Source organism: Nitrincola tibetensis (genome assembly GCF_003284585.1).
GTDB classification, from domain to species: domain Bacteria; phylum Pseudomonadota; class Gammaproteobacteria; order Pseudomonadales; family Balneatricaceae; genus Nitrincola; species Nitrincola tibetensis.
The window spans coordinates 1-56417 of the sequence record NZ_QKRX01000012.1 but is presented as its reverse complement, the minus strand read 5'-3'; the positions used below and the strand labels follow the sequence as shown (position 1 = coordinate 56417).

The 56417-nt window shown below is 46.2% G+C and carries 59 protein-coding genes, 4 tRNA genes and 1 pseudogene (1 of these 64 running past the window's edge); 34 read left to right on the top strand and 30 right to left on the bottom strand.

The window, feature by feature from the left end:
• The 5 genes from DN062_RS14520 to DN062_RS14500 all read left to right on the top strand — a co-directional run.
• Window positions 1-425: the 3' end of a sensor domain-containing diguanylate cyclase gene (locus DN062_RS14520; RefSeq protein ID WP_112160028.1), read on the top strand. Its footprint begins 511 nt before the window's first position; the window shows 425 of its 936 coding nt (coding positions 512-936); the start codon falls outside the window, past its left edge; its stop codon occupies window positions 423-425.
• A 108-nt stretch (window positions 426-533) separates the two neighbouring features.
• Window positions 534-621, top strand: a tRNA-Ser gene (locus tag DN062_RS14515).
• Window positions 622-657: 36 nt separating this feature from the next.
• Window positions 658-733: transfer RNA gene (locus DN062_RS14510), tRNA-Asn, on the top strand.
• A gap of 26 nt (window positions 734-759) precedes the next feature.
• Window positions 760-835, top strand: a tRNA-Lys gene (locus DN062_RS14505).
• A gap of 22 nt (window positions 836-857) precedes the next feature.
• Window positions 858-933: transfer RNA gene (locus tag DN062_RS14500), tRNA-Lys, on the top strand.
• A gap of 158 nt (window positions 934-1091) precedes the next feature.
• On the opposite strand, the gene greB is transcribed toward DN062_RS14500, so the two are convergent.
• Window positions 1092-1568 (bottom strand): transcription elongation factor GreB, encoded by a 477-nt coding sequence (gene greB, locus DN062_RS14495; RefSeq protein ID WP_112160027.1) that lies wholly within the window; start codon window positions 1566-1568, stop codon window positions 1092-1094.
• A gap of 171 nt (window positions 1569-1739) precedes the next feature.
• Between greB and DN062_RS14490 the strand changes: the two genes are divergently transcribed.
• Window positions 1740-2183 carry a hypothetical protein gene (locus DN062_RS14490; RefSeq protein ID WP_112160026.1) on the top strand — a complete coding sequence of 148 codons (444 nt, stop codon included), beginning with the start codon at window positions 1740-1742 and terminating at the stop codon, window positions 2181-2183.
• Window positions 2184-2194: 11 nt separating this feature from the next.
• Here DN062_RS14490 and DN062_RS14485 read toward each other — a convergent pair whose 3' ends face one another.
• The 7 genes from DN062_RS14485 to dapC form a co-directional block, all read right to left on the bottom strand.
• A complete protein-coding gene (locus DN062_RS14485) occupies window positions 2195-2584 on the bottom strand; it encodes a hypothetical protein (RefSeq protein WP_112160025.1) in 390 nt (129 codons plus the stop codon).
• A complete protein-coding gene (locus tag DN062_RS14480) occupies window positions 2559-2786 on the bottom strand; it encodes a hypothetical protein (protein ID WP_239995801.1) in 228 nt (75 codons plus the stop codon). Before DN062_RS14480 ends, DN062_RS14485 begins: the two co-directional genes overlap by 26 nt.
• 74 nt (window positions 2787-2860) lie before the next feature.
• Window positions 2861-3718 carry a putative RNA methyltransferase gene (locus DN062_RS14475; RefSeq protein ID WP_112160023.1) on the bottom strand — a complete coding sequence of 286 codons (858 nt, stop codon included), beginning with the start codon at window positions 3716-3718 and terminating at the stop codon, window positions 2861-2863.
• Window positions 3719-4855 (bottom strand): succinyl-diaminopimelate desuccinylase, encoded by a 1137-nt coding sequence (gene dapE / locus DN062_RS14470; RefSeq protein ID WP_112160022.1) that lies wholly within the window; start codon window positions 4853-4855, stop codon window positions 3719-3721.
• Window positions 4856-4871: 16 nt separating this feature from the next.
• Window positions 4872-5903: a 2,3,4,5-tetrahydropyridine-2,6-dicarboxylate N-succinyltransferase gene (gene dapD, locus DN062_RS14465; protein ID WP_112160021.1), complete on the bottom strand. Its 1032-nt coding sequence runs from the start codon at window positions 5901-5903 to the stop codon at window positions 4872-4874.
• Entirely contained in the window at window positions 5896-6255 is a 360-nt protein-coding gene (locus DN062_RS14460) for an ArsC family reductase (protein WP_112160020.1), read from the bottom strand. The genes dapD and DN062_RS14460 overlap by 8 nt, the downstream gene beginning before the upstream one ends.
• Before the next feature lie 17 nt (window positions 6256-6272).
• On the bottom strand, window positions 6273-7469 hold the full coding sequence (gene dapC, locus DN062_RS14455) for a succinyldiaminopimelate transaminase (RefSeq protein ID WP_112160019.1): 1197 nt from the start codon (window positions 7467-7469) through the stop codon (window positions 6273-6275).
• A gap of 245 nt (window positions 7470-7714) precedes the next feature.
• On the opposite strand from dapC, the gene DN062_RS14450 reads away from it, so the two are divergent.
• Window positions 7715-8713, top strand: a complete 999-nt coding sequence (locus DN062_RS14450) for a hypothetical protein (RefSeq protein ID WP_112160018.1) — start codon at window positions 7715-7717, stop codon at window positions 8711-8713.
• Between the two features lie 40 nt (window positions 8714-8753).
• Here DN062_RS14450 and DN062_RS14445 read toward each other — a convergent pair whose 3' ends face one another.
• The 5 genes from DN062_RS14445 to DN062_RS14425 all read right to left on the bottom strand — a co-directional run bounded on the left by DN062_RS14445 (window position 8754) and on the right by DN062_RS14425 (window position 12992).
• Window positions 8754-9461, bottom strand: coding sequence for a hypothetical protein (locus DN062_RS14445; protein WP_112160017.1), 708 nt, complete (start codon window positions 9459-9461; stop codon window positions 8754-8756).
• On the bottom strand, window positions 9458-11392 hold the full coding sequence (locus tag DN062_RS14440; RefSeq protein ID WP_112160016.1) for a PqiB family protein: 1935 nt from the start codon (window positions 11390-11392) through the stop codon (window positions 9458-9460). The genes DN062_RS14445 and DN062_RS14440 overlap by 4 nt, the downstream gene beginning before the upstream one ends.
• On the bottom strand, window positions 11389-12018 hold the full coding sequence (locus tag DN062_RS14435) for a paraquat-inducible protein A (RefSeq protein ID WP_112160015.1): 630 nt from the start codon (window positions 12016-12018) through the stop codon (window positions 11389-11391). Before DN062_RS14435 ends, DN062_RS14440 begins: the two co-directional genes overlap by 4 nt.
• On the bottom strand, window positions 12011-12637 hold the full coding sequence (locus tag DN062_RS14430) for a paraquat-inducible protein A (protein ID WP_112160014.1): 627 nt from the start codon (window positions 12635-12637) through the stop codon (window positions 12011-12013). Before DN062_RS14430 ends, DN062_RS14435 begins: the two co-directional genes overlap by 8 nt.
• 94 nt (window positions 12638-12731) lie before the next feature.
• Window positions 12732-12992 (bottom strand): hypothetical protein, encoded by a 261-nt coding sequence (locus DN062_RS14425; protein ID WP_036508402.1) that lies wholly within the window; start codon window positions 12990-12992, stop codon window positions 12732-12734.
• A 329-nt stretch (window positions 12993-13321) separates the two neighbouring features.
• Between DN062_RS14425 and DN062_RS14420 the strand changes: the two genes are divergently transcribed.
• The gene (locus tag DN062_RS14420; RefSeq protein ID WP_112160013.1) at window positions 13322-14437 is read left to right on the top strand and encodes a DUF3541 domain-containing protein; all 1116 of its coding nucleotides are present in this window, start codon (window positions 13322-13324) and stop codon (window positions 14435-14437) included.
• Window positions 14438-14465: 28 nt separating this feature from the next.
• Here the strand turns inward: DN062_RS14420 and DN062_RS14415 are convergent, their stop codons facing one another.
• Window positions 14466-14660, bottom strand: a complete 195-nt coding sequence (locus tag DN062_RS14415) for a hypothetical protein (RefSeq protein ID WP_112160012.1) — start codon at window positions 14658-14660, stop codon at window positions 14466-14468.
• 184 nt (window positions 14661-14844) lie between these two features.
• Between DN062_RS14415 and DN062_RS19100 the strand changes: the two genes are divergently transcribed.
• A complete protein-coding gene (locus DN062_RS19100) occupies window positions 14845-14976 on the top strand; it encodes a hypothetical protein (protein ID WP_272944811.1) in 132 nt (43 codons plus the stop codon).
• A 197-nt stretch (window positions 14977-15173) separates the two neighbouring features.
• Here the strand turns inward: DN062_RS19100 and DN062_RS14410 are convergent, their stop codons facing one another.
• Entirely contained in the window at window positions 15174-18011 is a 2838-nt protein-coding gene (locus DN062_RS14410) for a valine--tRNA ligase (protein ID WP_112160011.1), read from the bottom strand.
• Window positions 18012-18126: 115 nt separating this feature from the next.
• Complete coding sequence (locus DN062_RS14405; protein ID WP_112160010.1) at window positions 18127-18495, bottom strand: hypothetical protein; 369 nt, start codon at window positions 18493-18495, stop codon at window positions 18127-18129.
• A 96-nt stretch (window positions 18496-18591) separates the two neighbouring features.
• Here DN062_RS14405 and DN062_RS14400 point away from each other — a divergent pair, with 96 nt between their 5' ends.
• On the top strand, window positions 18592-19053 hold the full coding sequence (locus DN062_RS14400) for a YccF domain-containing protein (protein WP_112160009.1): 462 nt from the start codon (window positions 18592-18594) through the stop codon (window positions 19051-19053).
• A gap of 99 nt (window positions 19054-19152) precedes the next feature.
• On the opposite strand, the gene DN062_RS14395 is transcribed toward DN062_RS14400, so the two are convergent.
• Together DN062_RS14395 and DN062_RS14390 are read right to left on the bottom strand one after the other, a co-directional pair.
• Window positions 19153-19587 carry a DNA polymerase III subunit chi gene (locus DN062_RS14395; protein WP_112160008.1) on the bottom strand — a complete coding sequence of 145 codons (435 nt, stop codon included), beginning with the start codon at window positions 19585-19587 and terminating at the stop codon, window positions 19153-19155.
• Window positions 19587-21104: a leucyl aminopeptidase gene (locus DN062_RS14390; protein WP_112160007.1), complete on the bottom strand. Its 1518-nt coding sequence runs from the start codon at window positions 21102-21104 to the stop codon at window positions 19587-19589. The genes DN062_RS14395 and DN062_RS14390 overlap by 1 nt, the downstream gene beginning before the upstream one ends.
• Window positions 21105-21201: 97 nt before the next feature.
• Here DN062_RS14390 and lptF point away from each other — a divergent pair, with 97 nt between their 5' ends.
• Both lptF and lptG read left to right on the top strand, forming a co-directional pair.
• Window positions 21202-22311, top strand: a complete 1110-nt coding sequence (gene lptF, locus DN062_RS14385; RefSeq protein ID WP_112160006.1) for an LPS export ABC transporter permease LptF — start codon at window positions 21202-21204, stop codon at window positions 22309-22311.
• Window positions 22308-23372: an LPS export ABC transporter permease LptG gene (gene lptG, locus DN062_RS14380; RefSeq protein ID WP_112160005.1), complete on the top strand. Its 1065-nt coding sequence runs from the start codon at window positions 22308-22310 to the stop codon at window positions 23370-23372. Before lptF ends, lptG begins: the two co-directional genes overlap by 4 nt.
• A 20-nt stretch (window positions 23373-23392) precedes the next feature.
• Here lptG and DN062_RS14375 read toward each other — a convergent pair whose 3' ends face one another.
• The 3 genes from DN062_RS14375 to gloA all read right to left on the bottom strand — a co-directional run bounded on the left by DN062_RS14375 (window position 23393) and on the right by gloA (window position 25315).
• Window positions 23393-23866: an RDD family protein gene (locus DN062_RS14375; RefSeq protein ID WP_112160004.1), complete on the bottom strand. Its 474-nt coding sequence runs from the start codon at window positions 23864-23866 to the stop codon at window positions 23393-23395.
• A gap of 67 nt (window positions 23867-23933) precedes the next feature.
• Complete coding sequence (locus DN062_RS14370) at window positions 23934-24731, bottom strand: tetratricopeptide repeat protein (RefSeq protein ID WP_112160003.1); 798 nt, start codon at window positions 24729-24731, stop codon at window positions 23934-23936.
• Between the two features lie 191 nt (window positions 24732-24922).
• Entirely contained in the window at window positions 24923-25315 is a 393-nt protein-coding gene (gene gloA, locus DN062_RS14365) for a lactoylglutathione lyase (protein ID WP_112160002.1), read from the bottom strand.
• Between the two features lie 123 nt (window positions 25316-25438).
• Here gloA and DN062_RS14360 point away from each other — a divergent pair, with 123 nt between their 5' ends.
• The 6 genes from DN062_RS14360 (at window position 25439) to ung (ending at window position 30258) form a co-directional block, all read left to right on the top strand.
• Entirely contained in the window at window positions 25439-25768 is a 330-nt protein-coding gene (locus tag DN062_RS14360) for a phasin family protein (protein ID WP_112160001.1), read from the top strand.
• Window positions 25769-25785: 17 nt separating this feature from the next.
• The gene (locus tag DN062_RS14355) at window positions 25786-26298 is read left to right on the top strand and encodes a flavodoxin (protein WP_112160093.1); all 513 of its coding nucleotides are present in this window, start codon (window positions 25786-25788) and stop codon (window positions 26296-26298) included.
• A 62-nt stretch (window positions 26299-26360) separates the two neighbouring features.
• Window positions 26361-26801, top strand: coding sequence for a c-type cytochrome (locus tag DN062_RS14350; protein ID WP_162301307.1), 441 nt, complete (start codon window positions 26361-26363; stop codon window positions 26799-26801).
• A gap of 140 nt (window positions 26802-26941) precedes the next feature.
• Entirely contained in the window at window positions 26942-28036 is a 1095-nt protein-coding gene (prfB, locus tag DN062_RS14345; RefSeq protein ID WP_112160092.1) for a peptide chain release factor 2, read from the top strand.
• A 34-nt stretch (window positions 28037-28070) separates the two neighbouring features.
• Window positions 28071-29570, top strand: a complete 1500-nt coding sequence (gene lysS, locus DN062_RS14340) for a lysine--tRNA ligase (RefSeq protein ID WP_112159999.1) — start codon at window positions 28071-28073, stop codon at window positions 29568-29570.
• Window positions 29571-29574: 4 nt separating this feature from the next.
• On the top strand, window positions 29575-30258 hold the full coding sequence (ung, locus tag DN062_RS14335) for a uracil-DNA glycosylase (RefSeq protein WP_112159998.1): 684 nt from the start codon (window positions 29575-29577) through the stop codon (window positions 30256-30258).
• Here ung and DN062_RS14330 read toward each other — a convergent pair.
• The 7 genes from DN062_RS14330 to rsgA form a co-directional block, all read right to left on the bottom strand.
• A complete protein-coding gene (locus tag DN062_RS14330) occupies window positions 30194-30511 on the bottom strand; it encodes a hypothetical protein (protein WP_112159997.1) in 318 nt (105 codons plus the stop codon). The genes ung and DN062_RS14330 overlap by 65 nt on opposite strands.
• A 177-nt stretch (window positions 30512-30688) precedes the next feature.
• The gene (locus DN062_RS14325) at window positions 30689-31246 is read right to left on the bottom strand and encodes a FlgO family outer membrane protein (protein WP_112159996.1); all 558 of its coding nucleotides are present in this window, start codon (window positions 31244-31246) and stop codon (window positions 30689-30691) included.
• Between the two features lie 10 nt (window positions 31247-31256).
• Window positions 31257-31928: a hypothetical protein gene (locus DN062_RS14320; protein WP_112159995.1), complete on the bottom strand. Its 672-nt coding sequence runs from the start codon at window positions 31926-31928 to the stop codon at window positions 31257-31259.
• Between the two features lie 137 nt (window positions 31929-32065).
• Window positions 32066-33103, bottom strand: a complete 1038-nt coding sequence (gene ygfZ, locus DN062_RS14315) for a CAF17-like 4Fe-4S cluster assembly/insertion protein YgfZ (protein ID WP_162301306.1) — start codon at window positions 33101-33103, stop codon at window positions 32066-32068.
• Window positions 33104-33194: 91 nt separating this feature from the next.
• Window positions 33195-34061, bottom strand: a complete 867-nt coding sequence (asd, locus tag DN062_RS14310) for an archaetidylserine decarboxylase (RefSeq protein ID WP_112159993.1) — start codon at window positions 34059-34061, stop codon at window positions 33195-33197.
• Window positions 34058-35689, bottom strand: a complete 1632-nt coding sequence (locus tag DN062_RS14305) for an HDOD domain-containing protein (RefSeq protein WP_112159992.1) — start codon at window positions 35687-35689, stop codon at window positions 34058-34060. The genes asd and DN062_RS14305 overlap by 4 nt, the downstream gene beginning before the upstream one ends.
• A gap of 36 nt (window positions 35690-35725) precedes the next feature.
• A complete protein-coding gene (gene rsgA / locus DN062_RS14300) occupies window positions 35726-36751 on the bottom strand; it encodes a small ribosomal subunit biogenesis GTPase RsgA (protein WP_112159991.1) in 1026 nt (341 codons plus the stop codon).
• Window positions 36752-36847: 96 nt separating this feature from the next.
• Here rsgA and orn point away from each other — a divergent pair, with 96 nt between their 5' ends.
• Window positions 36848-37390 (top strand): oligoribonuclease, encoded by a 543-nt coding sequence (orn, locus tag DN062_RS14295; protein ID WP_112159990.1) that lies wholly within the window; start codon window positions 36848-36850, stop codon window positions 37388-37390.
• Here orn and queG read toward each other — a convergent pair.
• Entirely contained in the window at window positions 37380-38495 is a 1116-nt protein-coding gene (gene queG / locus DN062_RS14290) for a tRNA epoxyqueuosine(34) reductase QueG (RefSeq protein WP_239995800.1), read from the bottom strand. The genes orn and queG overlap by 11 nt on opposite strands.
• Before the next feature lie 59 nt (window positions 38496-38554).
• Between queG and DN062_RS14285 the strand changes: the two genes are divergently transcribed.
• The 11 genes from DN062_RS14285 to DN062_RS14235 all read left to right on the top strand — a co-directional run bounded on the left by DN062_RS14285 (window position 38555) and on the right by DN062_RS14235 (window position 51207).
• Window positions 38555-40084 (top strand): NAD(P)H-hydrate dehydratase, encoded by a 1530-nt coding sequence (locus DN062_RS14285; protein WP_112159989.1) that lies wholly within the window; start codon window positions 38555-38557, stop codon window positions 40082-40084.
• Window positions 40077-40550: a tRNA (adenosine(37)-N6)-threonylcarbamoyltransferase complex ATPase subunit type 1 TsaE gene (gene tsaE / locus DN062_RS14280; protein ID WP_239995799.1), complete on the top strand. Its 474-nt coding sequence runs from the start codon at window positions 40077-40079 to the stop codon at window positions 40548-40550. Before DN062_RS14285 ends, tsaE begins: the two co-directional genes overlap by 8 nt.
• Before the next feature lie 9 nt (window positions 40551-40559).
• Window positions 40560-41930, top strand: coding sequence for an N-acetylmuramoyl-L-alanine amidase (locus DN062_RS14275; protein WP_275668123.1), 1371 nt, complete (start codon window positions 40560-40562; stop codon window positions 41928-41930).
• A complete protein-coding gene (gene mutL / locus DN062_RS14270) occupies window positions 41930-43828 on the top strand; it encodes a DNA mismatch repair endonuclease MutL (RefSeq protein WP_112159986.1) in 1899 nt (632 codons plus the stop codon). Before DN062_RS14275 ends, mutL begins: the two co-directional genes overlap by 1 nt.
• The gene (miaA, locus tag DN062_RS14265) at window positions 43828-44772 is read left to right on the top strand and encodes a tRNA (adenosine(37)-N6)-dimethylallyltransferase MiaA (RefSeq protein WP_112159985.1); all 945 of its coding nucleotides are present in this window, start codon (window positions 43828-43830) and stop codon (window positions 44770-44772) included. Before mutL ends, miaA begins: the two co-directional genes overlap by 1 nt.
• A 124-nt stretch (window positions 44773-44896) precedes the next feature.
• Complete coding sequence (hfq, locus tag DN062_RS14260) at window positions 44897-45136, top strand: RNA chaperone Hfq (RefSeq protein ID WP_036508467.1); 240 nt, start codon at window positions 44897-44899, stop codon at window positions 45134-45136.
• A 9-nt stretch (window positions 45137-45145) separates the two neighbouring features.
• Entirely contained in the window at window positions 45146-46450 is a 1305-nt protein-coding gene (gene hflX / locus DN062_RS14255) for a ribosome rescue GTPase HflX (protein WP_112159984.1), read from the top strand.
• Between the two features lie 67 nt (window positions 46451-46517).
• Window positions 46518-47726 (top strand): FtsH protease activity modulator HflK, encoded by a 1209-nt coding sequence (hflK, locus tag DN062_RS14250; protein ID WP_112159983.1) that lies wholly within the window; start codon window positions 46518-46520, stop codon window positions 47724-47726.
• Window positions 47726-48598, top strand: coding sequence for a protease modulator HflC (hflC, locus tag DN062_RS14245; protein WP_112159982.1), 873 nt, complete (start codon window positions 47726-47728; stop codon window positions 48596-48598). Before hflK ends, hflC begins: the two co-directional genes overlap by 1 nt.
• Window positions 48599-48695: 97 nt before the next feature.
• A complete protein-coding gene (locus DN062_RS14240; protein WP_112159981.1) occupies window positions 48696-49868 on the top strand; it encodes an ATP phosphoribosyltransferase regulatory subunit in 1173 nt (390 codons plus the stop codon).
• A gap of 37 nt (window positions 49869-49905) precedes the next feature.
• On the top strand, window positions 49906-51207 hold the full coding sequence (locus tag DN062_RS14235) for an adenylosuccinate synthase (protein ID WP_112159980.1): 1302 nt from the start codon (window positions 49906-49908) through the stop codon (window positions 51205-51207).
• 67 nt (window positions 51208-51274) lie between these two features.
• Here the strand turns inward: DN062_RS14235 and DN062_RS14230 are convergent, their stop codons facing one another.
• Window positions 51275-52087, bottom strand: coding sequence for an inositol monophosphatase family protein (locus DN062_RS14230; RefSeq protein WP_239995798.1), 813 nt, complete (start codon window positions 52085-52087; stop codon window positions 51275-51277).
• Window positions 52088-52501: 414 nt separating this feature from the next.
• Between DN062_RS14230 and DN062_RS14225 the strand changes: the two genes are divergently transcribed.
• From DN062_RS14225 to DN062_RS14210, 4 genes and pseudogenes are all read left to right on the top strand, one after another.
• On the top strand, window positions 52502-52873 hold the full coding sequence (locus DN062_RS14225; RefSeq protein ID WP_112159979.1) for a VOC family protein: 372 nt from the start codon (window positions 52502-52504) through the stop codon (window positions 52871-52873).
• Between the two features lie 139 nt (window positions 52874-53012).
• Window positions 53013-54875, top strand: coding sequence for a hypothetical protein (locus DN062_RS14220; RefSeq protein WP_112159978.1), 1863 nt, complete (start codon window positions 53013-53015; stop codon window positions 54873-54875).
• 107 nt (window positions 54876-54982) lie between these two features.
• Entirely contained in the window at window positions 54983-55846 is an 864-nt protein-coding gene (locus DN062_RS14215) for a hypothetical protein (RefSeq protein ID WP_112159977.1), read from the top strand.
• Between the two features lie 87 nt (window positions 55847-55933).
• Window positions 55934-56295: pseudogene (locus DN062_RS14210) on the top strand (transposase); the annotation flags it as partial.
• Window positions 56296-56417 lie beyond the last annotated feature (122 nt).

Genomic DNA, 56417 nt, shown 5'->3' with positions numbered 1-56417 from the left:
AGTTGTCCCGCTCATCACGTTCGGGTCAGGTCTTCAGTATTTGCATGTTAGATTTAGATAATTTTAAGAATGTGAATGACCATTACGGCCATCTGGCTGGCGATGATGTACTGCAATTTTTTGCCAATATCATTAAAGAAAATTTGCGTAAGCAAGATCGAGCCTTTCGTTTTGGCGGTGAGGAGTTCTTAATTTTACTGCCGGATACCACCACTCAGAGTGCCTATGTAGTGGCCGAGCGTATCCGTGAATCACTGGTCTTGCGCCAACATTTTCTTGATACAGGGGTGAAGCCTGTTACGGTGAGCATTGGGGTTACCGAGTATAAAGAGGGTGATCAAGAGACAACATTAATTGGTCGAGCAGATAATGCACTTTATCGTGCAAAAGCTGCAGGAAAAAACTGTACTATTATCAGTGCTTAAGATATTATACGCAGGTCTTGAGCGATTTCGCCCTCAACTGTTTTTTAAAAATGTTAAAAAACATGTTGACAACTTCGTGAAAGACTGTAAAATCTGCGCCCATCCTTAGGAGGGATGGCTGAGTGGTCGAAAGCACCGGTCTTGAAAACCGACGAGTCGAGAGGCTCCCAGGGTTCGAATCCCTGTCCCTCCGCCAAAGGATGAAACGCAGAAAGTTGTTGTTAAACGTTGTTCCCTGATAGCTCAGTTGGTAGAGCAGTAGACTGTTAATCTATTGGTCGCAGGTTCGAGTCCTGCTCGGGGAGCCAACAACACATCAGTTTGTATATGATATGGGTCGTTAGCTCAGTCGGTAGAGCAGTTGGCTTTTAACCAATTGGTCGCAGGTTCGAATCCTGCACGACCCACCATTCATCTAAACTCTCCCGTAAGGGGTCGTTAGCTCAGTCGGTAGAGCAGTTGGCTTTTAACCAATTGGTCGCAGGTTCGAATCCTGCACGACCCACCATTATTATCACTCAGTTTTAATTAAATACAGTAAACAACTAATATATTTAATTAATGTTAAATTTCGTTCTGTATCCAAACTATTTCGTATCTACTTCACGTTAAAAATCTCTAGCTTAAAGCACTCAGTTTGCTTAGAGCCGATGTGTTTATATCGACTCAGTTTTGTTCATATTCGATTGAATTGATGTACCAGTACCCTTCACCCTTAGGAGTAACCACGATAGCTTCATCTCCGATGCTTTTTTTGAGAAGTGCGCGGGCCATCGGGGCGTCGATCGATATATAGCGTGGGTCCATAAAAATCTCATCATAGCCGACGATTCTGAAACGCCGAATTTCCTCCTCATCATTTTCCACTTCGACCCAAGCACCAAAAAACACTTGGCCTTCTTGTTCAGGGCTGTAGTCCACGACTTTTAGATTTTCGATGCAGCGTGTCAAATAACGAATGCGTCTATCGATTTCTCTCAATCGTTTTTTGTTGTATTGATAATCAGCGTTTTCACTTCTGTCCCCTAAGCTTGCCGCCCAGGTAACCTTTCGTGTGACTTCAGGGCGCTCTTCGTACCACAGATGGTTGAGTTCATCTTTTAGTTTTTGAAAGCCTGTGCGCGTAATTAAAGGGGTTTTCATCATGCGTATCGATTAGGAAGTAATGAAATATCAGAGTCTGACATTCTACTGGATTTTTTGTTTAGAAGAATGACTTTTTTATCGAGAGGAAAATGGCGGCCTAGGGTGATATTTTGCTTAAGCTTTGACTCGGTTGGCCGATACATTCGTTAGTCTTTGGAGATGTGATGAATGTCGATTGAAAAAATTCAGGCCAATATTGAAACCTACACGTCGATACTGCCGCAAGCGGTTAGAAGTCCGAATAGTGCATCATTTGGCTTTCTGTTAAGTTTGATCGCATCCAACCAAGAGAGAGTCTTTCAGCCCATTTCAGCCGCCTCACAAGGCGGGTTCGCTTTAGCGACCGACTCAAACAACTATCCTCATCCTGATACGCTTTTTACGCACGAAATTGTTGGGCGATTAAATCATTCAATCAATCATCATGAACGAGGCGAATATGCGTATTTGGTGAGTCATTTGGATGTGCGCTCGCGCATGCCTGAATCAGGCAGTGCCGTGAATAATGATCGCTTTGCTCAGTTGGGATTGGCCTCACTCGGTGGCCAAATGTTGGCGCAAATAGAAGTTAGCCGAGAAAGTTCTCTACCATCATTTAGCGCCGTTGCATGAGCGGATGTGGGTTAGTCGGTCTTCCATTCTATTTTTTCTTCCGTTCCATTTTCCAGCTTCCACCACTCATCCGGGTTGTCTCCTTCTTGCCAGCCAGAAGCGATGCATCGTACTTGAAGGTTCAATGCGTTGGCGGCTTCGCGAGCACAGTCTAAGTCGACTGACCAAGGGGTGGAATCAGATTGGAACCACACACTGCACCAAGATTTTCCTAATGCCCGTTCGTGAATAGCAACCTTAAAGGTGTGATCTTGATAGGAGGCATTCCAAGTGTGTAAAACGCCTTTGTTGCCTAAACTCGTGAAGGACTCAAAGCGTTGGCTGAGCCATTTAACAATGTCGGCATGCTCAGCATTTTTGATGTAAATTTCAATGTCAGGATGGTGTGTTTGTGTTGTCATCGTCGGAGTCCAGAAAGCGCAAAATTCTCAGTACACTAAGGCTAATGTAACCTACAGCCGCCAGTATCATACCGCCAATGAGCAGTATTAAGCCAGCTAAGGCAACAAGTTCCGCCACCATAGCATGCCATATAAAGTATTGTGCGTAGCCAATCATTAAAAGCCCTAGCATGAAAACGCCAAAGCCAATTAAGAGCAGCATGAAATTTTCTTTAGGGTTATCGGCTCGCCGTTTCAGTAGGGTCCTTATCTTTTGCCACGTAGGTTTAAGGTGCTTCATCGTTTTTGATACAGGCTAATTCGAATATCCGCCGTCACCTTTAGCGATGAATGTTGCATGAGTGCATGTCGTCGCTCTGGCGTGAGTCTTTGGCCGTGGGGAGTCATCATCAGCAAATTCTGCAGACTTGTACTGTCCTGAATATGGATGGGGTAAGTGAGGTTGAGCGTTTCTATGGGGATAAATTGATCCATGAGTTGCGCATCCGGGTTGAGATCAGAATCACGAACATCCTTATAGATTAAGGCACGCAGTTCTCTTAAATGATCTATTCCTGCCCAGACAACAATGAATAGAGCGCCCGGTTTTAATACCTTGGCTGTTGGCTCTGGTAAGAGGCGCGCAAAAATAAGCGTAGCAACATCAATTGACTCCGGCATCAAAGGGATGTCTGCTCCAGTAGCGACAAGCCACTGAATGGATGTGCTTCTGCGACAAGCACTACGAATCGCTTCTTTGGAAATATCGAGTCCAATGACATTGCTGGGCAGATCGGCTGCCATTAATTTAGACTCAATTAATTGCGTGTAATAGCCTTCGCCGCAGCCTAAATCGAGTAGGTTGGTGTGCGTTGCCTGGCAATTGGCAAGCTTTTCGCTAATCGTATCTGCAATCTTGAAGGCAAGGGGTTCATAGAACCCTTGATCCAAAAATGCGCGTCTTGCCAATACCATCTCGGCGTTGTCACCCGGTGCTTTTGAGCGCTTGCGTTGCGGCAGTAGCAGGTTCCAGTAGCCCTGTCTTGCTTGATCAAAACTATGACCTTTTATGCAGCCTAAGCGCGCTGAGTGCTCTTCAGAAAAGAGCACTAGGGGTTCTTGGCAAACGGGACAACGAAAAGGGATAGATTCCATTTACTTCAGCAGCTTATTTAATATGCGCTCATAAATTGATGAAAGGGTGTCTAAGTCTTCTGCTTTGACGCGTTCATCAATCTTATGAATGGTGGCATTCACAGGACCTAGTTCGACGACCTGCGCACCTGTCGGAGCGATAAAGCGTCCATCTGAGGTTCCGCCAGCTGTCGATAATTCTGTTTCAAGTCCAGTCACTTCTTGAATGGCTGCGTGGGCTGCATCGACTAAATCACCTGCGGCTGTCAGAAATGGGTGGCCCGACAGGCTCCAGTCAATATGCCAGTCGAGTTCGTGCCGAGATAAAATTTCACTGACTCGTTCCTGAAGCGATTCTGCAGTCGACTCGGTTGAGAATCGAAAATTAAACGCAACACTCAGAGTGCCGGGCACAACGTTCGTGGCTCCTGTGCCTGCATGTATATTCGAAATCTGAAAACTGGTAGGAGGAAAAAAGTCATTTCCTTCATCCCACAGTGTTTGTGATAACTCAGTCAATGCTGGTGCGGCAAGATGAATAGGGTTCTTGACTAGGTGTGGGTAAGCCACGTGTCCTTGGACACCCTTGATGGTCAAGTTGCCACTGATCGAACCGCGTCGGCCGTTCTTAATAACATCACCAACGCTGTTGCTGCTAGAAGGCTCACCCACTATGCACCAGGTTATTTTCTCGTTTCTGGCTTCTAGCGTGTCTATGACGCGTGTAGTGCCATTAATGAACGGACCTTCTTCATCGCTTGTGATTAATAAAGCAATGGAGCCTTTTGGGTCGGGGTTTTCCGCTATAAAGCGCTCTAAAGCTGTTATAAATGCGGCAATGCTGCCTTTCATGTCGGCGGCACCGCGTCCCCATAAATATCCGTCTTTGAGGGTGGGTTCAAAAGGAGGGTGAGTCCATTGATTCTCTGGCCCGCTGGGGACAACGTCCGTATGTCCTGCAAAACAAAATACAGGGCCTTTACTGCCACGCCGTGCCCAAAGGTTGGTAACGTCTTCAAAGGGCATAGACTCAATTGTAAAACCTAAAGCGGTTAGACGCTCAATCAGCAGCGCTTGGCAGCCTGCATCTTCAGGTGTGACTGAGGGTCGACGGATTAAGTCTTGAGCCAATTCAAGCGTGGCAGATATAGCGGGCATTTAAACTTCCTATGAATTAGTTATGCTTGTGTAATTCAGCGTTGAGTTCGATTGCAGAGCGATTGGTTTTAACTTCAATCTGGCCGTTTTGAGAGTTGCGACGGAATAAGAGATCCGGCTTTCCGGCCAGTTCTGCAGCTTTGACAATGGTAACCGGTTGATTTTGATCATCAAGAACGGTGACTTTAGAGCCGCCCGTTACATAAAGGCCAGCTTCAACCGTGCAACGATCTCCAAGGGGAAGGCCTAAGCCTGCGTTGGCACCAATCAAGCAGTTTTCGCCGACCGATATCACAACATTATTGCCACCTGATAAGGTACCCATGGTTGAGCAGCCGCCACCAAGATCCGAGCCATTGCCGACGACAACACCCGCTGAAATGCGACCTTCAACCATGCTGACGCCCAGGGTTCCCGCATTGAAGTTGATGAAGCCTTCGTGCATAACTGTCGTGCCTTCTCCAACATAAGCGCCTAAGCGGATGCGGGAAGCATCGCCAATACGGACACCTGCAGGGACTGCATAGTTAGCCATTTTAGGAAACTTATCGACGGATATGACATCAAGAACTCGCCCTTGGGCACGAGCAGAAAGCTGGCGCTTCGCTAACTCATCCAGAGCGACGGCTCCTTCAGACGTCCAAGCGACGTTTGGTAATAATCCAAACATGCCTGTCAAGTTGACGCCATGTGGCTTGACTAGGCGGTGAGAGAGCAAGCTAAGCTTCAGATACACTTCGGGTGTGCTTTGCGGCTCAGCATCTGTTTCAAGAATGCAAAGTACAAGCGACTGTTGGGTGCCTTCAAGAATCTCAGTGAGTTCTGCTTGTTGCTCGTTCTCAACCGACAAAAAAGCAGCTTCTAAACTCTTGAGCTGAGACTCAGCCAGCTCAAGCGTTTGATTGCCGCCTGTATAGTTGACTGCATTGGCAACCGCACGAATCAGCGTATCGTCTGCGTTTAGCAGGGGGGCGTAGTAATAGACCTCAAGCCATTGACCAGTCGCAGACTTGGTTCCAATTCCTAATCCAAAAGCAAAATTACTCATCGCAGACTCCATTAGTTAATTCGGTATAGGTGGTTTCTGAAAACCCTACATGGCAAAGGCCATGGCCCTCTAATAGAGGGCGTTTAATCAGTGTCGGACACTCCAGCAGCAAGGTTTCTATGTCTTGGAGGCTTGCTGCTTCTCGTTTGTCGCTTGGCAGTTGTCGCCAAGTTGTTCCACGTTTATTGACTAATGCTTCAACGCCAATCTGCTCAATCCAGCGTTTTATATGCTCGCCTGATAAGCCGTCTTTTCTAAAGTCATGGAACTGATACACAATATTCTGGGCATCAAGCCATTTGCGCGCTTTGCGTACAGTATCGCAATTGCTAATCCCGTAGAGTGTTAACATGTAAAACGTCCTTTTGATCACAGAGACTCGATATAGCGACGAATACGTGACGCCGCCTCTATGCATTCATCTACTTCTGCAACCAATGCCATACGCACATAGCCGCTCCCAGGGTTGATACCATCAACTTCACGAGATAAGTAGCTTCCTGGTAATAAGGTTAAGTTCTGATCCGCTAAAATGCCCTTGCTGAACAGCGTATCATCCGTGGGTGTTTCGGCCCAAAGATAAAAGCTGGCCTCTGGTCGAGTCAGTTTCATCACTGGAGCTAGAATTTCGATTACCGCATCAAATTTTTGCCGATATTGGTTACGATTTTCCAAAACATGCTGTTCATCTTTCCAAGCAGCAATCGAAGCCATTTGGTGTTGAACGGGCATTGAACAGCCGTGGTAGGTTCTGTATTGCAAGAAAGGCAGAATTAATTTTGAGTCGCCAGCAATAAACCCTGAGCGCATTCCGGGTAGGTTAGAGCGCTTGGATAAACTATGAAAAACAACACACTTGTTATAGTCGTGGCGCCCAAGTTGAGCGCAGGCTTCAAGTAAACCTGCTGGTGGTTGATTTTCATCCAAATAGATTTCTGAGTAGCATTCATCCGATGCCAAAATGAAATCATACTGATCGGCAAGTGCAACCAGTTTTTTGAGCGCTTCAATAGAATGAACCGCACCCGTTGGATTGCCTGGTGAACAAATGAAAAGAATTTGGCAGCGGTCCCATACGTCAGCAGGAACGGCATCGTAATCTGGGATAAATCCCGTTTCAGACGTGCAGTTTAAGTACCAAGGCTCTGCACCGGCAAGATAGGCCGCTCCTTCGTATATTTGGTAAAAAGGATTAGGTGAAACAACCAGCGCATTTGGTTTGCGATTAATTGCCGCTTGGGCAAATGCAAAAATGGCTTCACGCGTTCCATTCACTGGAAGTACGTGCTGTTCTGGATCTAGACTTCCGGCCATTAGGCTAAAGCGACGTTCGGCCCATGACGCGATCGCTTGACGTAGGGCAAGCACACCCTTGGTTGTCGGATAGGTGGATAATCCAGACAGATTTTGAATGATGGCCTCGGCAACGAAGCCAGGTGCTGGATGTTTAGGTTCACCAATCCCGAGCGAAATATGGGCAAGCTTGGGGTTGGGGGTGACATCCGCCGTCAGGCTGGCCAGCTTCTCAAAAGGATAGGGGTGAAGTTTGTTCAGATCGTGATTCATAGTAAATCCTGTATTTTCTGTACAAAAGCAAGGGGATTATCTGCCTGACAAGGGGCGTTAGTATACCCCAAGGCTACGCATGAACCAATTCTGACGTGTTTTTCTATAGATGAATTTCGAGTAAGGTTAAGTATGTTTAAGTCTAGTCTTAGCTTTGTTTGTTTTTCACGCCGTTGTTTGCGTTTCGCGCAGCGTTCGCTAGGACTATTGTTTAATGATGGCTAAGGGTATAGAGGGAAAAAAGTATGAGTGTTCTGGTTAAATGGCCCGAAAAGCAAATGTGTATATCAGAAACCGAGTTACAAGGGGCTGTTAAAGCTGTTGAGGCGGCCTTTGCTAAGACACTTGAGAGCTTGAGAGTGGATATTGGCTTGAGTGAAATGGTTGAAAAGCTCTATGTGCCAATGTGCGCGTGGATTGTGCACTGGAAAAAACAGCAGCAGGGACCTCTCGTATTAGGTATCAACGGCGCTCAGGGTGCAGGTAAGTCAACATTATTTAATTTATTGGAAGTGACCTTGACCGAGGCATTTGGTCAGCGGGTGGTGGGTTTTTCGTTGGACGATCTTTATAAGGTTCGGTCTGAGCGTGAGTATTTATCGCAAAGTGTTCACCCTTTACTCAAAACACGCGGGGTTCCGGGGACTCACGATGTGGGACTGGGGATTGAAATTATCGAGTCGCTTGTTCAAGCTGAGCCGACGACCATCACTAAAATTCCAGTATTTGATAAGTCGATAGATGATCGTTGTTCCTCGGCCGTTTGGCAGGAGTGGGCGGGGTCTGCGGACATCATTGTTTTTGAGGGGTGGTGTGTGGGCGCTGTGGCGCAGGAAGATGCGGCGCTTAAGGCCCCAGTAAATCGTTTAGAAGAAGATGAGGATGCCGATGGGGTTTGGCGTGCATATGTGAATCATCATCTTAAAACAGATTATGCAGAGCTCTTTTCTAAGATCGACTTGATGTTAATGCTACAAGTGCCAAGTATGCAGTCGGTATTTGAGTGGCGTTCGCTGCAGGAAAAGAAACTCGCAGAACGTATGCGATATATTCATGATACTCAGCAACCGACGGACCATCTTAGGATTATGAATGAGGAGGAAATTGTTCGTTTTATTCAGCACTATGAGCGTTTAACTCGGTTCATGCTTTCGGAGATGCCAGCAAGGGCTGATTTAACATTAAGATTAAATTCGAACCATAAAATTGATGATATTCGCATCAACAAACGCGTAAGTCTGTGACGGTTGGCCTTGTTCAATCCTAACTTTAAACGAGTAGCTGTTATATCGGGAAAAGCGCTGTAGTGGCCAAACTGAAAAAGGCTTTATTGACGGTTCGGTTTGTTTTGTCTGAAATGATGCGTGCCATCATGTCTTGATGGGCAATCATTTTTCCGAACAAACGCTCGAAGCTAAGGTTAAAGATGCCGTCGTCACTGACGCCATTGGTCAATAAGAAGGGTTCACCAGAAGGTAGTTTTAAATGGCTTAAGCGCCAGATGATAATCTCAAGATTGCGTGCACTGTTATAGAGTTTTTGTTGATCTAGTGAGTCGAATAAAAAGAATTGGTCCTGATAGTTGTATGCGGCGTGAAACATACCGCTGATACCAATCATCAGTGCAAACACTCGGTCACCTGTGAAATTCGGATCAAAGACCAACGGAAAGCTATCGATGCCGTATCGATAAAAAAGTTCTGGATGGTTGATAATTCTAGGTGTGTTGAATATTAAGGCAAGGCGGTCATCAATGGATGTTCCCGCTGGCGCCTTGGCTAATTCGCGTGGATTGCGTTGATAAAGCTTAATCGTAAGCTCACGTGACAAGCGATTAATTTCATCAATGTGCGCGTCAGCAACTAAGTCTATGTCTGATTTTGCAAGATTTTTAATGTAAAAGGGACGATCACCAGCAGGGGTGCTACAGCCTGTTAGGCTTAAAATACAAAGGAAGGCTAAGCTGTAATAAAGAGTTCTTTTCTGGATCATTGGCGGCTCGCGGGTTGTAACGGAAAGTGAAGCCCTTCAGTTGCTGGGGCATCTTCGTAGGGTATTTCGATCTCAATTCCACCGGATAGCAGTGTTTCAATGCTGGGCGCATCAATATCAACACCCTTGAACAAGCTGGCACTGGCTCGAATGCCACCAATATTCCTGAATTGTGTCGATTGAGTAATCAAATGTTGATAGCGAGGTGAAATATTGACATAAATCTCGACTCTATGTCCTTCTCGGCTTAGTTGAAAGCCGATCACCTCGCCGATGCTGATGCCGCGGTAGAAGAGTTTGCTGTTTAGGTTTAACGATCCAAGAGAGGGGGCTGTTAGAACTAGGTTTAGGCCTGGTTTCGGTTGAAATACGGGCGCTTCTGTCAGGGCAATGAAATGTGTTTGTGTGTTTTCTCCTATACCAGGCGCAACGGCAACGTGATTGCCAAACACTAATGCACTTGGGTTTTGAATGCCCGAAAGACCAATTTGGGGCGCTTCAATCCAGAAGCGTGTACCCTGTCGTGCTAAAAAGAAACCCTGTTCGAATAGAAGTGCGCGCGCCAAGAGGCTTCCATCGGACCCTGACAGCTCGACAGACACAATTTCGCCAACAGGCTGATTACGGAATCGAATCTGACTTCCCGCCAATAAGCTGGGACCCGGGGGGAACTCTAAGGTAATGGCCAGTGTATTGCTTAGGCTCTCTGTCTCTGAGTTAAACAGTTTGAACGTTTGGCCTGCTTGAGCGGATGGGCCATCTGTCGTATCAAATGCGATTCCGCCGGAGATGAGTGGTTTGAGCCCCTCAGTTTCAAGTGAAAATCCAGATTGTAGGTTAAAGCTGGAGCGAATACCGCTGATATTCCAAAAACGTGAGTCGCGTTTGACGAGTTGGCTGTATCGCTGGCGTAAGCTGGCATAAATAGTCACGGAGTGATCAGAAGTGTTCAGTTGATAACCGGTTACTTGTCCAACTTTAATGCCTTTAAATAAAATAGGTGATCCGCGCTGGATGGAACCTAGGCTGTCTGCGCGCAACCTGAATGAGATACCCTCAAAGCCTGCAGGCTGATAAGCAAGATCGTCTCGTGAGCTTTCCATATCTGGATAGAGAGGGAATCTATCGCCATTCACCGCAGCCTTAGGTGTGCCAAAGGAGGGGGAATCGAAATGAATCCCTCCCGTGAGGATCGACATTAAGGATCCCACTCGTACCGAAAAGTCAGGAAGATTGCTATCTATCTCGATGCCGCTGGCATTCCAAAAACGAGACCGCTCTGTTACCCAAGCGGTGAATTCGGGTTGGATATAGACATCAATTAGCACTTCTTCACCTGAGGGCGATAGGGTGTATTCGATCACACGTCCCGCTTCTATGTTTCTGAAATACACAGGTGATCCTGTTTGGATAGAGCGAGCGCTATCGGTGTAGAGTGTAATGTAAAGCCCTTGCTCATCGCGTTCCGGTGGCGGCGGAGAGGTTAGAGCCGTAAAATTGCGCTTTGCTTCACCTTCAGAGGGTTGTATACCAATGTAGTAGCCCGATATGAGTGTTTCTAGGCCGCTGACGCCAGATAAGGACACTTGAGGCTTAACAAGCCAGAATAGGGTGTTCTCGGTGAGCATGTTCTCGGTATTGATATTCATTTCAATGAGGGCTGTGATGCTTTGCAAGTCTTCGTTGAGCGTTAGGTTTCGAATTTCACCTGCTGGAAGTCCCTTGTACATCACTCTGGTTTTTCCGGCTTCAAGACCTTCAGCAGAGTCAAATACAACTGAAATCATAATGCCCGACTCAGTATAGCTTTTATAGACCAGCCAGCCTGCAATAATAGCCGCCAATAAGGGGAGGAGCCATACAACGGAAGGACCTCGGTGTTGTCTAATAACAGCTCGGTTTTGGGACGTCGTTTTATCTGAATCAGTCATTCTGAGTCGGTTCCCGGATGTTTATCCCATATTAAACGGGTGTCAAAGGCATTGGCGGCTAACATTGTGAAGATGACAACGCCCGCGAATGCGGTTGCGCCGAGTTGGCCGCTGATTTGTGCTAAATTGCCCATTTGAACCAACGCCACTAAAACAGCAACTACAAAAATGTCGAGCATGGACCAGCGGCCAATCCAGTGTACCATTCTAAACATCATCATTTTCTGTTGCATGTTTGTCGTCAATCCAAATTGAAGTGTGACTAGCATAATCAAAAGTCCAATAATTTTACCGACAGGGATTAAAATGCTAGCGGCAAGCACGACAAAGGCAATGCCATACATTCCTAAATCAATGAGGTCGATTACACCTCCCAGTATCGTAGCAGGCTCGCCACGGCCAAGACTGGTAATCATCATTATGGGCAACATGTTGGCAGGGATAAGTAAAAAAGTGCTGGTTAATAAGAGCGCCCAAGTTAAAGGCATGGCGTTCGGTTTTCGTAGGTGTAATGCCGAGCCGCAGCGTCGGCAATGTGTGTTTTGGTCAGATAGTCTCCAGAGTGCGTGGCAGTCGTGGCAACTCTGCAAGCCCTGCGATGCGGCCGATTGTCCGGTGTTAATCATTGTCGGCCTCTCCAATTTTATGCCAGAACAGATCGGTGTCGAGCATTGAAGAACTCATTGTGGTGACTAAAATTAACGCACCTAAGCAAAAAATACCTAAGCCAGGGACCAGTGTTGCCATGGAGGCTAGCTTTATGATTGATACCAATACACCAACTAAATAGACTTCAAGCATTCCCCATTCATCAAGATGCTGATAGCTACGAAGCGCAAAGCGTCTTGCCGGTAGTCGAATAGAAAATTGCAATGAAAAACTGACCCAAAAAAGTAGCAGTAGTTTGCAGGCAGGCACGAGGATCGTAAACATCAGTACAAGAACGGCTAGAGGCCATAAGCCGTCGTAGTAAAATCCCATGGCACTTGAAAAAATTGTTTGGGATTGCGCGCGCCCCATTAGCTCAAACGTGAGTAAAGGGAAAAGATTGGCTGGAAAGATCAAGATCATACCCGCAATCGATAAGGCCAGTGTACGTTCAATGCTGTTGTGACGGGCAGAAATAAGCGTTGAACCACAGCGAGGGCACTTGGCTTTTTGGCTATCCAGTATTACAGGACGCTCCAATAGTAAGTCGCACTCGTTGCAGGCAATCAAATGCTCAGTTTCTGTGATTTTGTCCATTTGCGTTCAATATGTAAGCCTTAACTCATCCAAATCAAGCCCGTTAGTTTTAGTGTTAGAGTTGTCTAGTTGGCGTTCGGTTTCATTCTTGCATTTAAGAAACTTTTTCTCGCCATTGTAACTCGCCAATTTGCACATTTAGCCAATCAAATCCAATGCGCTTGGCGACAGCTGATGCTCCGTCTAGGCTTTTGAACTCTCGTTCCGAGTTGGCTCTTTGAAGGTTTAGTGTGATCACTTCTTTGTCTTTTGTAATAAATTTGAGTGTCCATCCTCGTGACATAGAGACAGGAATGGCCTGACACGACTCAAAGACTCCTGCCTTAAAAAGCAATCGTATTTCCTTTTCTTGCATAGTTAAAAGCCTATCTCGAATGCTCTAAATTAATTTATGACTATTTTAAAGAAGTTATTGATAGCTTGCAAATTAAAATAGATTTTTCATTAAGATTAAATTGTTGATTTTAAATGAATTTTCCTGTAATTAAAAAGCGATTTAAGTGTTTTTATGGTGGTAAGTTTTTGAATGACAAGCTGTTTTAAAGATAAATAATTAATTGAAAATTAATTTTGAACTATCTTAAATTATTTTTGATTATTCAAAATTTAATTTAAAATATTGTTTTAAATATTTGATGGTGTGATTTAATATGAAGAATATAGTGTGTTGTATTAGGAGAGTGTATGAGCCGTTTTAGCCCCTTGTCGTGCTTGTCGTTTCGATTATTCGGTATGGTTGTGCTCGTTGCGCTGCTTGCGACTGGCTGCACAGGAGCATCGACCTCACAGCAGCTTACTAGGTTGGAGGTTGCCGAACTCATTCGAGATCGATATGAGTCTGAAATGCACAGTCTACCACTCTCCAAGCAACGTCATTATGCTCAACGTTTGTATCGAATCACGGGTGATCCGGATTATTTGTTCTACAATCGTTTGTACGCTGGAAACCTTGTTAAAAGTGTTCGCCAGGATATCGATGGGTTAATAGCCGATGAATACTATGCTCAGTTCCGAAATGAACAGATGCTTGAGACAATGCCCCGAAGAACTGAGAGGCAAGTTCAGCGTGCGCAGTTGTTGTCTGAATTCGAGGGAATGGCCTTTGCACGCAGTTTGTTGTTTAAGCTCATTCAGCTTGAGTATTATGGGGTTCTGGATTGGGCTCTGGGTGAAGAGTCTGAGCGTGTGTATCAAGTGCTTTCAGAGGCTGACTTTCTAGGGCTCGTGACGCACCCTGATGCCATTCAACATTACGCGGCTCAGGCGGCCAATATAGCTTGGTTTTTGCACCAATTAGGTATCGCCGACTATCGGGATGATTTTCTTTCAGCTTTCCAAAATATATACCCTGCTGAGCGGGATCCTGTTCTGAGCCTTAGCCAATATCGAAATAAGATTTATGGGTTAACACATGTTGTCATTGCTGACAGCCATTACTATCAACAGCTTGCTGATGAAGGCGCGTTAGGTTGGATAGCCGAGTATTTTATTAAGAATATTGAGCAACTATTGCGAGATTCTACCGAAGATATACTGGCAGAAGTTGGAATCAGTTTAATGTTGCTGAGTAATCCTGAACCTGAGGTTGTTACAAAGATTCAAGAGGCGTTGATGCAAAGTTTTGATGCTGGCCATCGTATGATCCCCTCGCCAGAGGGTGTTTTTCACCTAGAGCGAGGAGAGCATCGTAATGTTTTGGCCATCATGCTGCTAGCTTGGCCAGATGTACTCGTACCAGGGCCTAGGTTCTTGCCTGAACAGATATCCTTACCTGAAGAGTGGATCTTAATTGAAGAATAACGAGCCTCCTCGTGGGGTGGTAGTAGCGTTATTTTTTAGTGGCTAACCTTGTTTGAATCATCTCCTCAATCAAGGTTAGCTTTTGTTTCATTGTGTTCACCTGAGCATCTGTGTCATCTATTTCAGGTGAGAATTTAATCATGTCGAGTACTTCCACCATGAAGCTTTCTTCATTCATTTTTAAAAGCTGGTCAGGTGTCCAGCGCTGATTAAGTTTGCTCATAAGTCCTCCAAAAAACGATTCATTCATGTTCAGTATAGACTAGCTTGAGCCATATTGAGGAAAAGACAAAAGTCTTTGCTCTCATTGAGCAGAATAGGCCCGTTCGTTGAGTTAGATCAATATATGACCAGTTCAATCCAAGTAACCTACTCCTATACGCTAAAGAGTCTTAGAGAGGTGGGTTATGTTTGGTATCGATGTTCACAGTTTAGAGGTTTTAGTTCCAAGTTTGATCGGCGTGGTGGGTATTACCGCTGCTATGATTTGGGCGGGTGTGAAGATGCGTCAATTAATGAACGAAGATCAAAAGAAGTAAATGTGTTAACTGTGCCAGGATTATTTTTTTGTAGGGTCGCTGATCGTCAATTAAAAAGACTGTTGAGAGTTGGGGCGAGAGACGCTATGTATCCCTGCTGGTGTTAGGCGAGCAGGGAATTTTTTGTTTCGGTTTTCTTGAGTTAGATAAGACACTGAGCTTTTTAGAAAAACTCAGCGCCTTAAGATGTTTAAAGCTTACATAGCTTCAATCGATGCTTTTTGCTCTGATAAACGTGAGCAGGCTGCTTGCATATCCGCTAGCTTTTCCTTCTCTTTGGCTACCACTTCCGCAGGTGCTTTGCTGACAAAGCCTTCGTTCGATAGCTTGCCCCCTAAGCGTTCAATTTCTTTATTCAGCTTCTCGATCTCTTTGTTCAAGCGGGCGAGCTCAGCGGCTTTATCAATCAAGCCTGCCATTGGCACTAAAATTTCCATCGTGCCCACGAGACCCGTTGCTGACATAGGGGCATCTGCATCTGTTGCCAGGCGCTCTATGCTGTCGAGTTTTGCCAGTTTAATTAACAAAGATTCGGTTACTTTGAGGCGTCGTTCATCTTCAGCGTCCGTATTTCGCAGGAGAACTGAAATAGCCTTGCCAGGACCAATATTCATTTCGCCACGGATATTACGGATGGCCAGCATCACGCCTTTTAGCCATTCAATATCGCTATTGGCTTGGGTATCTATTTTATGAGGCTCAGCGATTGGGTAGGGCTGTAGCATCAGAGTATCACCCGTTTTACCGGCTAAAGGACCTACTTTCTGCCAGATTTCTTCAGTGATATACGGCATCATCGGGTGCGCTAAACGCAGTATGGCTTCAAGAACGCGAACTAGCGTGCGACGTGTGCCACGAAGTCGTTCGGCGGAGGCATGCTCGTCCCAGAGTACTGGTTTTGACAGTTCAAGATACCAGTCGCAGTATTCATTCCAGACGAACTCATATAGCGCATTTGAGAGTAAATCAAAGCGATACTCTTCAAAATGCTTGGCGATTTGCGCTTCGGTTTCTTGCAGTCTTGAGATAATCCAACGGTCTGCCAACGAGAGCTCAACCGCTTCCCCCTGAATTCCACAGTCTTGGTTTTCCGTGTTCATTAGCACATAGCGTGTCGCATTCCAGAGCTTATTGCAGAAGTTCCGGTAGCCTTCCATACGATTCATGTCAAACTTGATGTCACGGCCTGTAGAGGCCAAAGACAAAAAGGTGAAGCGCAATGCATCTGTGCCGTAGGGGGCAATGCCTTCTGGGAAATGCTTACGTGTTTGAGCTTCAATCTTTTTGGCCAACTGAGGTTGCATCATGTTGCCAGTGCGTTTTTCAACGAGAGTTTCCAGCTCAATACCGTCAATCAGATCTAAGGGGTCAAGGACGTTGCCTTTCGATTTCGACATCTTCTGGCCTTCTTGATCACGCACCAGCCCGTGCACGTAGACCTTTTTGAAGGGAACTTGATCTGTGAACTTGAGGGTGAACATGATCATTCTGGCAACCCAGAAGAAAATGATATCAAACCCTGTCACCAGCACACTGCTTGGGTGGAAGGTTTCCAGCTCAGGTGTTTTTTCTGGCCACCCTAGGGTTCCAAAGGTCCAAAGAGCGGAAGAGAACCAAGTGTCTAGGACATCATTGTCTTGTGTTAAGGGGAGGTCGTGACCCAGCTGATACTTTTCACGCGCTTCGGCTTCTGTACGGGCAACATAAACATTTCCTGAGTCATCGTACCAAGCGGGTATGCGATGTCCCCACCAGAGTTGACGTGAAATACACCAGTCTTGTAAATCACGCATCCACGAAAAGTACATGTTCTCGTATTGCTTTGGAACAAATTGTATGTCGCCTTGTTCTACCGCTTCAATAGCGGGTTTGGCAAGATCGGCAACAGCGACAAACCATTGATCAGTGAGCAGTGGCTCGATCACAACGCCCGAGCGGTCGCCGTATGGAACTTTTAAGGCGTGCTCATCAATTTTTTCAAGTAAACCAAGTTGATCAAATTCTTCAACGATTCGTTTACGGGCATCAAAGCGATCAAGCAGATGATAGTTTTCGGGGAGTCTGTCGTCCAGTTCGCCGTTTAAACTACCATCGCTGTTGTAGACCTCGGCGCGGGTTAAAATTGCACCGTTAGGGTCCAAAATGTTAATCATGGGTAACTGATGACGTTTGCCTACTTCATAGTCATTGAAGTCATGAGCCGGAGTGATTTTGACGCAACCGGAACCAAACTCTGCATCAACATAGTCATCTGCGATAATAGGGATGCGGCGTCCGACAAGGGGCAGCTCTACAAATTGGCCCTGAAGGGATAGGTAGCGTTTATCTGTGGGGTTTACAGCAACGGCAGTGTCGCCCAACATCGTTTCTGGACGAGTGGTGGCAACAACAATATAGTTTTTACCATCTGCGGTTTTCATGCCATCGGCAAGAGGGTAGCGGAAATGCCATAAATGACCCGACTGGTCTTTATTTTCAACCTCTAGATCAGAAATAGCTGTGTGAAGTTTGCAGTCCCAGTTGACGAGTCGTTTTCCACGGTAAATGAGTTTGTCGTCGTACAAGCGTACAAACACTTCTTGTACGGCTTTGTAAAAGCCCTCATCCATGGTGAAGCGCTCACGTGTCCAGTCGATGGAAGCCCCCATGCGTCGCAGCTGGCGCGTAATGGTACCACCGGACTCTTCCTTCCATTCCCAGATCTTATCGATAAAGGCTTCACGGCCTAGATCGTGGCGAGTTTTGCCTTCTTCCGCAGCCAGTTTGCGCTCAACCAGCATTTGCGTTGCGATACCGGCATGGTCGGTTCCTGCTTGCCACAGAGTGTTTTTCCCCAACATACGTTGATGACGAATTAAGCAGTCCATGATGGTGTCTTGGAAGGCATGACCCATGTGCAAACTGCCGGTAACGTTGGGAGGTGGAATCATGATGCTATAGGCTTCACCCTGACCAGATGGGGCGAAGTAACTGCTTTTTTCCCATTTTTCGTACCAGGTGCGTTCAATATCTTGTGGCTGATAGGTCTTATCCATGCTGCTCTCGGTCATTTAATAATCGGGCCGGGGGTGTTCGATCGTTATAATACGATGTTCCGGAAAACTCGACATTATAACGACTCATCAAGAGAGGGTGTAGGGTTGTAAGGGATTAGTACTGTATTCTGTGCGTTTGAGGCTGACCTTGGCGAGCTGAAAAAGGGTGGCGGCGTTGCTCTTTAGTTTCGCGCTGGATGCCTGTGAAGGTATATAAGCCATCCGGTAGTTCTAAAATAAGCCAAGGTCCTGTTGCGAGTCCTTCCACAAGGGTATCACCTGTTGAGTTGGTAATCGTAAAATCAATATCTGCAATGTAAGCTCGGCTTTGATCAAAGAACTCAAAGCGAGTATTTTTTTGCGGTGCTTCCTGGCGAGATTCTAAACCAATACCTCCAGTCCAATACTCGCTTGCATTTACGTTGAGGGTGAAGGTGAGCAGTAGGCTCAATAGCCCAAGATTTTTCAAGGTAAGATGAACCATCGAAGTGCTCCAGTTCAGTTTGATTAATTGAATAGATTCGTTTGTCTAAAAGGCATAGCATACGCTCAACGTGTTAAGGAATCGATAGAGCGAAATATGCGAGTAATAGGTAATTTTCTTTGGTTTGTATTGGGTGGTGTATTCATGGGATTGCTCTGGTGGATAGTGGGTGTATTCGCATTTATCACACTGGTTGGTATTCCATGGGGGCGGGCATGTTTTGTAATGGGGCAGTTCTCATTCTTTCCTTTTGGTAAGGAAGCAATCAGCCGAGAGGAGTTGTATCAACAACCCGATATAGGCACAGGCGTATTGGGTGGATTAGGCAATATTATTTGGTTTATTTTTGCGGGTATCTGGTTGGCGATTGGACATGTGTTTGCAGCCGTATTGTGCTTTATGACGATTATCGGTATTCCGTTTTCGATTCAGCATTTAAAGCTCGCGGGCATAGCTCTAGCACCAATTGGTAAAACGGTTGTGACTTGTGAAATGGCAGAGGCCGTGCGGATGCAAAACGCGAGCTCAAATCTTGTGCATATACGTAACAAGCGCTAAGAATATTGGCTAACCTTCTAAGAAGGCTTAGAGATTAGCCGTTTTTGGTGGGCGAAGTTTAACTCATGCCTGCATTCGACTGCCTGAGCTGATGATTGATCAGGTTTGTCGTTGCCTCATGTCCACACGATTAAGTTCATAGCCAAGATCACGGCAACGAACATAATTCTGACGCGATGCATCCAGCAAGTTTTGATCCTGTACAACGATCTCCGCTATACGATCAAACTCAAAGGCCAGTTCAATGAGTTGGTCGGCAGCATTGATAAAAAGCGATCGGTGATCGGGCACAAGCTCCCCCCAGCCAATACTGATCGGCGCGCTGGGTGTGTCTCCAATGCGATGATGCGGTAAAAAGCTGTCTTCGCGGTAGGCCCACATAAAGCGATCTAAATACTCAGCTTGAGCAGGATCGCGGGTGTAGATATAGACCTTCAATCCCTGTTCAAGTGCTTTTTCGCAGACCCGACAGATGAACGTAAAACGACTACGTTCATCTGCTTGAGGCAGAATATAAAAATCAGCTCTCGCCATTAGTGATGATCATGCTCTGGCATATCAATGCTTTCTGCTAGATCGATCAAGTATTGGCAAAGTAAAGGAACGCAACGTCCGGTTGCACCTTTTTCTTTGCCATTGCTGTTCCATGCAACGCCTGCGATATCTAAGTGAGCCCAAGGATAAGCTTTTGTGAAGCGTGATAAGAAGCATGCGGCAGTGATGGTGCCAGCTGAGCGTCCGCCAATGTTCGCCATATCGGCAAAGTTTGAGTCGAGTAAATCTTGGTACTCATCCCATAAAGGCAGAGGCCATGCGCGATCTGATGCATAGTCACCGGCTTTAAGGAGGTTTTCAGCCAGGGTATCATTGTTGGATAACAACCCAGATGCTTGGTGTCCGAGAGCAATAATGCAAGCGCCAGTAAGGGTTGCAACATCGATAACACTTGCAGGCTTGAAGCGCTCTGCATAGGTCAGAGCATCGCACAGCACCAAACGGCCTTCAGCATCGGTATTTAATATCTCAACGGTTTGGCCAGAAAGTGTTGTAACGACATCGCCAGGCTTAGTGGCTTTGCTACCTGGCATGTTCTCAGCGGCGGCAACGATGGCAATGATGTTCAAAGGAAGTTGCATTTCAGCTGCTGCTTCAATGGTTCCAAGTACGCTTGCGGCACCACACATATCAAACTTCATTTCATCCATGCCAGCTCCAGGCTTCAAGCTGATACCGCCAGTATCAAACGTGATGCCTTTGCCAACCAATACGTGAGGGGCGTCATTTTTATCGCCACCCATGTATTTTATAACAATCAACTTTGATGGCTCGGCACTGCCACGTCCTACAGACAGCAGGCTGTGCATACCGAGTTTGTCCATGTCGTCTTCTTCAAGCACTTTGACTTTGAGTGTATCGAACTCGCTTTCAAGTGCTTTGGCTTTATTGGCAAGGTAGGTCGGTGTGCAAATATTGCCGGGAAGGTTGCCCAGTTCTCTGGCGGCATTAATACCATTCGAAATTGCAACACCATCTAGAAGAGCGCTTTCGCCGAGTTCGGTTAAGCTTTCTTCAAGATGAATTGACAACTGCTCTATCCGAGTGGGCTCAGCTTTTTTGCTCTTTGTCGTGTCGTACTGATAAAAGTCAGTGGAGATCCATTCAACAAGTAAGCGTGTTTGGCGGTAAATGTCTTGGTGCTCACTGGCTAAACCGTCTAGTGCCAGCACGACATGCTTGCAGGAGAGTTTGGTAAGTGTGGCATCAAGGCCTTTGGCGAGCTTGCGAAAGTGTCTATCTTTGCGCTCATCGGATTTGCCTAAGCCAACAACCAATACGCGTGGGCTGGCAATGCCGGGCAGATTAAACAGCATTTGCTGCTCGCCTGCTTTCCCAGTCAGATCGCCCATCTTGATCAGTTGGCTTAAGTGCCCGTTTGAGGCTTGGTCAACAGCGGTGGCTGTGGGTGTTAGTTTGCCATCGGCTTCGAGGCCGATGACTAAGCAGTCAGCGTTTAAACTAACGGGGCTGTCATTCACGATTTCAAAAAACATGTGGGCTCCAAGCAAGACATTCAAATGCGATTAAGAGATAATACCACTATAAACCATTTGTATCCTTTATCTCTATGCTCTCGACTAGGATTATGTCTTGATCTTATTTCGTTATTTATTCCGTGAAGTTGGAATCAGTACCTTTGCTGTCACATCCGTGCTGATGTTAATCATTATCAGTGCACGACTGGCTAAATACCTTGCAGATGCAGCGGCGGGTAAATTAGAAGCCATGGCGGTATTTTTAATTTTACTTTATCGCATGCCGGGTTTTCTTGAGTTGTTACTCCCCCTGGGACTGTTTCTTGGTGTGCTGTTGGGTTACGGTCGTCTTTATCTCGACAGTGAAATGGTTGTCATGAGGGCTGCTGGGTTTAGTACTCGTCGTTTGGTCACCTATACTCTTGGGCCTGCACTTTTTATCAGTGCATTAGTGGCAAGTTTATCCCTATGGCTAACACCCTACGGTCTATCTCAAGCCAATCAGGTCTTTCTTCAACAAGAGTCGCGTAGTGAGTTGGATATGTTGACTCCCGGGCGTTTTTTGTCGCAAGGACAAGGGCAAGTGACCTATGCGGAACGCTTTGAAGATGAGCGGCTTATGCAAGTATTTGTTGCGCAACAGAGTAAAGACGGAGCACCAGTGCTGTTATTTGCTGAGGCCGCTGAGCGTCGATTACTGACAGAGCAGAATCAGCGTTTTTTAGTGTTGCATAATGGCTATCGTTACGATGGACGCCCGGGCGATCTGGCATTTACAGAAATTGCGTATCGTGAATATGGTATTTTGTTACCGGAGCCTGATTTTAGTCATGAAATTAGTGACACGGACGCCATCCCGACATTGCAGTTGATGCAACAAACGGATCCGAAAGCAAAGGCTGCATTGCATTGGCGTTTGTCATTGCCTGTGCTTGCATTAGTGGTTGCGTTGATTGCTGTTCCGTTAAGCCATGCGCATCCAAGGCAGGGGCGTTTTGCGCGACTCATTCCAGCTATTTTGGGGTATTTGCTATACGTTGGGTTACTGACAACGGCGCGGTCCGCGATTGAAAAAGGAGGGCATCCGGCGATTATTTGGATTGTTCACTTAGGTTTTATTTGCTTGGCATTTAATTTGATCGCGCTCTCTGAGTTTTGGGGGCGGATTGGGCGTTATAGTGTCGCTCTTGTATTGGGAAGGGCGCGTAGGAAGGTAGCAGCATGAGTTTGATGGAACGCTACATCATAGGGCATGTCTTGCGGTCAATTTTGTTGGTATTGTTGGTGATTATTGGTCTTGATTGCCTCATGGCCTTTTTGGATCAACTGAGTAACCTCAATGACTTTTATACCCTGTCTGGGGCTATGTCATATGTGGCTTGGACCTTTCCGCGACGGGTTTACGAGTTTATACCGATGAGCAGTTTGGTGGGTGCTATGCTTGGATTAGGCTTGCTGGCATCTCACAGTGAGCTGACTGTTATGAGGGCCGCAGGCTTTTCAACGGCTCGAATTCTTTTGGCTGTTTTTAAGCCTGTTGCGCTACTGGCTCTGGGCGGTATGTTGTTGGGTCAGTATGTTGCGCCAATGACAGAGCAACGTGCTCAAAGCGTTAGAGCTGTTGCAATGGCGGGCGGTGGCATGGTGTTTTCACGCGCGGGTCTTTGGCATAAGGAAGGCAGTATGTTTATTCATATTAATGCCGTTGAGTCAGGAGAGAAATTACATGGCATCACCCGCTACTTGTTTGATGATAATAAACAACTGCGTGAAAGCAGTTTTGCACAAAGTGCTGAATATGACCCTCAGGGCTATTGGCTTCTTCGTTCAATAGAGCATTCATTTTTATCTGAAAATGAGGTTCGGTCTGAATCACGACTGCAAGAGCGATGGGATAGTGGTTTAACACCTGAGCTTCTGGCCGTAGTGGTTGTGGAACCAGGAGACTTATCCATAACCGGTTTATATGAATATTCGACATATCTAGAAGCTCAAGGTGTGAAAGCGGATACCTATCAATTGGCTTTCTGGGCAAAGTTGTTACAACCTTTGTCAATTGGGGCATTGGTGTTGATTGGAGTTTCCTTTATCTTCGGGCCTTTGCGAAGTGTGTCGGTTGGGCAAAGAATCATTACAGGGGTTGTGATAGGCCTGGTGTTTAAGTTTGGGCAAGATTTACTGGGGCCTGCCAGTAGCGTATTTGGCTTTCCGCCATTATTCGCAACCCTCCTGCCGATATTGATTAGTGTCATGGTGGGATCGTTACTCTTAAAAAGAGCAGGTTGATACCTGCTCTTTTTGGGTATTCAAGAGGCGTCTTTTGTGTCAATAATTTTAGGTAGCTGAACAACACAGCTCTCGGAAAGCTTATCATGCCATGTCAGCTTCTCGTCATTGAATAACATCCAAATATAGCCTAAGCCAAAGCAGAGTATTGATAGAGCGGCTAAGAAGAAACGCAAGAGAGATTGAGTCCATGTGAGCTTATAGCCACCAAGAGACTGTACTCGAATCCTCCAAGCTTGCATGCCTAGCGTTTGTCCATTTCGAGTCCAAAAGAAACCGAAAAACAAAAAGGTAATGATGAATAATGCGCTTTTGAGAGCTGGGCCCTCAACCGCTTCGCCATCGTTAAGACCAACAGCAGCGAAGCCTGTGATCATCCATATCGCGACAATAATCATGAAATCATAGAGCATAGCCAAAAGGCGTTTAGCTAGACTTGCTGGACGCATGTCTGATTGCGGTCCCCGAAATGGCCGCTGGGAATTGAGTAGCATACAGTCTGTTCCAAACTTCAACCGACATGCCCAGCTCTTTTAATGCGAAGGCATGTCGGTTGATAGGTTAGTTGATATATCGAGCTTTGTAGGTTTCTGCCAGTTGCTTGGCTGTTTCGACTTCTGTGTCGTTTAGCTTCATTAGCAAACGCTGCGCAATCGGTTGAGCTGTTTTGTCACCTAGGTCGGCTGCGTTTTTCAGCCAAGCAAACGCGATAATATCACTGCTGTGAGCATCGTCAGTACCATGATCAGTGGCATAGAGTGTGCCTAAAAAGAAAAGAGACGGCGTATGTCCTCTTTCAGCGGCTTGCCTGTACCATTGCTCGGCAGTTTCATAGTTTTGCTCAACACCTGTTCCAAAATTGTAGCAGCGCCCCAAGTTATGCCAAGCCGCGACTAGGTCTTGATCTGCAGCTAAGCTGTAGTAGCGATAGGCTTCCTCTGTGTTACGTTCAACGCCTTTGCCAAATTCATACATTTCGCCCAAAGTGTTTTGTGCCTCTGCATTGCCTGCATCAGCGAGAGGGGTTAGGCGTTTAAACTCCACCGCATAGGCTTTGTTTTTCAATGCGCGCAAATGTGTCACGCTGTCTAGGTGGCCTTGGTTCGCGCCGATACTGTAGAGTCGTTCCGCTTCAGTGGCGTCTTCCTCTACACCCCAGCCATTCTCGAATATTTGCCCTAACAGGTTTGCGGCATCGAGATTACCATCTCGTGTCAGGGGTTGGAGGATATTCAGCGCGGCGGAGTAATTTTGCGACGCAATGGCTTCTTGAGCGGATTTAATGTCGTTTGCAGAAACGGGGCTGAACTGAAGTGTAAACAGGAGGCCTGCTGCTGCCATGAGAGTAGATCTTTTCATTAAACGCATACCTCTCGATAGGATCGAGTCAAATTTAGTTTGCCTGCATCTGTGTTGTATGCAGGTCGAATTGAGCAGCCAATACAAGTAAGCAAAGTCCAATGGGCTTCGCTTGGTTTTGATTATTTTAATGAGTGAATAGTACCAAAAAAAACCTCCTGTCGACATCCGCTATAAGGAGGTTCTCAAGTCTAATCTTGGCGTTTAGGGCTCAAAAGCTCGATCATATAACCGTCTGGGTCACGGACGAATGCAAGGATGCTGTTGCCATGCTTCATTGGGCCAGCTTCTCTGACCACTTCACCACCTTTTTCTTTGATGCGCTCACAAGCGGCATAAACATCTTCGACCTCAATCGCAATATGCCCAAAACCTGTGCCCAGTTCATAGGCGTCTGTGTCCCAATTATGGGTGAGCTCAATGGCCGAGTGTTTAGACTCTTCACCATAGCCAACAAATGCTAGAGTAAAGCGGCCCTCGGGGTAATCTTTTTGTCGATGAAGGGACATACCCAATACATTGGTGTAGAAGTCCAGTGACTTTTCTAGGTTGCCGACGCGGAGCATAGTGTGTAACAGTCTCATAAAGTGGCCTCTAACAAAATTAGGCAAGAGAGTTCTAATGAAGCTTGCCAGAAAGAATAATTCACCGATAATTAAAGAGTGTATAAGATACACCGAATTATATTTGATTGCAGGAGATATGATATGTTTCAGGATATGACAAAAATGATGAATGAGTCGATGGGGCCTTTCAAAGATCTCGTTTCCATTCAAACTCAGATGTTTGAAGAGTTAAGCCGCCATCAAATGGAATGTACAAAGGCGTTTCTAGAAGCAACAATGCAGCAAACGCAAGCGATTCAAAAATGCAAAACGCCAGCAGAGTTATTGGAGTTGCAACAGGTTTATGTGAAAGAGCTGGAGAAAACACTGAGGTCTGCAAATGCACAAAACCTTAAAGCCATGCAAGATGCTCGTGCGGCAGTCGAAAAACTGGCGACGGGTTCGCTGACTCGTTTCACTCAATCCAAGTAATGGAAAAGCATTGCAACGTGGATATTGGTATTTTTTATGCATCGACAACGGGCAATACCGAAGATGTTGCGAATTTAATCGCTGAACATTTAGGTGATAGTGCGCATTTGCATGACATTGCTCATGAGGGTATTTCGGCTCTTGAAGGCTATCGTTATCTTATTTTAGGTATTCCAACGTGGGATTTTGGCGAGTTGCAAGAAGATTGGGCTGAGCATTGGGAAGCTTTGCAAGCCACGTCTTTTGCTGGCAAACGCATTGCGCTCTTTGGCTTGGGCGATCAAATTGGCTATGGAGAGTGGTTTGTCGATGCAATGGGGTTGCTAGCCGAGGTTTTGTTGGCGCAGGGAGGTGAACTCGTCGCGCCTTGGTCTGTCGAAGGTTATAGCTTTGAAGCCTCAAAAGCACTAAATGCCGATGGGACACATTTTGTTGGGTTGGCGCTGGATGAAGACGGCCAGCATGCTGAGACAGCAGAGCGTGTCTCTGTGTGGCTAGATGAGGTATGCAAAGCATTCGAAAAGATCTAAACTAAGTCTATATCAGTATGAGCTGATATTGGTTTAACCTGAAAATGAAAAAGGATATTAATATGAAAAAGCTTGCAATGTCGATTTTGGCTTCGGTGGCTTTTGTGTCGGCGGGTCATGTTATGGCTGATGCCGATGCATCAATCGAGTATCGCCAGTCCATTTACAAAGCGGTGAAGTGGCACATGGATCCACTGGGTGCCATGGCTCGTGGTGATCAAGCCTTTGATGCTGATGCCGCTTTGCATCATGCGCGTCAGGTATCGGCTTTAAGTCATATGCCGCTTGAAGGATTTGGTGAAGGTACAGAGGGTGGTGGAGCCAAACCTGAAATTTGGAGTAATTTCGAGCAGTTTTCTGCTGGTATGGAGCGTTTTCAGGAGCATGCAGCTGAACTAGTGGCCGCAGCTGAGAAAGGTGAATTGCAAGCGTTGCGCCCTGCGGTGGGTCAGCTTGGTCAGACCTGTCGAGCTTGTCACGACAACTTCCGCGAAAGACAGTAAGACTTCTGCTAGGATCTGGCCGGAATTTGTTGATATTTCCTGCCAGATTTTCTGTTGTGCCTCTCTTCTATAATTCAAAGATTGATCCATTTCAGGTAAACTATGGGCTTTATTTGAACCCTGAGTCCGTAAGTTCTATCATGGAAATAAACCCTATTCTGAATAACCTCAAAGATTACGCTGAGCGCACAGCTACCCTACGGCGTTATCTTGACTATGATGCAAAAAAAGAGCGTCTGGAGGAGGTTGAGCGAGAGCTCGAAAACCCCGAAGTGTGGAGCCAACCAGAAAATGCACAGCAACTAGGTCGTGAGCGCACGTCACTAAGTCATACTGTTCAAACGCTTGATCAACTGTCTTCGGGCATTGCCGACACGCGTGATTTGCTGGATTTAGCCTATGAAGAAAAGGATGAGGAAATCCTGGCGGAAGTGCTTGCCGATGTCGACGCACTAGGAGTGCAGCTAGCAGATCTGGAGTTTCGCCGGATGTTCTCAGGTGAGGCTGATGCAAATAATGCATTCTTGGATATCCAGTCAGGGTCGGGTGGAACAGAAGCTCAGGATTGGGCTAATATGATGTTGCGCATGTATTTGCGTTGGGGTGAGGATAAGGGGTTTAAAACCGAATTAATCGAAGTGTCAGATGGTGATGTCGCTGGAATCAAAAGTGCCACCATTCGCTTTGAAGGTGAGTACGCATTTGGTTGGTTAAGAACGGAAACAGGCGTGCATCGCCTTGTTCGTAAATCGCCTTTTGACTCAGGTGGTCGTCGCCACACGTCTTTTGCGTCTGTATTTGTCTCTCCGGAAATAGATGACAATATCGAGATAGAAATTAATCCTGCTGATCTTCGAGTCGATGTCTACCGTGCTTCTGGTGCGGGTGGTCAGCACGTTAACCGAACCGAATCCGCTGTGCGAATCACACACGAACCTTCGGGGATCGTGGTTCAAAGTCAGTCAGCTCGGTCACAGCATCAAAACCGTGATGTTTGTATGAAGCAGTTACGCTCTAAACTCTATGAAATGGAAATGTTAAAGCGTAATGCCGCCGCACAAGAGCTAGAAGACTCGAAAGCCGATATTGGTTGGGGCAGTCAGATACGCTCGTATGTGTTAGATGATCAGCGCATCAAAGATTTGCGAACCAATGTGCAAACCTCGAACTGTGACCGCGTTTTGGATGGTGAGCTTGATTTGTTCATAGTGGCCAGCTTGAAAGCCGGTCTTTGATTGAATTTTTTTTGATAGTTAGGGTAATTACTTCATGTCTGAAGTTACACAAGATGATAACCGCCTCATAGCCGAGCGCCGCGAGAAACTAACCGCGCTTCGCCAGCAGGGCAATGCTTTTCCAAATACGTTTCGTCGTGACAGCTATGCCGACGACTTGCAAGTGGCATATGGTGCTAAAACCAAGGAAGAGCTTGAAGAGGCGGCCATAACCGTGGCTGTTGCAGGACGGATCATGTTAAATCGTGGCGCTTTTATAGTGCTTAAAGACATGACAGGTCGCATCCAGTTGTATGTCAATAAAGAGGCGAGAACCTTCGCTAAATCCTTGGATTTAGGTGATATTGTAGGTGTTAAGGGAATTTTGCATAAGTCGGGTAAGGGCGACCTTTACGTTGATATGGCAGAGTTTCAGTTGCTGACTAAAAGCTTACGTCCATTGCCGGAAAAGCACAAAGGTCTGCAAGACACCGAAATGCGTTACCGTCAGCGTTATGTTGATTTAATTACCAATGATTCGTCGCGCAAGGTTTTTGAAACGCGTTCTAAAATTGTAGCAGGCATTCGTCAGTACCTGATTAATCGTCGCTTTATTGAAGCCGAAACCCCGATGCTGCATGGCATACCGGGTGGGGCTACAGCCAAGCCATTTGTGACGCATCACAATGCCTTGGATTTGGAAATGTATTTGCGTATTGCTCCAGAGCTTTATTTGAAACGCTTGGTGGTGGGCGGTTTCGAGCGTGTGTTCGAGATTAATCGAAACTTTCGCAATGAAGGGCTATCGACGCGTCATAATCCAGAGTTCACCATGATTGAGTTTTATCAGGCCTATGCTGATTATCATGATCTCATGGATCTCACTGAAGACATGTTGCGCACCTTGGCTCAGGATATTCTGGGCACTACGACTATTGTGAATACAGTTCGTAACGAAGACGGTGAAGTGCTGGAGCGTTTTGAATACGATCTTTCTAAACCTTTCCGTCGCATCAGTGTGTTTGATTCTATCCTTCATTACAATCCTGATATAGCGCCAGAAGCTTTGTCTGATTTGCATGCTTCACGCCAAATTGCTGAACGTTTAGGCGTTAACCTCATGGATAATTGGGGGTTGGGCCGTGTGCAAATGGAAATTTTTGATAAAACAGTTGAGCATCATTTAGATCAGCCGACGTTTATTACAGAATACCCAACCGAGGTCAGCCCTTTAGCGCGTCTAAACGATGATAATCCCCATGTGACAGATCGCTTTGAGTTTTTTGTGGGTGGACGTGAACTTGCTAATGGTTTTTCCGAGTTGAATGACTCAGAAGATCAGGCAGAACGTTTCCGTCGTCAAGTTGAAGAAAAGGACGCGGGTGATGATGAGGCGATGCATTACGATGCAGATTACATCAATGCCCTAGAGTATGGCCTTCCACCAACAGCGGGTGAAGGGATAGGCATTGACCGTTTGGTCATGCTGTTTACCGATTCACCATCGATCAGAGATGTTGTTCTCTTTCCTGCGATGCGTCCTCGGAGTCAATAATCGTATGGCACTGGAAAAAGCACCTGAGTGGAAAGTCTATTTAGACGATGAGCTTCAAAAGCCTTATATGCAGACACTAAAGCAGTTTTTGCGGTCTGAAAAAGATGCCCATAAGGTGATTTTTCCACCTTCCAATGAGTGGTTTCACGCATTGGAAGTCACTCCTTTGTCTCGAGTTAAGGTTGTTATTCTGGGTCAAGACCCTTATCACCAACCTGGGCAAGCACATGGGTTGTGTTTTTCGGTTCGGCCTGGGGTAAGAGTTCCACCGTCATTGCAAAATATCTACAAAGAACTGCAAGCGGATTTGGGCGTTAGGCCTGTTTCGCATGGTTATCTAGACACTTGGGCAGAGCAGGGAGTGCTGCTGCTCAACAGTGTGTTAACCGTCGAACACAGCAAAGCAAATGCTCATCAGGGACAAGGATGGGAGGCTTTTACTGATCGTATTATCGAATTGGTGAACGAACAATGTGAAAACGTCGTTTTTATGCTGTGGGGGAGTTACGCGCAAAAAAAGGGAAGTGTGATCAACTTAAATAAGCACCTGGTGCTTAAATCGCCTCATCCATCGCCTTTATCTGCGCATCGTGGTTTTTTGGGATGTCGTCATTTTAGTCAGGCTAACCTTTATTTAGAGCAACACCATCAAATGCCGATAAACTGGCAGCTACCTGATAGTGTTTAATCTGTAAATCATCTCTAATCAGCTTTTGACGCTGCTTTCTGTAGTTTCCTAATCGACCTGCTAGCATGAGAATATTCTGCATGGCCTGCTGGGGGAGTGCACTCATGGGTGTATTCCATAGATAAAAAAGTAGATCGCTAATGATTTCTTCAGCGAAGCCTTCTGAGCCAAAGCGGCCGCTTAAATAGGCGTGTATTTCATCATAGTGATAAGATAAGTATTCCGATAAGTCACAAGCTGTTTGTTCGGTCATGATGAGAGCCTCCAGTTGAGTGATTCCCTTCATACTATTACTATTAATAATTATTATCAATAGCGTTAATAGTAATTTGTAGGGTTAAAAAGAGGGCGTTTTTGATATCAGGAAGGCGAGCGTTTTTGAGCAAAAAAAACCAGAGACATCGCTCTGGTTTTTTGATTAAGCTAAATATTAACGTCTAGGAAGCATGCTTCTAAGATCGCGATTGATCGGTAGGCTGAAGTTATGTGAACCTAAAATGACATTGTCTGCTGTGCGAACAACTCGCACATTTACATACAAATGAGTTCCACCAATCGCATAGGTTCCCACTAGAACCGCTTGAGCGTTATGGGAAGTCGATAGATGACGCAATTCTCTAGATAGCATCAACTCGCCAGTTCTTTCTTGAATGAACAGGCTGTCACGCATTTTCACCTCAACGACAGGCACTCCGGTGCGTGCAAGTTCAGATGTAAATACTTCGGCAGCTTGACGACCAAAGGTGGAGGATTGTTGTAAATCATCAATGCTTGCAAAGCTGGCGGTTAACACAGGCTGGTTGATATCCAAGGGCGCTGTGACTGCAAAAAGATGCTTAGATGCTTTACGTAACTCACCAACAACATCGACTTGAATATCTTGGCTTGCCGTATTGACTGGACGGTTGCTACTACATCCAACAGCAAATAGTAGGACCAGAAGTAGGACGGCCGCTTGCGACAACGAAGGAATTCCAATTCTTTTCATTAGGTACTCCTTACCAAGTATTCGTTAAGTTAACAGTGCGAGTGGGGGTCACACGGCGAGATTGATAGTGATCATGGTCACCGCCGTTGATGTAGTAAATATTAGAGGTCGAATATAGAATCCGGTCTCTATCGGTCACCTGCGTAGTGATAATCACTTCTTGATCACTTTTGCTTGTCCAGTTGCCACTAAATAGATCAGCGGCGGCGGCAAGAGGGATAAGGGTCAAAGCAGGCTCGCTGAGTTTGTTGTACGGAATCGTGGCAACGGCAATACCTGCGGTTAGCGCAGTTAAAGCGCCTTGAGGTGCACGTACATATCCACGATCTTTGTGTTTGACTGCTTGAACCGTGAAGCTTACATTCAAACTGTTTGCTTCGGTTGTTTTGACGCTGGCTCCACGGCTAACCAAATGGCTGGTCAGAAGAGATCCAAACGCTTCTGTGAACTGACTCGTCGCATGATCCTCATTGATATAAAGAGGTCTAGCTAACAGGAGTTCATTGCTCATTATCTGCTCAGCCTGGTGCATCGCCAATACATCCCAATGATGTGCGGCTTGCATTTTCTGCTGCGTAGTTAATGGATAAGTAGTGGCAATCGGTGCTTGGGAGGTCTGTACATTAAAACATCCGCTTAACAGAACAGAACCTAACGCGATTAGAGAAACCTTCCGGATCATGGTTAACGCTTCCTTAAAATAAGTTCGCTTGCTGACGCAATCAGAGTGAGACTTGATTAAGTGTAATTGAATTATTTCCAACTTGCACTGTCAAATTGTCGTTAAAAAGCACTTAAAATGCGATTTTTTTCATTTTTTTATCGCTTACTTTCGAAGAGTCTAGGATCTAGATGGTAAGGCAATTCTAAAAGTGATAATGGCTCACCTGTTGCAAGGAAGATTTGCTCGTTTTCGGCGCGCTCTTTATTAATGACAGCCAGTAATTCATACTGATTTGCATTAATATTTGAGGTGGCTGATATAACAACTTGGCCAACCCCCTCTTTTGAATCACTATTAATCATATCGCCTGGAGTCGGTGCTTGTTTCGCTGTGACCTGCGCTCTATACATTGGCTTTTTGAGTTGCCCTCGGTGTTGCAGGCGCGTCACAATTTCTTGCCCTGTATAGCAGCCTTTATTAAAGCTAATGCCCTTGAAAACCTGAAGGTTGAGCATTTGTGGGATGAAGCTCTCTTGAGTTTCAGGTCTGATATCGGGCAAGCCTTGTTCTATGTCCTGCAAAATCCATTGTTCGGTTGGGGCAGGTGATGCTAAAGCGAGTATCTCAGGAAGTAAGGCGGCTAAAATTTCCGTTGTGCCCCAGAGTTCATAGCGATTACCTGGGATGCGTGTCAGGGTCCAATGTTCATTGCGAATGGAATGATACTCTTCCAGCGCAATAGGTTGTCCGAGGCAATGCTGTAAACAGTCCTTAGCCAACGAGCCGGAAAAGCCAAGGCCAGAATGCGATTGGGATAGGTTTTGAAGGCTTACCTTAGAAAAAATACTGTACTTTTTGAGCAGGTTGAAACCTGTATCCGTCAGGGTGTGATGGACTCTTAACCAATATCCCTGTTCAGGGGAGCGCATAACACGATAAAGGCTGGCAATGTGTCCCTTTATATTGCAATGCGTACCTAAACGGCTTCCATCTTGATCAACTTCTCGAAGATCACAGCTGAGTTGGCCCTGAAGAAACTTGTGTGCATCAGGACCCTCAACAGACAGCAATGTTTGATGAAGAAGTGGAGTAACAAAGCAGTTTGACGATGGATCTGGCTGCTCACACGCAAACAACCCATTTACAACGCTGCCTTTGAGATGGCTCAAAAATACATGCTGTGATAAATCCATATTGTCCAAACACTCTGCTAGTTTATTGGGATTAAGTCGTACTATTTTAGACAGGTTCTGAGGGACTATCATCAGATAAAATGCATGGTTATTAAGTGTTCACCGTATTGCTAAAGTGTGCAATGGGCTTGCCAAGTTGCACTGGGCTGTTTGCGTGTAAGGAGTCTGCCCATTGAATTGCGTTTTTCCCAAACAATAAAATAACCGTAGAGCCTAGCATAAAGCGTCCCATTTCTTCGCCTTTTCCCAAATTGATGGGCGGTGAAAATTGACGGTCGAGGATTGTCGGTTTTTTCAGTGGAGGTGCAACCTGTCCTTGCCAGACAACTTCGATACCTGCAACGATCATTGCTCCGACTAGGACCATGGCCATTGGTCCAATTTCAGTATCAAAAATAGCCACTAAGCGCTCGTTGCGCGCGAACAGCTGGTCTACTTCTTCAGCCGTTGTTTGATTCACAGAGTATAAATCACCAGGAATATATACAGTCTCTTTCAGCACGCCACTGATTGGCATATGGACGCGGTGATAATCTCTCGGGGATAAGTAAATTGTCGCAAAGTCACCATTGATGAAAGGCTGAGCACGCGACTCCTCGCCACCTAATAGCGTTGTCACGCCATAGGTGCGCCCTTTGGCTTGAAATACACGACCATGTTCAATTTTTCCAATTTGACTGATGGCTCCATCGGCGGGAGAGGTTATGCTCAAGGGATTTGAGTCAATGGGGCGAGCATCTGGCTTAAGTGCACGTGTGAAAAAATCGTTAAAGCATGCGTAGGCGTCGATGTCTTCTACCAGTGCATCTTTCATCTCTATGTTGTACTGCTTGTGAAACCAATGGATAAAACGTTTCTTAACCCAAGGTGTTTTACAATTTGCCAGAGATCCGACGAGGCGCGATAAGTAATGTTGAGGCACTAATTTTTGGAAACCGATAAAAAGAGCTTTGTTCACATTGAGTCCTGTTTCATATATTTCATGGCTAGGGTCGCTGAGGAGCACAGATAGCGAAAGCGTTCGCAATAAAAGTCATCCAGCTCAAGCGAATTCGGTACTCTGTCAGCATAGACTATGCCGATAGGCATTTTGTTGCAAAAAATCGACATCATGATGAAATCGCTTTCCGAAACATGCTTTAAAAAGTCATGAGGCAGGGCTTGGTGTGTCTGTTTGCGATTCGATTTTTGGCATACATGATTTGCAGGTTTTTCGCAAAGGCGTTTCAGCAATGAGGGGATGTCATAGGCCATTTCAAACCCCGTTAGCGCATGGTCTTTGCCGAATCCTACCTGATAGGCTGTTTGGATGCGATTGTTAGGCACATCAACCGACAGCAGAAGTACTCTTTCTAGACCTAATCCTAGCTTTAAGCCTTTTAATAAGTCTTTTAAGACCTGACCTGGTCGGCTGTAACCGCTATCCGCCGCGTGGAACTGTGTGGCAATATGCTTATATGTTTCGGCATCAGCAAAATCAGGAACCGGCAGAGATTGAGTTTCTTGATCAGCAACGGGTGTGGGTTCTACAGGTTCTGGTAAGGTTGAAGCAATGGGCGGATAAAGTGATTCGCTTTGTGCTTTTTCTGCACTGGAAAAGAGTCCAGGGATGTATGGTTTTGATGCGATCCACAAAAGCTCTGTTGCAGGGGAAAGTACGCCTGGGAGATGGTATTGTCGTGCGGATTCAGCGCATTGGGTATGCAAGCGCGCTTGCGCATCGTATCCACGAAGTTGTAAATAGTCGCTGATAATTTCGAAAATCCGTTTTGCTTTATCGCTGTCCCATCCTCTTGTTGCGGTCAGTGCTAACCAGTTGCTAAGTTTAACTGGAAAAAAAGGTTGTTGAATTAGGTGGTTCACCTCTCTTAGGTCTTTTACCTCCAGACGTGCATCCCCCATGGCTTTAAGATGCAACAGCCCTAGTAAAGATGAAGAGGGGGAGGAGTCATGATTCAATGCGTCAAGTGTCAGCTCGGGTACATGTAAAAGAGAGCCTAGCTTTTGCCCTAGTTCTTGTAGTGTACAGCCGAAAACATCGTGCTCAGCGAGGACGACATCCTGATTGTGTTTGTACACTTTTTCTTGATAGGCCTCTTTGTGAAAAGGTGCGTAAAGCCACATGAGCCAATGGATAAAACCATAAAATAAGGATGCCATTTTGGCTTCTTCACGATAGCTAGCATTGCGTAAATGCAACCAATCAGCCACTTGTGTTGCCGCATGATGACTATCCGCAATGGCTCTGAAGTACATTTTTTGTGGAGTGCTATGCGGGTTGAGCTTTAGAACGGTTAAATTTGCAGCCAATTGTTCAATTCGGTCAAACCCTAGTGCCTGCACGGCATGATTTAAACTGGTGACTTTGGCATGACGGTTGGCCAATAATCGTTGCGCTTCACAGCATAAGTGGAAGCAGAGCACAGGGTCGTGGCTAATAATGGGAGGCAAGGTTATCAGCGTGCTGGATGGGCTATTTAAGGCCTTTTTGAGTCGGATTAGTGTGCTAGCTCGAACGGGGAGCGGCTTGTCTGTTAAGAAGGTGAGCCACGCGTCTACACCTTTTGGTGAAATTGTATTACTCATGGTTGACGATCCCGTTCGTGCAAATAATCACTCAGTTTATAGTTTTTCATCAACAGAGTTAAGAATCATCTTGTAACTAAGGAAGCGTTGTTCAGTGATGTTACCTTCTTCAATTGCTTGCTTAAGCGCACACCCTGGTTCGCGCTCATGTTGACAGTCCCTAAAGCGGCAATGTCCAACGTAAGGTGCAAACTCTCGAAAACCTTCAAGAACCTCATCTGGGCTCATGTGCCATAGCGCAAATTCGCGGATGCCTGGGGAGTCTATTAAGTCACCGCCGTCGGGTAGGTGAAACAGTCGAGCGGTCGTTGTCGTGTGCTTTCCTTTGCCACTTTGCTCAGACAGTGCACCTATTCTTAGGTCAACACCTGGAAGTAGTGTATTGACCAATGAGGATTTACCAACACCCGATTGACCCACAAATACGCTAATGCGTTCATCAAGTGTTGCTTTTAATTCAACAAGCCCTTGGCGTTCAGTGGTAGAGGCATGCAGGATTTTATAGCCTATGTCTTGATAAAGCGCTAGTAAGGGTTCCAGCCAAGCTCGATTAAGATCATTTAGTAGGTCTGTCTTGTTGAGCAGTAGGATCGGCTCAATACCAGAGATTTCGGCGGCAATAAGATAACGATCAATCAGGTTGGCGTGTGCTCTAGGTTCAGGTGCCAAAGTGATAATGATTTGGTCGATATTGGCGGCGACAGGTTTGAGTTCACCGTGATTGTTGGGTCTTTGTAATTGGCTGTGCCGAGGCCTCACGGCGACAACTACGCCACCATCAGGGGATGCACGCCAAATAACTCGATCGCCAGTGACAAGCTGTCCTAAATGAGTTCGCATGTGGCAGCGAATAATGCGTCCAGCTTCATCGCCATCCAAGGCTTCAACATCCAGTTGTTTGCCGAAGTGTGAAATCACAAGCCCGTTTTGCTCAACGCCTAACTCGCCACCTTCTAAGCGTTCATCGATTAGATTGTCGAGTCGATTGGCACGTTCTGTGCGTTCTTTCTGAATTTTTTCAATTCGCCATGATTGACGACGTGATACTTTACGTTTGGACATGCTGGTTTAAGTTGTTTCCTGACGATATTTTTCAAAGTCTGAATAAGGTATTCTAATCTTAGATAAATATACAGCTTTATATCAGGAGTCGAACACATGTCGCAGCAGCAACCACTACTCTGGATCGATTTGGAAATGACGGGCTTGGATCCAGAGCGGGATCGTATTATTGAAATGGCGGCAATTGTGACCGATAGTGATTTAAACTTAATTGCCGAAAGTCCAGTGATTACCGTCTATCAACCGGATTCATTGTTAACACAGATGGATGAATGGTGTACGCGTCAGCATGGGCAGTCTGGACTGACTCAAAGAGTGAGAGAGAGTCAAACCACAGAGAGTATGGCGCAAGAGCAAATGCTAAGCTTTCTAAGTGCACATTCAGTTAAAGGTGGCTCGCCTATGTGCGGTAACAGCATAGGCCAGGATCGTCGTTTTTTATGTAAGTATATGCCAGATCTGGAAGCGCATTTTCATTATCGTAATCTCGATGTTAGCTCAATCAAAGAACTCGCCAAGCGTTGGAAGCCTTCGATAATGGATGGCTTTAAGAAAAAAGGAACGCATTTGGCCTTAGATGATATCCGTGAATCCATTGAGGAGTTACGTTACTATCGTCGTCACTTCTTTAGATTGTAAGACTAGGCTCAGGCTTGGATGTTTTAGACACTAGTTCATTGAGCGCCCACTCTATATGCTCCTGAACTAAGGGGGATGCCATTGGATGGCGCTCTTGTAATGCTTTCAAAATACGAGGGCCGCCTCTGCTATTTCCCAGCGCAATGGCAATGTTGCGCTGCCAGCCTTCAAACCCTGTGCGACGTATTGCAGAGCCCTCGGTGCGTTTCAAAAAAGTGGCTTCATCCCATTCAAACAGTTCAATCAGTTCGATATCGTCGAGTCCATGTCTTGGTTTGAAGTCCGTTTCTTGGCTGTGTTTTGCAAATCGGTTCCACGGGCACACTAACTGACAGTCATCGCAACCAAAGATACGGTTGCCCATTAATGGACGAAGCTCTATAGGGATGCTGCCTTTGTACTCGATGGTTAGGTAAGAAATGCAGCGCCTTGCATCCAAAACGTAAGGCTTAGGGAAAGCACGAGTGGGGCATATATCCAAACAAGCCGTACAGCGTCCACAGTGTTGCTCAGTTTCGGGAGGATCAATCGGTAAGGGGAGGTTGATGAATAGCTCACCCAAAAAAAACCAAGAACCGGCTTTTCGGTTCAGCAGTAAGGTGTGTTTTCCTATCCAGCCAAGGCCTGCGTTTCGCGCTATTGGGCGTTCTAACACGGGAGCGCTGTCCGTAAAGGGGCGAAACGACACTTCGTGCCCTGTTGATGCTTGAATTTTGTTTCCAAGTTGCTTGAGGCGTTGGCGAATCAGTTTATGATAGTCTCTACCCAGAGTGTAGCGCGCAATGTATGCTTTGTCGGGTTGAGAAAGAAGTTCAAGAGTTTTGATATCAGCAGGCAAATAATCCATTCTGACGCTAATAATGCGTTGAGTGCCAGGCACTAATAATGAGGCATCTAAGCGCTTTTCGATATTGTCAGACAAGTAGTGCATTTCACCTTGCATGCCTTGGTCAAGCCATTCCGTTAACGGCGTTTTTTCTTGGGATAAGTCTGTGCCCGTGATTGCACAGCCTTGAAACCCAACCTCAGTGGCCCAGATTTTTATTTGAGCGGCTAATTGCGCTAAATCGTTGGTCAACTCTTGATGTAAAGAAACTGAAATCACTTGTTCCGTCTGCTATGCATGTCAATATATCGATAGATTATTCAGGAGGCTTGAACGATATGAGCGCCCAGCGAACCCGATTGCCCAACACATTATACACGGCTGAGCAGTGTCGTGCGTTGGATCATACTGCAATTACGGAATATGGCATCCCGGGCTTTCGGTTGATGCAGCGAGCGGGACATGCTGTGTTTGCTGAGATTCGAAGACGTTGGCCGGAAATGAGCCGATTAACCCTTGTTTGTGGTACGGGTAATAACGGTGGCGATGGCTTGATTGTAGCGGGGTTGGCGTTTCAGCAAGGTTGGCAGGTTCAGGTTTTGACGCTGGGTGTTACGCCTTATCATGAGCAGTTGCAAGGAGAGGCTTTGCAAGCTTGTGAATGGGCCAATGCGTTAGGAGTGGTTACGCGACCCTGGAGCACGGCAGTGGAATTTACCGGAGAACTTGTCGTGGATGCGATTTTGGGCACCGGTATTCAAGGTGAGGTTCGAGGCGCTGTCAGAGAGGCGATTGCAAAAATCAATGCGTGTCACCGTCCAGTGGTGTCTGTCGATATTCCATCGGGTCTGTGCAGCGATTCGGGCAAATGTATGGGGGAAACCGTAAAAGCATCGGTCACTTTAACCTTTATAGGATTAAAGCAGGGCTTGTTGACGCATCAGGGACCAGATGTGAGAGGAGAGCTGTTATTCGATAGTTTAATGGTTCCAGATGATTTATATGAACAAATCCCTGTTAGCGGGTTTCGAACCGATGCGGATGATCTGTCGGAGTTATTGCCTGCGCGACCCTTGTCGGCCCATAAAGGCCATTATGGGCACGTTCTGGTCGTGGGTGGAGATCATGGAATGGGCGGAGCTGCGATTATGGCCGCTGAAGCCGCTCTAAGATCTGGGAGTGGTTTGGTGTCATTGGCTACGCGCTCGTCTCACGTGAGTGCTGCTTTGTCTCGTGTCCCTGAGGCCATGGTGCTTGGGGTTGATGTCTCAGCGCGTCTTCAGTCAATGCTCGATCGTGCGAGCGTGGTCGTGTTGGGGCCAGGATTGGGCAGTGGAGCTTGGGCCGATCAATTGGCGCAAAAGGTAATGAGCAGTCTGCATCCCTCTGTTATCGATGCTGATGCTTTAAAATACCTGCAGCCGTATCGCCATTCTCCCACGCAAACGCGTGCCAGAGTCTTGACACCGCACCCAGGTGAGGCAGCTCAATTGCTGGGTTGTTCTATCTCCGATGTTCAAGATAATCGTTTTGATGCTGTACGCTTGCTGTATGAACGTTTTGGTGGTGTCATTGTCTTGAAAGGAGCAGGAACCGTGATCTTCGACGGGGACGTTGTTCATGTCTGTACAGAAGGAAATCCAGGTATGGCCTCTGGTGGTATGGGCGATGTGTTGTCTGGGATTATTGCTGGATTTCTTGCGCAAGGCTTGTCGCCAGTCGATGCTGCTCGTCTAGGTGTCTACACCCATGCGAGATCGGCAGACTTATGTGCCTTGCAGAGTGGGCAGAGAGGTCTGAGAGCGACGGATTTATTTAACCAAATTAAGTATGTTGTCAATGGGTTGGAGTTGGGTGAACGTGTCTGATAATGCATTTATCGCAGTAGATGATCAGCAGACGGTTGCTTTCGGGCAAGTGTTGGCAAATGCGGCAGTTGACGGTGGAATCGTGTTTTTACACGGAGATCTTGGTATGGGTAAAACAACCTTGTGTCGAGGCGTCATGCAGGCATTTGGACATAAAGGTGCTGTTAAGAGTCCGACCTATACGCTGGTTGAGCCATACGAGTTTCAAGACAAGTGTGTGTACCATTTTGATTTGTATCGGTTAGGTGACCCCGAAGAGCTTGAGTTTCTGGGTATACGAGATTATTTAGTAGAGGATGCCCTGTGTTTGATTGAATGGCCTGAACGAGGTCAGGGGATTCTACCGACTGCAGATCTGGAAATATTTATCGAGTTATTTGAGCAAGGACGTCGTATTAAATGGTCAAAAAACACTCAAAAAGGGTGTATGATAGCCGATAGAATAGTAAATGAATTGAAAGGGTAAGCGCTCATTGTGAAAGTAAATACTATCTACAAGCTTTGTAGTTTTGTGTGTATGGCGTTATTGCTGCCCTTACATGCCTTTGCCAACGTGCAAGTTCAGGGTGTGAGGACATGGCTAGCGCCTGACAATACTCGCTTAGTCTTTGACCTATCTGGCCCGATCCAACACAAACTTTTTGCGTTAGATAATCCTGACCGCATTGTGTTGGATATTGAAAATGCATCTCTACAGGCGTCATTGAGTGAGTTGGTATCGGATAAAAGCCCTGTTGAGCGAATTCGTCACAGTCAATCGGGTAGTACGTTACGGATTGTTTTGGATATTCGTGAGCAGGTTAGGCCAAAAAGTTTTGAGCTGCGTCCGAACGACCAATATGGACACCGCTTAGTGGTTGATCTTGAGCCAATTGCCAAATCTCAGGCTTCCGCTCGCGCAGCACCCATCCCTGCTCCATCCGTACCAACTGCAGCTTCATCAGGGCTGCGAGATATAGTAATTGCAATTGATCCGGGACATGGCGGAGAAGATCCGGGTGCCATTGGTCCCAACCGAACCCGAGAAAAAGACATCGTCTTGTCGATAGGCCGGGAGCTTAAAAAACTGATTGATGCCGAGCCTGGGTATCGCGCTGTTATGATTCGTGATGGCGATTACTTTGTCAGCTTACGAGACCGAACCATTCGTGCTCGCCGAGCCAATGCCGATTTATTTGTTTCAATTCATGCAGATGGTTGGCACAGCCCTACGGCTCGCGGAGCTTCTGTTTGGGTACTGTCTGAACGAGGTGCAAGTAGCGAGATGGGGCGGTGGTTGGCCAGTCGCGAAAACAGTTCGGATTTGATTGGTGGCGTCGGTAGCGTGAGTCTTGATGATAAAGATGATGTATTGGCCAGTGTCCTGTTAGATATGTCCATGACGGCTAGCCGAACGGGAAGCCGTGATGTGGCGAGTATTATTCATCGGAACATGGCGAATTTTGCGCGTATGCACAAGCCCAATGTTGAGATGGCTGCATTTGCCGTGCTCAGATCTCCGGATATTCCATCTATTTTGATTGAAACGGGCTTTATTACGAATCCGCAAGAGGAGGCTCAGCTAAAAACACCCGCGTATCAACAGCGCATGGCTAAGGCGATTTTTGATGGTATCTCGGACTATTTTTGGCAGCGCCCACCTGACATGACATTGATTGCATCCAGAAAAAATCAGGGTGGAGCAATGGTTGCTGGGCAAAATCGAACGCATCGTGTTCAACCCGGGGATACCTTATCGGTTATTGCCGTTAGAAACGGTGTGTCTGTTGCCGCGTTAAGAGAGGCCAATCAAATAAGAGGTGATCAAATACGCGTGGGCCAAGTGCTAAGGATTCCAGCAAGTTAATGAGCGTTTTAATCAATAAACAGCCTGCACCGATTGAGCTTTTATCGGCGCAGTTGGCTAACCAAATTGCAGCGGGAGAAGTCGTAGAACGGCCTGCCTCCGTAGTAAAAGAACTACTTGAAAACAGCCTTGATGCAGGTGCAAGTCAGGTTTCGTTAGAGGCCGATCAAGGGGGCGTCAAGCGTATTAAAATCCGGGACGATGGTTGTGGTATTGCGCAAGAGGATTTGGCTTTGGCGCTCAGTCGTCACGCGACGTCTAAAATCAAAGTGCTGGACGATCTTGAGGCTGTTTTAAGTCTAGGATTTCGCGGAGAGGCACTTGCCAGTATCAGCTCTGTTGCCCGCTTAACACTTACTTCGCGCCCAGAAGGACAAGAGAGTGCTTGGTCTGTCAAAGCTGAAGGCCGAGACATGGAGCCTATCTTGATGCCGGCGGCACATCCTGTTGGTACGACCGTTGAAGTCGGTGATTTGTTTTTCAATACGCCAGCGCGCCGAAAGTTTCTAAAAACAGAGAAAACTGAGTTTAACCATTTAGAAGAAGTGGTTAGGCGTTTGGCGCTGAGTCGTTTTGATGTGGGTTTTAGTTTGACCCACAATGCTAAGTCCTTGTACCAATTGAAGCCCGCAACAACCGATTTTGAAAGAGAAAAGCGTTTAGCAACCCTACTAGGGCCTGCCTTTATTGAACATGCCTTGGTGGTCGATATGTCGGCCGAGTCGTCTGGCTTGAGATTGTATGGCTGGGTCACGCAGCCAACCCACTCGCGCAGTCAGCCTGATCAACAGTACTTTTTTGTCAACGGGCGCATTGTTCGTGACAAAGTGGTCAATCATGCCGTCCGACAAGCCTATCAAGATGTTCTCTATGGCGGGCGTCATCCTGCATTTGTACTTTTCTTTGAGTTAGACCCGGCTTGGGTAGATGTGAATGTGCATCCGACCAAGCATGAGGTGCGTTTCAGAGAAAGCCGTCTCGTGCACGATTTTATTTTTAGAACTTTGCATCGAGTGATCGCTGATATGCGCCCTGATGGGCATGCACAGATCAGCACACAAGAGATCCCGATGGGAGGAGTGCTGAGTCGGGCTGATTCTGGATCACCACAAGTGCCATTGACTCGGCCATCAGAGCCTTTAAATTATGCTCAAGTGCAAATTCCCTTGCATGCTCCGACGCGACCTAGTGCTTCGACCTCTTTTACGGATCGAGACGTGAGGTCTCAAATTGACCAGTATCGTCAATTATACCCAGATGCCCAAGGACAGATTGCTGAAGATCAGCCGAATACACCATCTGAATCTGCAGATTCTCCTCCCTTAGGCTATGCACTCGCGCAGCTTAAGGGTGTGTATATTTTAGCTCAGAATGAGCAGGGGCTGATTATCGTCGATATGCATGCGGCTCATGAACGTATCGTGTATGAACGAATGAAACTCACCTTGCAGGATGAGCCTTTGCGAAGCCAACCTCTGTTAGTGCCGGTTTCAATTCATGTGAGCCAGAAAGAAGCCGATATTGCTGAGGAGTCTTTAGAGCTATTTAAGCGCTTAGGTTTTGTGTTGCAGCGTTTGGCGACAGAAACCTTAGTGATCCGTGAAGTTCCTGTTTATTTTGCAAAAGCGGATGTGCAGAAGTTGGTGTTAGATGTGTTGTCAGACCTATTGCATCAAGGACGAAGTCAGCGCATTGAAAATCAAATAAATGAACTTCTTGGGACAATGGCCTGTCATAGTGCAGTTCGTGCCAATCGACAACTGTCAATTGCTGAAATGAATGCATTGTTGCGTGATATGGAAGTGACCGAGCGCAGTGGGCAATGCAATCACGGTCGGCCAACTTGGACGGCATTGAGTCTGTCTGATCTTGATAAGCTTTTTTTACGGGGGCAGTAATGTCGATGGATAAGGCAAAGCCCTTGGTTGTTATGTTGATGGGGCCAACCGCCTCTGGCAAAACTGATTTAGCGATGCGTATCGCGGATCATCTGCCTGCCAGTTTGATTAGTGTTGACTCTGCATTGATTTATAAAGGAATGGATATTGGAACGGCCAAGCCCGATCCTGATGTCCTGAGCGCTTATCCTCATCGGTTAGTGGACATTCTCGATCCTGCGGAATCCTACTCGGCTGCGACTTTTAGAGAAGATGCGCTAGCCTGTATTGATGAAGCTGTTTCCAATCAGCGTCTGCCTATCTTGGTGGGCGGGACGATGATGTACTTTAATGCACTGATTAAGGGAATGGCCCCTTTGCCGGATGCTGACCCTGTGCTCCGAACAGAGCTAGAAACTCGTATACAGCAAGACGGTATTGAGAGTCTGCATGCACAGTTGGCTTTGCTAGACCCTGTGGCAGCAGAGCGTCTGCACCCATCCGATTCTCAAAGAGTACAAAGAGCGTTGGAAGTTTGTTTACTAAGTGGACAGTCGATGACGTCTCTATGGGCTCAGCAAGTCAAGGTGGAGCTGCCTTTTCGTTACCTGTCTTTGGCTCTGATGCCACAAGATAGGTCGATTTTACATAAGCGGATAGAGCAGCGTTTTGATAAGATGTTAGAACAAGGCTTTGAAACAGAAGTTCGATCTCTGTTTGATCGTCAAGATTTGCATTCGGGTATGCCGTCCATCCGTGCTGTTGGATATCGTCAAATGTGGCAGTATCTTGATGGTGAGTTAGGGTATAAGGACATGAGAGAAAAGAGTATAGTAGCCACTCGGCAACTGGCAAAACGTCAGTATACGTGGCTAAGAAGTTGGGATGATTTACATGTACTTGATGGTGTAAATGAGAATATATTGCCCAATGCCTTGAAGTTGATCCAACAAGCCATTATATAATGAGATGCTTTGCGTTAATTTTTAATAGTGCCAGAGAGATGCGTGAAACACGTAAGCAATCTGTGCAGACTATGCTAACCATAATTATTTTAAAAGACTGAATGTTTCAGTAAAGGAGATACCCATGTCAAAAGGGCAATCATTACAAGACCCTTACCTTAATGTTTTACGCAAAGAACGGGTTCCCGTCTCTATTTTCCTGGTAAATGGAATCAAGCTCCAAGGACAAATCGAGTCGTTTGATCAGTTCGTTATTCTGCTCAAAAATACCGTCAGCCAGATGGTGTATAAGCATGCCATCTCAACCGTTGTACCTTCTAGACCGGTCAAGTTGCCACAGCCGGACGAGAAAATTGAAGAGTGAGTAATTTGATTGTTTTTTGAACGTCCTGAGTCGGGTGAACGCGCCATATTGGTGCATATTAATTTTCATTCTGAATCTGAACCAGAAAGTCCTCGTGAGTTAGAAGAATTGGCACTTTCAGCTGGGGCTGATCCGGTTGCTTTTTTAACGGGCAGTCGTTCAGACCCTAGCCCTAAGTTTTTCTTAGGTAAAGGAAAGGTTGCAGAATTGGCGGAAATGGTCAGGCTGTATGAATCGGAGTTGGTCATCTTTAACCACTCGCTTTCACCTGCCCAAGAACGCAACTTAGAGCGCGAAATTCAGTGTCGCGTCTTAGATAGAACTGGCTTAATCCTGGATATTTTCGCCCAGCGTGCCCGCACGCATGAAGGGAAGCTTCAAGTTGAGCTGGCTCAGCTTGAGCATATGTCGACACGACTCGTGCGGGGCTGGACCCATCTTGAGCGACAAAAAGGGGGCATCGGTTTGCGTGGGCCGGGTGAAACACAGCTCGAAACCGACCGTCGATTGCTTCGAGTTCGTCTTCAATCGATCATGAAACGTCTAGATAAAGTTAAAAAACAGCGTGATCAAGGGCGTAGATCTCGAGTTAGGGCATCTGTTCCAACGGTATCGCTTGTTGGGTATACCAACGCGGGTAAATCGACGTTGTTTAATTGCTTGACTGCATCGAATGTATATGCAGCCGATCAGTTGTTTGCAACCCTAGATCCTACCCTAAGAAAGATTCAACTTGATGATGCGGGCGCTGCAATTCTAGCGGATACAGTTGGTTTTATTCGGCATTTACCGCATAAATTAGTTCAAGCCTTTCGTGCGACCTTGCAAGAGACATGTGAAGCAACACTTTTGCTGCATGTTATCGATAGCTTTGATGAAGAGCGCCAGCTTCATATCGAACAAGTCAACGATGTATTAACCGAGATAGGGGCTGATGATGTGCCTACCTTACTTGTATACAATAAGGTTGATTTGTTAGAACAGGTTGAGCCACGCATTGATCGAGACGACGAAGGTGTTCCGATTCGTGTTTGGCTGTCGGCACAAACAGGTGCTGGCACTGATCTTTTGCTTCAGGCAATCAACGAGCGCCTTAGCGATGATGTTTTTGAAAGTGAATTGAGGCTGAATCCTTCAGAAGGGCAGTTCCGTGCGCAATTATATGCCGCGAATGCCATTCTATCTGAGTCGGTAGATGATGAGGGTCAAATGCATCTGAAAATTCGCATTCAGCGTAAAGATTTTAGGCAATTGTTGAGTCGATTGCAGATTCCGTTTGAACGATATTTGTCAGAAACGGTCGATTATGTGTAGTCCTTGCATGTAAATGCAGGGGTTTTTAAAATTATAACTTTAACTTTGTTTTATAGCGGAGAGCACTATGGCCTGGAATGAGCCTGGCGGAAATGGCAAAAACCATGATCCGTGGAGCGGCGGCGGTGACAAAAATCCCGGCGGTGGTAAACGTGGTGGTAATGAGCAGGGGCCCCCTGATCTAGATGAAGCCCTTCAAAAGCTTCAAGACCGTTTAAACGGTATCTTTGGCGGCAAGGGGGGAGGTTCCGGAAGCGCAGGTGGCTCAGGTGGCTCTCACAAAGGAAGCTTTGGGCTGCTAGGTATCGTTGCCGTAATTGCCATTGTTGTTTGGGCAGGTATGGGATTCTATACGGTCGACCAACAAGAGCGTGGCGTTGTCTTGCGCTTGGGTAAATTCCATTCGGTTGTAAACCCTGGTTTGCAATGGAATCCGCCTTTGATTGATGACGTCTCTAAAATCAACGTTACTCAAGTTCGTATTCATGATCACCGTGCACTGATGCTTACTGAAGACGAAAACATCGTTGATGTTGATATCAGTGTTCAGTACGTAGCTGAGAACCCTGAAAACTTCCTATTGAAGGTTCGGAGTCCTCAAGAAAGCTTAGCTCAAGCGGCTGAAGCAGCACTTCGTCAGGTAGTGGGCGCATCTGAAATGAACCAAATCTTGACGGAAGGTCGTCAAGTTATGGCAATCTCTGTTCAAGAGCGTTTGCAGCGCCATATGGATACCTTTGAAACAGGTATTCGAATTGCAGGGGTTAACGTACGAAATGCACAAGCTCCAAGTCAGGTTCAAGATGCGTTTGATGATGTAATCAAGGCGCGTGAGGATGAACAACGCTCTAAGAACGAAGCTGAAGCCTACGCTAACAGTGTTGTGCCAGAAGCACGTGGTATTGCGCAACGTATGATCGAAGAAGCAAACGCTTATCGTGAAGAAGTTGTTGCCAGGGCAACGGGTGAAAGCCAGCGTTTCTTGGCATTATTATCCGAATACCAAAATGAGCCTGATGTAACTCGTGAACGTTTGTATATCGATATGATGCAAAGCGTCATGACGAACAATCCAAAAGTGTTAATGGATGTTGAGGGTGGTAATAATCTCATGTTCTTGCCATTGGATAAGCTGATGGAAAACAGAGGGAATACGAGCGGTTCGCGTAGCAGTGCCTCTGACTTAGGTTTTAGGCAGTTGAATGATCCATTAACTGATGCCTCACGGACACGTCAAAACTCGGCAGGTGCAGGTAGCATGAGGGAGGGTCGATAATGAAACCTAATTCAGTATTTGTACTCGTTTTAGCACTGGTTGCGGTTTGGTTGACGTCCGAAAGTGTTTATATCGTCAAAGAAACCGAAAGAGCCGTTAAATTACGATTTGGTGAAATTGTTGAACCTGATATAGTCCCAGGTTTACATTTCAAGATTCCATTTGTAAACACTGTGCGTAAGTTCGAAGCACGTCTGATTACATTGGATTCACGTCCTCAAGCGTTTTTGACCTTAGAAGCTAAGCGTTTGATTGTGGATTCGTTCATCAAATGGCGTATAAAGGACGTAGAACGGTATTACACCGCAACGTCGGGTGATGAAAGCCGTGCGAACAGTCTTTTGGCGAGCCGTATTGAAACAAATTTGCGTAACCAGTTTGGTGAGCGAACACTTAATCAAGTGGTTTCAGGCGAGCGCGAAGAGTTGATGGATCAAGTCAATCGTCAATTGAGCGTTGTTGCTGAGCGTGAGTTGGGTATCGAAATCGTTGATATTCGTATCAAGCGAATTGATCTTCCAACAGAAGTTTCAACATCAGTATACGATCGTATGCGTTCTGAGCGTTTGAGACTGGCCCGTGAACTGCGTGCAAGAGGTCTCGAGTTGGCTGAAGGGATACGTGCAGATGCCGATCGTCAGCGTACGGTTATCACAGCAAATGCCTTCAGTACATCTGAAATATTACGAGGTGAAGGGGATGCTGAAGCGGCGGGTATTTATTCGTCAGCCTTTAGTCAAGATCCAGAGTTCTACTCCTTCGTTCGTAGTATTGGTGCGTACCGTGAGTCCTTCAGTGGTCAGGGTGATGTGCTAGTGCTTGAGCCTACCAGTGAGTTTTTCCGCTACATGAGAAGCTCGGGCGTTCAATAAGCAACAACCAAAGTAGGTGGGTAAACCACCTACTTTGTGTTATGATTTCAAAGACCGGGTCATTGCCCGGTTTTTTTGTGACAAAAGGGGGTCGTAAATGGCGCTGGCAGATCGATGGCTGCTGCCTGAGGGTATCAAAGAATTATTGCCGCCAGAGGCGCGTCAGGCTGAACTGATGCGACGTAGGTTGCTCGATTTGTATAATAATTGGGGTTATGACTTAGTAATGCCGCCGTTGGTTGAGCATTTAGAGTCCTTGTTAACAGGGACAGGCCATGATCTGGATTTGAATACGTTTAAGCTGACGGATCGTCTGAGTGGGCACACTTTAGGTGTCAGAGCCGATATTACGCCTCAAGTCGCCAGGATTGATGCGCACCGTTTACGTACCGAAGGGCCTAGTCGGCTGTGTTACTGTGGTTCCGTATTGCACACGCATGCCGCCAATATGTTAGCGACGCGCAATCCAATGCAAGCGGGCGCAGAGCTGTATGGCCATGCTGGCATAGAAAGTGATGTTGAAGTCATCTCTTTAATGCTCGAAACGATGAATGTTGCTGGCATTTCAGACCCAATTACGCTGGACTTAGGTCATGTAGCACTTTTTAGTGCTCTGATTGCCAAAGCTAAGCTTACGGCGGAAGATAAACTGCAGTTTATTGATTTGCTGCAGCGTAAAGCACTCACCGAGTATGACATTTTTCTCTCGGGATTGAGCCTTGAAGCGTCTTTGCGCGAGCGCTTAGCTGTGCTACCTTTCTTGCATGGTACGGTTGATGTGCTTGAGAAAGCGGCAAGTCTGTTTGAGGGCTGGAAGGAAGAGTCTGACGCTATCCAGTATCTTTCGGACTTGGCAGAGCTGATTCGAAAACGTTTTCCACAAACCCGTTTTTATTTTGATTTGGCTGAATTGCGAGGTTACCACTATCATACAGGTGTGGTGTTTGCAGCCTACACGCCAAGTTTTGGTCAAGCGCTCGCCAAAGGTGGGCGTTACGATGAAATAGGTCAGGATTTTGGTCGTGCTCGACCTGCGACTGGCTTTAGTGCGGATCTTAAAACGCTCCTTGATGTCGCGGGTGTTAAGGCTAAGGTTGAACCTTCTGTATTAGCGCCCTCAGCATGGAGTGCTGATTTGCATGAAGCGATTGAACATGCCCGTCTACAGGGACATCGGGTGATACAGGCGCTAGATGAATTTGAGCGCCCGGCTGGATGTGATCGACAACTGGTCAAAATTAATAACGAGTGGGTGATCCAAGCCCTCTGATCCGTTTAACAGAAACTAACGAGTACTCGAGACAACAATGGGTAAGAATGTCGTTGTGCTGGGCACCCAGTGGGGTGATGAAGGAAAGGGCAAGATCGTTGATCTTCTAACTGAGAAGATTGCAGCGGTTGTGCGCTTTCAAGGTGGTCATAATGCTGGTCATACACTGGTTATTGATGGCAAAAAAACAGTCTTGCATTTGATTCCTTCAGGCATCCTGCGTGAAAACGTTTTGTGCTTGATTGGTAATGGTGTTGTGCTATCACCCGAAGCGTTGCTTAAGGAGATAGCTGGATTGGAGGCGAAGGGGATCCCTGTCAGTGATCGCTTACGTTTAAGTCCGGCTTGCCCCTTAATTCTTCCTTGCCACGTTGCGTTAGACCAAGCAAGAGAGTTAATGCGCGGTGAAGCCAAGATCGGTACCACAGGTCGCGGCATAGGACCGGCTTATGAAGATAAGGTCGCTCGTAGAGGCTTGCGCTTAGGGGACATCAAGGACCCTGAAAACTTTGCAATTAAGCTGAAAGAAGTGATTAGCTATCATAATTTCATGCTTGAAAACTATTACAAAGTTGAGCCAGTTAGCTTCGATGCTGTGTACGCCGAGTGCATGGAAATGGCAATCAAACTTTTGCCGATGATTGCGGATGTGACGGGTATTCTGCACGACTTGCGTCGTCAGGGTGCCAGCATTATGTTTGAAGGCGCTCAAGGTTCGTTGTTGGATATCGATCATGGTACCTATCCTTATGTAACCTCGTCTAACACGACAGCAGGTGGCACCTCAACGGGTAGTGGTTTTGGACCTCTGTATCTGGATTACATTCTGGGTATTACCAAAGCCTATACCACGCGTGTGGGTGGCGGGCCTTTCCCAACTGAGTTGCATTGCGACACGGGTGCGCGTTTGGCTGAAAGAGGCCATGAGTTTGGATCAACTACAGGGCGTGCACGTCGCTGTGGTTGGTTTGATGCGGTGGCACTTAAGCATGCGATAGAGATTAACTCTGTCTCTGGTATTTGTTTAACCAAGCTTGATGTTCTTGATGGACTCGACGAGATCCGTATCTGCGTCGGCTATGAAGACGTCCAAGGCAATGTGGTCACGTCGTTAAGTGGCAGTGAAGATTATGAAAAAGTCACTCCCGTTTACGAAAGCGTTCCAGGTTGGACAGAGTCAACGATTGGAGCGAAAAGCTTAGATCAGTTGCCAGAAAATGCTCGCGCTTACATACGTCGGTTGGAAGAGTTGATGGGTGCACCAGTGGATATTATCTCCACAGGCCCTGATCGCAATGAAACGATTGTGCTGCGCGATCCATTTGAAGTGGATGCCTAAGTTATAAAGCACGTGTAAAAAAGGGGGCGATATCTCAGATATCGCCCCCTTTTTTTGCTTAAGTCTGTTAGCCGTTTTGTTGGCTGCCGATCTGCACAGTTTTAAGCAGTTGCTTAAACATCTTCGGGTTGGCTGCGACTAACTCACCTGTTTTAAGATGCTGGTTGCCACCTTTGAAGTCACCGATCAAGCCGCCCGCTTCTTGGATCAAGAGAATACCGGCTTCTTGTTCCCAGTCGTTTAGGCCCGCTTGAAAGAAACCGTCCAGTCTGCCTGCCGCCGTGTAGGCAAGGTTAAGCAACGTGGAGCCACTGCTGAAGGTGTTACCGTCAGCATTAATAATCTGGGTTACTATGCTTTGCTGGGTATGGAACCAAGGCTTGTCACTTTTGCGGTTAAAAAAGCCTGTACCAATTAATGAACCTGTCAGGTTTTTCGCGCTACTGACTCTGAGTCTTCGACCATTCAATTGCGCGCCGTTACCACGGCTGGCAGTAAACTCTTCACCTGTAATCGGGTTGATGATCACCGCATGATCGATACGGCCATTGACCCTACCTGTTAGGCTTAAAGCAAAAATAGGAAGTGCGTTCGAGAAGTTAGTGAGGCCATCAACTGGATTGATTTGCCACTCAACGTGAGTGGGGCCGTCGCCAGTGGCTTTGTAGTGGCCGCTAAACTCAGCGTTTACAGTGTGGTGTGGATACGCCTTCTGAAGGCTTTGAACGATAGTTCGTTCTGCTTGGCAGCACACGTCATTAATGAACTCAGCAACGCTGGATTGTTCGGATTTGATTAGGTCTAGGCGTTCAATAGCCCGAGCGATTTGTTCACCGCCGAGACGGGCAGCACGAAGTGCGATATTAACTATCGGTAGCATCAGAGTAAGCGTCCAAATTATTCAAGAGCGAAAGAGATATTATACTGCAGTGTTCATTTCTTATCTATTCATGCAGGCTATTTTGGCCGTCTGTTGTGGTTTTTTCTGGTTCAGTGACGGGCTTACCAACCGACCTCCAATGGATTGGCACGCATAGTCAAAAACTATGACGATTAATGGCTCGCTTTTAGCTGGAAGTATCAAAAAATCTATACTAAGATCAATTTGTTATGGCGGAGAGCCAAGAATAACCCGCTTGAGTGATTCTGCAATACCGTGCTGGCTCGTTTTGCAGGGCGCTTGGCTGGGTTAAAAGTTATTTTAAAACAAATGGTTAGGTTTGATTTTGGGCGAAGCGTGCTGGCTTGTTATTAAAATGTTATGCATTCGAGTGCATGTAAGTAAGGAGTGTATGTGAAAACCGGGTTGGTTATTTACTCTTCGTCAATTCACCGCTTAGCCGAATTCTATTGTCATGTTTTTGGCTTTGAAGTTTCCGAAAAAGATGAATCATACGCCTTGCTAATAGCTGGTAGCTTTGAGCTTGTTCTGCTTGAAACTGAGGTTTCGAAAAAGGCGTCTAGTACAGGCAAAGCCAGAGAAGATACGCCAATAAAGCCATCATTTTTTATCGACACCCCTCTTGAGCTAGTTGGCGAGAAAATAAAGGAAAAAGGTGGAGCTTTATATCAACCCAAAAGTTGGAATTTTGGTGGTCGTCAAGTATGTGATGGCTGTGATTGTGAAGGTAATATTTTCCAGTTAAGAGTTGGTAAAAATGCATAACAAACGGCTGTTGTCGCCCCTTCGGGGCTGGGACGGCCTTTCCGCCGCTGAGCGGCTACAAGGCCGCCCCAAAGCCGAGCGTTATGCAATTATGGGTAGTTTTGGGAAGCCTGCAAATGGGAACCAGAGGGTGCGGTAAATGAGTATAAAAATTGAATCTAATGATCTGAAAGACCGTCAAAGGGCCTTGCATAAATCGATAGAAAGTTTGATGACAAAGCTGCCTGAGGAAAGCGCAACACGGAAACAATTAGATAATCATCGGGAGCTTTTTGACGATGCGGTTTCTTATCTCTCAAACTCAGATCAAAGACTGGCATTTATCGGTAACATAGGTACCGGGAAGACAACCGCCATATGCCATCTACTTGGCTTGTTAGATGGAGAAGAGCCGATTCTTAGCACGGGTAGCGGTCGTACTACGCTATGCGAAGTGGAAATATCTTTTGGTTCTCAACTTGAGATCGAAGTCACTCCGCATTCCGAAGCTGAAGTAAGGGGCTACCTCACGGACTTTGCTCAGTACTTACTATCAGATATCGAAGAATCGGATAATTCAGAGCCATTTAAACTGAGCGCCGAAGTTGAGAGGGCGCTCCGTAACATGCTTGACCTCCGAATATCACGTACAAAAACCTCCGAAGGCAAGCGAATAACTACGGACAACGCTAAAGATTTTGCGGCCAATTACCAATCTGTCGAATTGTTAAAAGAAGCGTTGTTGGAACGTCTTGATTATACAGCTCGTCATCAAACGCGATTCACCAGTGATGATGGAGTAGACCAATACGAGTGGTTGCACACAACATTCAAAGCTATCAATAGCTGCACTCATCCGAGCGTTGGTCTATCCAAGCATATATGCATATTGGCGCCGCTAAAACTTTTCGATGACGTCGATTACTCTCTGTCAGTAGTTGATACAAAGGGTGTCGATCAGACGGTTAACCGTGCGGATCTTGATAGCTGCCTTACAGACAATCGTACTGTCAGTGTACTGTGCTGCCGATTCAACGAAGCGCCCGATAAGACAATGTCCGGATTACTGAAGCTTGCCAAGGATGCAGGTCTGAATCACCGAATTGCCAAAGAAACAGTATTGTTAATTCTTGACAGGGAGAGTGAAGCTGAAAAAGTTATCGACATAGATGAACCTGTTGGTGATAAAACTGAGGGACGTGAGATCCGTGCTGAGCAGGTCGTTAATGATCTAAGGCACACACTACAATTAGACAACCTAGATGTGCGATTTTTCGATGTAAAGTCTGATGATCCGAAGGAACTTAACAAACTGTTGGTCGAAAAAGTTTCTGTGCTGCGCGGTCAATATGCTCAGACTATTGTCGATATCGAGAAGGCTATTGTCGACATCGAAACTGAACTGGTCTCTCAATCAGCTACAGCGGCGAAGAATCAGGTTAAGAATACGCTGGAACCTTGGATAAAAAAGGCTCAAGGCTGCTCTCCGGCGTTAAGAGAGTATTTTTTACCTTTAATTAATGACATTAGAAACAAGGGTACATATGCTGCTAGTGTTCGAGCTAGTGTTAATCGCAAGGGAGAGTGGCATAATCTCGATTACTATCAGCTTTTAGCTACAGGTGCTCGTCAGCAAGTTGTGGACCAAATCGGCACGCTAAAGGATGAATTTATCGTACTAATCGATAACATGCTTTCTCAGAATGAACTACAACCTGCTTATGCGCTGCTTAAACAGTTGAAACAAACAACTGAGAAACGACTTGGTGATATTTACCAAAAAGCGTTTGCTAAAGGACGCGCGGTTTATGAAGGAAAGCTTTCATCAGATAGTCAGCTCTGGAATGGTTTGTTTCAAGAGTGGGGAATGGGCCCTGGATACAAGGATAGGGTTTCCGGTAAATCTGAAACTTGGTTTCACGCGAAAAAATATCCAGAGTTTGAATCTAGCGTTACTAGTCAGGTTGTTGAGGAATGGCAGCGTTATGTAAATGAGGTGCGAGATATGCTGGGGGCTGAATAGATATGCATAACAATCGCAGGCACAGCGACAGCTTTTTCGTTGCGGCTTCGCCTTCACTACAAAGCCGCGCGTGCTGCGGGCGTTAGCTTTTAGGAAAGGAGTCAAGTATGGGAGCTTGGGGCGAAGGGTTATATGAAGAAGATGAAGCTTGTGATGTTCGAGATTCCATTTCAATGCTTTCAAAAATGCCAGCGAATGGCGATGAAATTTTAGAAATATTAATCGAGCAGTATGGGCCAGTTGAAGATCTGGAAGATGACGGCGTGCCAAATTTTTGGATGGTTGTAGCCGACCAATATTCTAAAAAGGGAATAGTCTCTGAAAAAGTAAGAATGAATGCTTTAAAGGCCATGGATTCCGGCTACGACATCCAAGATCTCAAAGCTCGAGGGTTGGAAGAAAAAGGTCTAAAAGCTCGGCTTAAAGTCCATGCAAAGCTCAAAGAACGTATAAATAACCCGGAACCAGAAAGTAAAAGGCGTGTTGCAAAAAATCCTCCTAAACAAGTAGTAAAGGAAGGCGAAGTTTATGTGTTTCCTACGATGCAAGGAAAAGGACTGAATGCATGGTTTTCAAGTTGGGAGGAAGCTGGATTTAAACCTGACGGCTGGGGTTCTTTAATCATTACTTCAACCGGAAGAGAGTACGATTGGTTTCCATGGGCGACATATGTTCCAGTGAATACTTCGCCAGCTGAGAAAGCTACTCTTGAAAAGGTTTTAAACGGGCGTACATTATTTGGAGATGGTGTTGCCTATTGTATTCCTAAACAAAACCACTTTAAGAGAATGGAAATGGAAAAGATCGGCGAGATAATTCTAGAATCTGAATCAATTGAAAAGCTTGTTAAAAAGCAGCGATCTACCCCAAAACAAGTAGTAGCTTGCGGCTGGTCTATATGCAGCGGAGCATTTTCAAGTGATAAAGAGGGACTAGTTGATGTTCGTGAACTTCTACAGAGAAAAAGCTAACAAACGCCTGCAATCTTGTAATCCTCCCGAAAAATCGGAGCAGTTATAAGTAGAAAATTCCGTTAAAATTAAACGAAGGAGTTTTCTATGCGTAAATCACGATACACAGACAGTCAGATCCTAGCGATTCTGAAGCAAAACGAGAAAGGTGTCCCGGTGCCAGAGCTATGCCGCGAACATGGTATGAGCTCCGCTCAGTTTTATAAGTGGCGTGCCAAATTTGGCGGTATGGATGCATCCATGATGAAACGGCTCAAAGAGCTTGAGGACGAGAATAAGCGTCTTAAAAAAATGTACGCAGAAGAACGCCTCAAGGCTGAAATCCGCAAGGAAGCCCTAGAGGGAAAGTTATAAAGCCATCTCAGCGCAAGGAGATGGCACGTGCAGCCATTCAACGTCACGGGATCAGCATTCGTTTTGCCTGCATCACTATGGGTATTAGCGAAAGTTCGGCGTTTTTCAAGCTAGTTGTCACCATTAGCCGTTTTAAGCGGCTCGTTTTTCTACTTGTTTAGTCGGCTGTTTTTCTGGATTCAGTGTTGTCGGTCCCACTGGTGTGCAGTTTCGTACT

Bases quoted from the DNA above. Each gene is read 5' to 3' on its own strand.
- greB (WP_112160027.1), bottom strand. From the start codon at position 1,568: ATGAAAACCCCTTTAATTACGCGCACAGGCTTTCAAAAACTAAAAGAT.
- DN062_RS14490 (WP_112160026.1), top strand. From the start codon at position 1,740: ATGTCGATTGAAAAAATTCAGGCCAATATTGAAACCTACACGTCGATA.
- DN062_RS14485 (WP_112160025.1), bottom strand. From the start codon at position 2,584: ATGACAACACAAACACACCATCCTGACATTGAAATTTACATCAAAAAT.
- DN062_RS14480 (WP_239995801.1), bottom strand. From the start codon at position 2,786: ATGCTGCTCTTAATTGGCTTTGGCGTTTTCATGCTAGGGCTTTTAATG.
- DN062_RS14475 (WP_112160023.1), bottom strand. From the start codon at position 3,718: ATGGAATCTATCCCTTTTCGTTGTCCCGTTTGCCAAGAACCCCTAGTG.
- dapE (WP_112160022.1), bottom strand. From the start codon at position 4,855: ATGCCCGCTATATCTGCCACGCTTGAATTGGCTCAAGACTTAATCCGT.
- dapD (WP_112160021.1), bottom strand. From the start codon at position 5,903: ATGAGTAATTTTGCTTTTGGATTAGGAATTGGAACCAAGTCTGCGACT.
- DN062_RS14460 (WP_112160020.1), bottom strand. From the start codon at position 6,255: ATGTTAACACTCTACGGGATTAGCAATTGCGATACTGTACGCAAAGCG.
- dapC (WP_112160019.1), bottom strand. From the start codon at position 7,469: ATGAATCACGATCTGAACAAACTTCACCCCTATCCTTTTGAGAAGCTG.
- DN062_RS14450 (WP_112160018.1), top strand. From the start codon at position 7,715: ATGAGTGTTCTGGTTAAATGGCCCGAAAAGCAAATGTGTATATCAGAA.
- DN062_RS14445 (WP_112160017.1), bottom strand. From the start codon at position 9,461: ATGATCCAGAAAAGAACTCTTTATTACAGCTTAGCCTTCCTTTGTATT.
- DN062_RS14440 (WP_112160016.1), bottom strand. From the start codon at position 11,392: ATGACTGATTCAGATAAAACGACGTCCCAAAACCGAGCTGTTATTAGA.
- DN062_RS14435 (WP_112160015.1), bottom strand. From the start codon at position 12,018: ATGATTAACACCGGACAATCGGCCGCATCGCAGGGCTTGCAGAGTTGC.
- DN062_RS14430 (WP_112160014.1), bottom strand. From the start codon at position 12,637: ATGGACAAAATCACAGAAACTGAGCATTTGATTGCCTGCAACGAGTGC.
- DN062_RS14425 (WP_036508402.1), bottom strand. From the start codon at position 12,992: ATGCAAGAAAAGGAAATACGATTGCTTTTTAAGGCAGGAGTCTTTGAG.
- DN062_RS14420 (WP_112160013.1), top strand. From the start codon at position 13,322: ATGAGCCGTTTTAGCCCCTTGTCGTGCTTGTCGTTTCGATTATTCGGT.
- DN062_RS14415 (WP_112160012.1), bottom strand. From the start codon at position 14,660: ATGAGCAAACTTAATCAGCGCTGGACACCTGACCAGCTTTTAAAAATG.
- DN062_RS19100 (WP_272944811.1), top strand. From the start codon at position 14,845: ATGTTTGGTATCGATGTTCACAGTTTAGAGGTTTTAGTTCCAAGTTTG.
- DN062_RS14410 (WP_112160011.1), bottom strand. From the start codon at position 18,011: ATGGATAAGACCTATCAGCCACAAGATATTGAACGCACCTGGTACGAA.
- DN062_RS14405 (WP_112160010.1), bottom strand. From the start codon at position 18,495: ATGGTTCATCTTACCTTGAAAAATCTTGGGCTATTGAGCCTACTGCTC.
- DN062_RS14400 (WP_112160009.1), top strand. From the start codon at position 18,592: ATGCGAGTAATAGGTAATTTTCTTTGGTTTGTATTGGGTGGTGTATTC.
- DN062_RS14395 (WP_112160008.1), bottom strand. From the start codon at position 19,587: ATGGCGAGAGCTGATTTTTATATTCTGCCTCAAGCAGATGAACGTAGT.
- DN062_RS14390 (WP_112160007.1), bottom strand. From the start codon at position 21,104: ATGTTTTTTGAAATCGTGAATGACAGCCCCGTTAGTTTAAACGCTGAC.
- lptG (WP_112160005.1), top strand. From the start codon at position 22,308: ATGAGTTTGATGGAACGCTACATCATAGGGCATGTCTTGCGGTCAATT.
- DN062_RS14375 (WP_112160004.1), bottom strand. From the start codon at position 23,866: ATGCTACTCAATTCCCAGCGGCCATTTCGGGGACCGCAATCAGACATG.
- DN062_RS14370 (WP_112160003.1), bottom strand. From the start codon at position 24,731: ATGAAAAGATCTACTCTCATGGCAGCAGCAGGCCTCCTGTTTACACTT.
- gloA (WP_112160002.1), bottom strand. From the start codon at position 25,315: ATGAGACTGTTACACACTATGCTCCGCGTCGGCAACCTAGAAAAGTCA.
- DN062_RS14360 (WP_112160001.1), top strand. From the start codon at position 25,439: ATGTTTCAGGATATGACAAAAATGATGAATGAGTCGATGGGGCCTTTC.
- DN062_RS14350 (WP_162301307.1), top strand. From the start codon at position 26,361: ATGAAAAAGCTTGCAATGTCGATTTTGGCTTCGGTGGCTTTTGTGTCG.
- prfB (WP_112160092.1), top strand. From the start codon at position 26,942: ATGGAAATAAACCCTATTCTGAATAACCTCAAAGATTACGCTGAGCGC.
- lysS (WP_112159999.1), top strand. From the start codon at position 28,071: ATGTCTGAAGTTACACAAGATGATAACCGCCTCATAGCCGAGCGCCGC.
- ung (WP_112159998.1), top strand. From the start codon at position 29,575: ATGGCACTGGAAAAAGCACCTGAGTGGAAAGTCTATTTAGACGATGAG.
- DN062_RS14330 (WP_112159997.1), bottom strand. From the start codon at position 30,511: ATGACCGAACAAACAGCTTGTGACTTATCGGAATACTTATCTTATCAC.
- DN062_RS14325 (WP_112159996.1), bottom strand. From the start codon at position 31,246: ATGAAAAGAATTGGAATTCCTTCGTTGTCGCAAGCGGCCGTCCTACTT.
- DN062_RS14320 (WP_112159995.1), bottom strand. From the start codon at position 31,928: ATGATCCGGAAGGTTTCTCTAATCGCGTTAGGTTCTGTTCTGTTAAGC.
- ygfZ (WP_162301306.1), bottom strand. From the start codon at position 33,103: ATGGATTTATCACAGCATGTATTTTTGAGCCATCTCAAAGGCAGCGTT.
- DN062_RS14305 (WP_112159992.1), bottom strand. From the start codon at position 35,689: ATGAGTAATACAATTTCACCAAAAGGTGTAGACGCGTGGCTCACCTTC.
- rsgA (WP_112159991.1), bottom strand. From the start codon at position 36,751: ATGTCCAAACGTAAAGTATCACGTCGTCAATCATGGCGAATTGAAAAA.
- orn (WP_112159990.1), top strand. From the start codon at position 36,848: ATGTCGCAGCAGCAACCACTACTCTGGATCGATTTGGAAATGACGGGC.
- DN062_RS14285 (WP_112159989.1), top strand. From the start codon at position 38,555: ATGAGCGCCCAGCGAACCCGATTGCCCAACACATTATACACGGCTGAG.
- mutL (WP_112159986.1), top strand. From the start codon at position 41,930: ATGAGCGTTTTAATCAATAAACAGCCTGCACCGATTGAGCTTTTATCG.
- miaA (WP_112159985.1), top strand. From the start codon at position 43,828: ATGTCGATGGATAAGGCAAAGCCCTTGGTTGTTATGTTGATGGGGCCA.
- hfq (WP_036508467.1), top strand. From the start codon at position 44,897: ATGTCAAAAGGGCAATCATTACAAGACCCTTACCTTAATGTTTTACGC.
- hflK (WP_112159983.1), top strand. From the start codon at position 46,518: ATGGCCTGGAATGAGCCTGGCGGAAATGGCAAAAACCATGATCCGTGG.
- hflC (WP_112159982.1), top strand. From the start codon at position 47,726: ATGAAACCTAATTCAGTATTTGTACTCGTTTTAGCACTGGTTGCGGTT.
- DN062_RS14240 (WP_112159981.1), top strand. From the start codon at position 48,696: ATGGCGCTGGCAGATCGATGGCTGCTGCCTGAGGGTATCAAAGAATTA.
- DN062_RS14235 (WP_112159980.1), top strand. From the start codon at position 49,906: ATGGGTAAGAATGTCGTTGTGCTGGGCACCCAGTGGGGTGATGAAGGA.
- DN062_RS14230 (WP_239995798.1), bottom strand. From the start codon at position 52,087: ATGCTACCGATAGTTAATATCGCACTTCGTGCTGCCCGTCTCGGCGGT.
- DN062_RS14220 (WP_112159978.1), top strand. From the start codon at position 53,013: ATGAGTATAAAAATTGAATCTAATGATCTGAAAGACCGTCAAAGGGCC.
- DN062_RS14215 (WP_112159977.1), top strand. From the start codon at position 54,983: ATGGGAGCTTGGGGCGAAGGGTTATATGAAGAAGATGAAGCTTGTGAT.